The sequence below is a fragment of the Pseudomonas neustonica genome (assembly GCF_003797945.1).
Lineage (GTDB): Bacteria > Pseudomonadota > Gammaproteobacteria > Pseudomonadales > Pseudomonadaceae > Halopseudomonas > Halopseudomonas neustonica.
Genome location: NZ_RKKU01000025.1, coordinates 1 through 55,372, shown reverse-complemented (window position 1 = coordinate 55,372; position 55,372 = coordinate 1). Strand labels below are relative to the sequence as shown.

The window sequence follows — 55,372 nt, the reverse complement described above, 5'->3', positions numbered from 1 at the left end:
CAGGACCAGCTCGTGGGCGGTCGCTTGTAGCAAATCCATCCCGGCGCCGCGCTGCTGGGCACTCTGCTGCCGTGCCTGAGCAAAGTGCTCGGACTCGACCAGTAGCTGCAAAAGCCGATTGGCGCGCTTGCGCGCCTGTGCCAGTTGAATCAACTTGCCGATCCATACCGACCAGGTCAGTAGTGAGGCGATGAGCAAGCCGATCATTACACCCTTTACCACCCAGTCGGCAGCCAGGTACATGCCCCAGGGCGACAAGTCGTGCGGTAGCGCCTCAGCTTGAGGTAACAGGGATTCAACCTCAGGAGCAGGCAACGCATCCACACTGGTAGTAGCGGCGGAGGTGTCGTCGGTGCCGTCTTGCGCTGCGCTATTGGCCTGGATCTCTGCACCGGGCTTGGTCGTTTGCGCCAGCGCAGCATTGCCCAGCAGCAAGGTGAGCAGCAGGGTAGATAGGAGAGTCAGCGGTCGCATTGGTGATTATCCTCGCGCAGTCTACGCGGTTCAGGGTTGAGGGCAGGGTGGTTCCGGGCGGCTACAAAGCCAGAGCAGCACCAGGCACATAGCCGATGGCACCAGCCATTGCACCCAGGCGCTGGGCGCCGCAAGGCAAATCAGCGGCATGCTGATGAGCATGCTGATACCGGCTAGCCATTTGGCGCGGCGGGGAATGGCCCGGTGTGTTTGCCAATTCTGTATGGGTGGACCAAAGCGAGGATGGTTCAGCAGCCAGTCAGCTAGCGGCGGCCACCCCTTGCTGGCCGCCCAGACCGCCAGCAGCATGAACACGGTGGTCGGCATACCGGGCAACACGGCACCAATGAGTCCCAGGGTGACAAAGGTCAGGGCCAGCATGCGCCAGCCGAGCCGCTGTAACATCAGACTGCCGCAGCGGGCTGATTATCGGCCATCAGCTCTTCTACCGAGGCACGTACGAAAGCAAAGGCCGCACGTGCGCCTTCGACTGCTGCTGAGCGGGCCTGCGGTGTGAGATCGAGATCGTCCAGTGCTTGCTTGAACTGGCGCCAGTGCAGGCCTCGGCCCTCGGTATGGCCTGCCAGGTGACGTGCTCCAAAGGATTCTGAAAGACCCAGTTGGTCCTTTGCGTACTTGAGCAGGAAGGCCGCGCCCAGGGTGGAACCCTCATGGGTGTAGAGCCAGCCGATTGCTTCTTCAGCGTTAGCCGGCTTGATGGACGTACCAGCCAGGCGATCTTCCTCTTGTTGCTGCTCACTGAGATTGAAGTCGGCACAGTCCCGCTGCACAGCATCGAGGCGGTTGCGCTCGGCCAGGCCCGGCAACATGGCTTGCAGCTCCGGGTTTTGGTACAGCGGTGCTGTGGCGTAGTGCAGGCGCAGCTGCATGCGCAGGAAACAGGCAAAACGCTCGCGGTTGGAGAAGGGCGCTAGCGCCATGATGCGCCTGTCGAGGCTCTCGTGGGTCGAGGTGGTCTGCTCTTTAAGGTAGCTACTCAGGGGTAATGCGGTGTTGTCTGCCGTGATCATGGCGGGTCCTTGCGTACGGGATATCGTCGGAAGTCGCTGGGGCGCCTGGAAGCGACCTTTACTGCGTCTTACCTAGATAACGAATGAGCCGCTGCTTCCCGTAATGAAATTGAGATTTTTTTTCATTCGTATCCATCGAGAGATGTCAGGAGCTGTTGGGTGTAGCTCTGACCTGAGTTCTAGTGCGCTGGCTTGGGTCGCCCGATTGCTCTTTATGGAGCAATGGCTTACTGGGCTGAAAGTGGCGGCTTGACATCAATGCATGTGCTTGCCTCATAATGATAATCGTTACTGTTTGTGATCTGTTCTTGTTACCGTGTGCGGCTATTCAGGCTGCGCGTTGTCGGAGGTCTTTTGTGTCCAGCTATGCTCCTTCGCTGTGGATGGTTCGTCTGTGAGTGATCGTTCACGGCCGCTTGCTGCGGCTGACTTCAACGGCTTGCGCACCGAGCTGCGGCGCTTTTTGGGCAAACGTATGAGCAACGCGGCAGATGCCGACGATCTGGCGCAGGATGCCTTTGTGCGCTGGTTGGGCAGTACCGCGGCCGAGCAAAAAACACAGGAATGCCCGCCCAGACCGCTGCTGTTCAGCATCGCCCGCAATCTGTTATACGACCATTGGCGGCGCCAGCAGGTGCGTACGGGCGCGGGACTGGTCGAGTTGGACGAATCCGCGTCGGAAGCAGACGAAGCATTGCAGACAGAAGGGCCATTGCGCATGATTGAGCAACAGCAACGCTTGCATCTGTTGGCCGAGGCGCTTGAGGGCTTGCCTGCCAAGCGTAAACAGGCGTTTGTATTACACAAGTTTGACGGTCTGTCGCAGGCAGCCGTTGCCCAACGGATGGGAATCTCTTTGAGTATGGTTGAAAAACATATCGCCAGCGCCATGCTGCATTGCCGCCGTCACGCGCGCTCAGGGCTGCGCAGCGCGGGGAGGTGCGAATGAGTGTTGAGGCACCCGCGAGCGCAATTGAAGAGCAGGCCGCCCAGTGGTTCAGTCGTCGTCAGGATGGGCCGCTGGACCCCGCCGGTGAGGCTGCGTTTCAGACCTGGCTGCAGCAAAATGAGGCGCATGCGAACGCGTATGACGACATGCAATTGCTGTGGGCTGACTGTGATCTGCTGACGCGACCTGCGCTTGAATCAGACAAGTTTGTGGTGCTCCCTGTTGTATCCGCGCGACGCTCCCGGTTCAGGTCAATGCTGACGTTGGCGGCTGCTCTGTTGCTGGCAATAGGCATGGCGTTGGGCACTAGCTGGTACGCGCAGCCGACTTATCAACTCAACGCCAGTGCTGATCAGCAGCAATTGCGTACCCTGCAGCTGCAGGATGGCAGTGAAGTTGTTCTTAACCTGGGCGCGCAAGTGCATGTGCGGTATTTCCGTGATCGGCGTGAGGTGGAGCTGAGTGCTGGCGAAGCCTTTTTTTCCGTCAGTCCGGATGCGACAAAACCCTTTCTGATCAGCGTGGGTGATGCAGAGGTTCGCGTGGTGGGTACGCGGTTTAATGTGCGTCGCAGCGATCAGGGCGTTGCAGTGGCGGTAGAGCAGGGTACTGTGCAAGTAGATCCTGGTACGCAAGGACTCGCGCCGCAGTTGCTGCAGGTGGGGGAGGTGGCCGAAGTAGATTATCGCCGCGGGCTGGTGCGCAATAGTGAATTGCCGACCAATGAAATCGGTAGTTGGCGCACGGGCATGCTGATTTTTCGCGATAGGTCGTTAGGTGAGCTGGCGCAAGAGTTATCCCGTTATCTCGATCGTCCGGTGCTGGTGGGCGATGCCCAACTGGCCGCAAAGCGCGTATCAGGCAGTTTGGATATTCATCAACCAGAGCTGTTTTTGCAGGCACTGCCGCTGCTGCTGCCCGTTCAGATAAGTCGAACGGATGACGGTCGGGTGATGCTGCAACCCCGCTGATTTACATTAAAAGCTAATCTAAATGAAAATATATGTCATTTAGATGTGAGGGTTTCTCGACCTGCTGCGTTTTCTGGGTGTCACCCCCGGAGTACGCACAGGAGAGCGCAATGAGTACCCGCAATACCCGCCTTGGTTTTACCCGCCTAAGTTTGCTCAGTTTGCTCATCAGCAGCAGTCTGCACGCTGCTCCCATCAGTGTGCAGTTACCCGCACAATCGCTCTCCGCGTCCTTATCTGCATTGGCGCAACAGGGTCAGATCCAGATTCTGTTTGACGAGAGCCAGACGCGCCATGTGGCTGCGCCGCCTGTGAGCGGTAACTACGAGGCGGTTGATGTACTGCAGTTGTTGTTGCAGGGATCAGGTTTTGAACTGGTACCTGCCGCAGGCAGTTTTGTTATTCGCCCACGGCCAGCCGCCGCGAGCGCGCCAGACAATGGCATCACGCTACAGGCGTTGACGGTGGTAGGCGATGGAATCTCGGTCAACTCCACGAACGTCGGACGCTCTACCCTTGGGCGTCGTGAGATCGAGCGTCAGCAGGCCGGTAACGTTCCGGAGTTATTGCAAACACTGCCGGGCGTCAGCATGACCGGGTCGGTCAAACCCGGCGGTCAGCGGGTCAATATCTGGGGCTTGGGGGACGCTGAAGATGTGCCCTTTACGCTGGATGGCGCGAATAAAAGCGGCTTTGAGCGTTATCAACAAGGCACCATTTTCATCGAACCAGAGTTGATCAAAAGCGTTGAGGTGGAGAAGGGGCCCTATTCGGCGCTCACCGGTAATGGTGGCTTTGGCGGTACCGTGCATATGGAAACCCGCGACGCCACCGATATGCTCAAGCCGGGGCGTAATACGGGTGCTTTCGTAAAATACGGGTATCAGAGTAACGACCACCAGCAAATCTATACGGGCTCGGTGTTTGGCCGTACCGAAGATGGCATGTTTGATGGTTTGTATTACCAGAGCCATCGCGATGGGGACGACATCAAGCTCGCTGGCCACATTGATCTTGATGAGGGGTACCGCTATCCAAAGCGCTACCCCAGTACTGCACAGAATCAGGATTCGATGCTGGTCAAAGGTAATTTTCACCCGACACTGGAGCATAGTTTCGGGCTGAGCTACAGCCGCAGCGAGAGCAACTTGCGTACGCCGTTTGCGGCAACCAGCTTCGTAGTGCCAAGCCTCTACTCCATCAAAAAGTACGGAAGCCTTGAGGCTGCGCTTAATCGCCTGACGTCTAACCGTGAGCTGGTTGATACCACTTGGGTCGGCAAGTATCAGTACCAGCCTGTGGATAATCCACTGCTTGATCTTGAGCTGACCTATTCCTACTCCAGTACCGATCAGACGGATACCCGTGACGATGATGCCTATTTCGGTCTCACCTCAGGGGGTAAGTATATGAACACCGAATATACCGACCGGATGTTCGAGGCGCGCAACATCAGTTTGTTTGATACCGGAATGCTGGCGCATGAGCTGACTGCAGGTGCCCAGTGGCGTGAGCATTCGCGGGAAGTGCTGATGCATTACCCTGATTATGATGACAAGCCGGAGTATAACTTCGGGTGGTTCCAGCCTTATTTTATGCCTGCCGGCGAGCAAGAGGTGCGCAGCCTTTATTTGCAGGACGCGATCACGCTGGGGGACGTAACTGTTACCCCGTCGTTGCGCTACGATCACGTGCGTAACCAGGGTAAGCAGAATCTCGCGAGCCGATATAACAATCCCGAAATGGGGCATGATTATCGTTCCGTTACCTATGCTGGCTGGTCGCCTCGCTTGTCCGTTTTCTGGCGGGTCAATCAGCAGCTTGGTGTGTTTGTTGACTACGCAAGTACTTGGCGGGCGCCGGTATTGGATGAGCAGTATGAGGTGCAGAGCTCCTCGACCTGGGGCTCAACCAGCCGTGGTCTGGATGCAGAACGTATTCGCGGCGTGCGTGCTGGTGCCGTGGTTAGCCTGCCTGACCTGATTGTCGCCGATGATAACTTGCAGCTGCGCGCTACTTTGTATCGTCACAAGATTAGTGATGAGATCTTTAAACTCCGATCTATTGCTTGTGAGAACCAGGCGCAGAATGGAGGCAGTGTGAGTGATAGTTGTGCCGACTATCTGCCGCTGTCCAATTATCGCAACCTGGATGGCGCGACAATTCGCGGTGCGGAGCTGGAGAGCTACTATGATAGCCGTCGAATGTTTGCCAGCCTTTCCTATGCTTGGACCGAGGGCAAGCATGAAGGGGCTTACAGCAACCCCTGGGGCCCCAACGTTTGGGCTCGGGATATTCCGCCGGTCAAATGGGTTGCCATGCTGGGGCTGAAAGTTCCGGAAATCGACTTGCAACTGGGCTGGCAGGGTGAGTTTGTGCGCAAGACGGATCGACTTTCTTCCGACAGCTATTACGTTAGCGCCGAACGCACCTGGAATACTTATGCAAACGAAAGCTACGATGTGCACCGTCTGTTCGCTGACTGGTCACCCAAGAGCGGCTCCTTGGCCGACCTCAGCGTAAAACTCACCGTGGATAATGTGCTGAATAGCTTCCACTACGCTGCGCTGTCTGGTGATAGCGCCCCGTCACAGGGACGTAATGCCAAGGTGAGTTTGAGCTACAGCTTCTGATAGCAGCATCTGCCGAGCACCGCCGCCAGAGCGGTACTCGGCCAGGCTGATTGGAAGTCTGGCGACGCCAAGTGCGAGTTAGCCGAAGCTGATGATTTCTTGGTCGGCCACATCGGCCAGTAGGGGGCTGGCGGCGGCACGCTCAAAGGCAGCATCAATGGCCTTGGCGCGTGCCTGGGTGGTTGGGCGGTAGTTGGGATGAGTGAATATGTACAGCTCTTTTGCCTTGAGTGCTTCCACTACCCGCTCGCCAACGATCTCGACCGGCAGACCGTTATCAATGATCTTCTGCATGTGTGCTGCCATGGCAGCCTGTTGTGGTGTGATCTCTTTTTTGGCTTTGCCGGTTTTATAGTCGCTTTGTTTATTGCGCATAGACAGGTTGATACGCGTTTTAACAAAAGCGGGGCAGAGCACAGAGACCTGAATGTTGTGTTGTTGCAGCTCGGCGTACCAGCTTTCCGACATGCCGACGACCGCGACCTTACTGGCAGTATAGGCGCCACCGTAGGGCACGCCGCCCATCCCGGCCATGGAAGCGACGTTTAGCAGCCAGCCGCCTTCACCATGCTGCTTGATGTGCGGCACCATGACCTGAGTGCCGTTGATGACCCCCATCAGGTTGACGTCCATTACCCAGCGCCATTCGTTGTTGTCGGTCTGCTCGATGCTGCCGGTACCACCGCCGACCCCCGCGTTGTTGACCAGCATGTGAATTTTGCCAAAGCGCTCGATGGCCTGATCGGCCAGTGCCTGCCACTGTTCAAGTTTGGTCACATCCATTTGCGCGGTGAGTACCTCAACACCGGCTTGCTGTAGCTCTGCTTCGGCGAGCTTTAACTGCTCGCTGTCGATGTCGCCCAGCACGACGTTCATGCCTTGTTTGCCCATGGCCATTGCAATGCTCAGGCCGATACCTTCGGCGCCGCCACTGATGACGATGGTCTTGCCTGCAAACTCGCTCATGTTCTGCTCCTTGTTATTTAGCTGCCATTGACTGCGCGCAGGTTTGATTCGTGCGGCTATCGGCGGTGAATAGCTGGCAATTTGCGCCTATGCTGCAGTATGGGTACAGGACTATCTGCATCCATTATTTTGCGGCATAAGCGCATGGGCTTATTGCGCGGTAGCCAGTTTGATGACCACACCTTCATCTGCCGCTATGCGGCCTTGGCAAACGTCGGGGTAAACCGCAGCCAGACCCGCCAGACCCTGTAGCTCTTTCACCTTCAGCCATTCACGGCTCCAGGTCGCCGCTTCATGCAGGAAGCGCTGGCTGCGCTCGGCAAACCCTTGTGGGCCCCAGTCTTTCATGCGTTGCTGAATATGCGCTGGCGCAAAGAAAAATTCGCGGCGATCTGCGGCTATATCCGAGTTTGCCTTGGTTTCATCCCAATGGGTCAGGCCGACATTGATGCAGTAGTTCAGGTTGTCTCCTAAATGCTGGCTTAGCGCATTCAACAGCGCACTGTTGCCGGACATATCGACGATCACGCTGGGCAAATCCGGGTTGATGCTGCTCAGTTGATCGTAATCCACCACGCTGCCATAAATGCCGAGACGCTCGACCAACGCCATATTGCGCGCTGAGGTCAGTGCGACGGTGGCGGGGGCTTCGTCGTCCTGGTAAAGCGCATAGCCCAGGCCGATGCTGGTCTTGCTGGAGGCGCTGATAATGATGACCTGCTGTGCTCCACGCCAGGCTTTGTCCTTGAGTGCATCCCAGAGGCAGAACGAGGTTATGTGCAGCGGCCACAGCAGCATGCGTTCGGCTTCGGCACTGACGTCGTAGTGCGGTTCGTGCAGCACGCGACTGTAGCTGTTGTAGCCCGGCGGCAACTTGCTGCGGTGCGCTATGCCATCGACCAGACGCTGGTCTGAGATGTGGGTGGGCTGCATGATTACCTGGGTTGCCGGTGGGAAATAGCCGAACAGTCGCTCACCCACGGGCACCTGATCACAACGGGACTCAATTACGTTGGCAAAGCCCCAAACCGGGATGACGCCCCAGCCCTCGGTTTGTTGGCCGGCTGGCGGAAAGAACTGCCAGTAACCCAGTTGATCGCCTGCGGCAGCATAAGTGATGTTATTGGCGGTGAAGGAAAAACTGTCGACGGCTAGGCGAATCTCGCCGTCCGCCAGCGTCTCAAGTTGTTCTTGCGGGCTCAGTGTTACTAGCCGCTGCGTCATGAAGTTGTTTTTTTGCACCTGAAATTGCTGCATGGCTTAGTCCCTTTCGGTTAGTTGATGTCGGCAAGAAAGCGCTGAATTTTCATCATGGCTGGCGCTGAATTGTTGCGCATGCGGGTAAGGATCGCCTGTTTTTTTGCATCGTCCTTGCTGGCGCTGCGCACCAGCTTGCCCATTCCATCCAGCCGATTTGCCAGCAGCCAGTCGCGCAGTTCCGGTACCTGTGACCATTGGTACTGATTCATCATCAGTGCGGCCATCATGCGAATCCAGTCGGTATCGTGATTGGGCAGCGGCACGACAGAACAAATACGATTTTTCTCTGCCTCATCGTTATAACAGGCTTCTACATGGGCTATGAAAGCAGCGCTGAAAACGGGCTGATAGGAACGTACAGTCTGCGGGGTGATCAGGTTGCCCTGAAAGACTTTCTTGATCGCCAGGTTGGTAATGGCGCTGGCCGAGCAGTCAATGTATAGATTGTTTGTTGAGGTGGGAATACTGCCTTGTTCGAGTACGATTTGATCTGTTTGCAGGTGGGTCACGCGGCCCTTGCGCACCACGTTCTTGATGCGGCGCAGTTGCTGTAGTTCGAGCTGGCTGATGGTGGCGCCGTGAAACATCTTGGGTTTTACGGTTTGATCAATCCGCAGTAGCACACCCGCTTGTTCCAGCCGGTTGAACAAGTCATCGACCGAGTCGGCTTGGGCGATGGCCTCAAACTGAGCAGCAACCGCGCCAATGCTGCTATGGAAAAACTCCTCAGTCGATTGGGTATTGCGGCGATCGAGCAGCCAGGCATCACGCGAGACTATCCAGCATATACGATCAGGGTCTACCTGATTCTCCAGCAGCCACAGGCAGGCATCGATACCGGTTTTTCCGCCGCCGATTACCACGTAATTATCAGCGGGTTGCTTGACCTTGGGCAGGTCGTTGAGTGGCATAAAGGCCACGCCGGCGTCAATTTTGAAGCTGGGAGTATGGTTGGCGGGTACGCTGGTTTTCAGATAAGTGGCGTCGACCGTCTTGCGCGTATTGGCATGAAAGCGCTTCCCGGTCAGGCTTTGCTCGAATAGGCCGTCACCAAGGTAGTGGCACATCGGGAAATATTGCACGCGGCCGGTGGGCAGAAACTGGTGGCGCATGACCTCATCAAAGTAAGCGAGCACTTCGGTACCTGAGGCCAGATCGCCTAGTCCTTTATTTAGCCCTACTTCATCCTTGCGGCCTTTGCTCAACTCGCGGGAGCTGACGCCATAAAACGCGGATGGTTGGTGCAGGGTGACAAAAGGATAGGCCAGATTCCAATGGCCACCGGGGCGTTGGTGCTGATCGACGATGATGATACTGGCATCGGACTCGGTCAGCAGCGTGTCGGCGAAGGCCATACCCACTGCGCCGCTGCCGACTATCAGGTAATCCGCTTCTAGTTGTTGTTCGCTCACGGTTTTACTCCTGCTCCCGTCTTCGGGATAAAATAAATTTTGCTATAACAGTGTTATGCCTGGTCGATAGTATAACGGCGTTATGTAAAGTCAAGTACAATCGCCGGATGAATGATTCGAAACGTAAAATTCTCGACGCCGCCTCGGCGTTATTTCTCGCGGGTGGGACTGCTGCGCTCAGCGTGCGCGCAATTGCGGCGCATGCCGGGGTTTCTACTATCGGCATTTACAGCCACTTTCAGGGTAAGCAGGGGATTCTGGATGCGCTGTACATCGAAGGTTTCAGCGCGGTAATAGAAGCCTTGGCTGTTGATGAACTGGCAGACTCTGCGCGCGAGCGCGTGTTGTTGGCTTCGCGCCGTTATCTGGATACCGCTGAAGCATACGAGCCACATTACGGGCTGATCTTCGGCAAGCTGGATGACAGTTATCAGCCCTGTGAGGAAGCCCGCATAGTGGCCGCTGCAGGCTTTGCGCGCTTGACTGATCTGGTGGGCGATCTGCTCGCCGCAGATGCCAGCGTCGAGTCAAAATCTGACGTCGCGCTGCAGGTCTGGGCCTTGATTCATGGTTTTGTTGGTCTGAAGAATCATGCCGTGGCGGAGCTGGTCGATATGCGTTGCTGGAAGGAGCGTGCGATGGAGGCTGTGGAGATGCTGGTCGACGGCATCATTAGCCGCCGCGTGCAGAGTGGTTCCAAGGCTTAACCCCGCTTCGCCATTATGTGCTCAGGCTCGACCGGGATAGGGCCGTTTACGCGCGGCTGCTGGAAATGAAAGACCTGGTTCGCGTCATCGTTAAGACCATTGGATAACGCTTGGGCCTGGTCTGCTTCTGGATAACGCAATGGCTCTATGAAGTCGATGCCTGCCTGGCCGGTATGTGATTAGGCAGAATTCAGGCAATAAAAACCCCGCCTGCCATCAGAGGCAGGCGGGGTATCGACCGCCAGATTTACTGTGCGGTTGCGCCGCCACCGTTGACGCCGTCAGGACCGTCTACCGTTGAATCAGCGTGCTTGTTGGCGTTGCCAACATTGTCAGTGCCAACTGAACCAGCTTCTACTTCATCACCGGCGTCGCGTTGGGTTGGAAGGTGTTCGGAGGTTTTGTCTTCACCTTGCTGACCTGTGTTGACTGCGCTCTCATGGGTATCCATGTGCTCATCGCCGTGGTTGTCGGCGGAGGCGGGCAAAGCGCCCAGCATGGCTACAGAGAACAGGGCAGTGCTTAACAGTTTCATATGCGTGTTCATATACAATCTCCTTGTAAGGTGCACTGTAATAGAGCAACAGAGCCGCGTGAGAGTTCACCAAAAATTCATTGGGTGTTCACTTTGCGTGCGCTTTGCTTGATGTAGTGATAGGTCATGTGGCAGTTGCTCAAGTGGCCGAAAGCCTCTGCGAAAGGGTGCTTGCAGGTGTCGTAGTTATACCTTTTGGGCCGATCTATGCCCTGTAATCAAGCACAAAAAAAATTCAGGCTTGCATTTGTCATAGGTAGAAATTAGCTTCTGTATCCGAAGTTAGTTTTGGCTCGGCAGATGTCGTGCTCCCTTTTTATTTTCATTCGATAGAGGCAGGACCACAGTGAAAAATCGCATAACAGAACTCTTTGGTATTCAGCACCCGATCATTCAAGGTGGTATGCACTTTGTCGGTTTTGCCGAGCTGGCGGCTGCTGTGTCCAACGCCGGTGGCTTGGGCACCATTACCGGTCTAACCCAACGCACGGCAGCGGACCTGGCTAATGAAATCGCCAAGTGCCGCGATATGACCGACAAGCCTATCGCGGTCAACCTGACCTTTCTGCCGACGGTTAACTCGCCTGATTATCCTGGCTACATTGAAGCCATCATCAAGGGCGGAGTAAAGATTGTTGAAACAGCAGGTCGTAGCCCGCAGGAATATATGCCAGCGCTGAAAGACGCGGGTATCAAGGTTATCCATAAATGTACTTCAGTAAGGCATGCACTCAAGGCCCAGTCGATTGGTTGCGATGCAGTCTCGGTTGATGGCTTTGAATGTGGCGGTCACCCCGGTGAAGACGATATTCCCAACATGATTCTGTTGCCGCGTGCGGCAGATGAGCTGGAGATTCCGTTTGTCGCGTCTGGTGGGATGGCGGATGGCCGCTCATTGGTTGCCGCCATGGCGCTTGGCGCCGAAGGCATGAACATGGGCACGCGTTTCATCGCCACCCAGGAAGCGCCAGTACATGAGAATGTTAAGCAGGCGATTGTTGCTGCTTCCGAGCTGGACACGCGTCTGGTTATGCGCCCGCTGCGCAACACCGAGCGCGTACTGAACAACGCCGCAGTTGAGCGCATCCTCGAGAAGGAAGCGCGCCTGGGTAAGGACCTGAAGTTCACCGACATCATCGACGAAGTGGCCGGCGTTTATCCCAAGATCATGAAAGACGGTGATATGGAACTGGGCGCCTGGTCTTGCGGTATGGTCGCGGGTTTGATTCACGATGTACCGACCTGCCAGCAGTTGATCGACAGCATCATGGCTCAGGCTGAGCAGATTATTCGAGCGCGCCTGAGCGGCATGCTGTAAATACGTTTTGGTATCCCCGGCGCTAGCCGGGGAATACCTTGTTGGAGATCTGCATGTCCCGAACACCGCTTAATCATATGGACTGCAGCGTCGCACAGACGCTGGATATCGTCGGCGAGTGGTGGTCCCTTCTTATTCTGCGCAATGCCTTTCATGGCATGCGTACCTTTGATGCCTTTCAAAAACAGCTGGATATTTCCAGTAGTGTGCTCAGTGCCCGGCTGAAAAAACTGACCGAGGCTGGGGTGTTGAAAAAAGTACCCTGCCGTGATGACAAGCGCTCCTTTGAATACCGTTTGACCGATGCGGGGATGGATCTTTACCCAGTGTTGATTGGCTTGATGCAATGGGGAGAAAAATGGCGCCCCAATACGATTGGACAGCGCATCTTGCTGCTGGAGAAAGCGACCGGGCAGCCAGTGCATGGCGCCGAAGTCCTGTCTGCTGATGGGCGACCGCTCAAGGCTTGGGAAGTGCAGCCAGTCGCCGGTCCCGGCGCTGACGAGCATGTGCATGAGTTGATTGGCTAAGATGCTGTCACGCTTCGGCGCTGCTGCTCTCCCTGCTGTGTCATGCAACCTGGATGCAGGGATTATTAGGCTCCAGGCGCCGCCCTAGACGGATCGCCGTGATTGTTGCTTCGACCGACCCATTGACTTCCAGAACGCTGCCAGTTGCGCATGCTGCATGACTGCTGAGCCTCACCAAGGCGCGTGGTCAGCGCCTCCAGAGTGACTGCTTGCGTCCCAAAACAGGTCCGGCTGCGTTATTATTCCCGGGCGACAGCGAGGAACTCGCTTACTGTTACTGAATTCGCCATATGGATTTGCCTTATATGAATATAAAACACCTTACTAGTGCAGCCCTGTTGAGCTTTGCGCTGATTGCTCCATTGCACGCCGCAGAGCATGCCAAGAACCCGTCCAGTGGTGCGTCTGTCGCGCTGTTGGTACCCAAGGCTGAAGCAGGTAACGCGGGTGCGCAACGTGAGCTGGCTGATCATTTCTACGATGGCGACGGCGTGTTGCAGTCCTATGAGAAAGCCGCGCAGTGGTATGCCAAAGCGGCGGAGCAGGGCGATGCTGTGGCGCAATTTGCACTGGGCTATATGTATGACGAAGGCCAAGGCGTCACCCTTGATGACGCTCGAGCCATAGAGCTTTATACCCAGGCTGCGGAACAGAACCACGCAGGTGCGCAGTACAACCTGGCCCTGATGTATGACGTGGGTGAAGGTGTGCCAGTCGATGATTTGAAAGCGATTGACTGGTACTGGCGTGCCGCTGAGCAGGGGCATGCCGATGCCCAGTTCAATCTCGCGCTGATGTATGACGAGGGCGAGGGTGTACCGGTCAATGATCAGAAGGCAATAGAGTGGTATCGCAAAGCAGCCGAACAGGGCCATGCCGACGCTCAGTTCAATCTGGCACTGATGTATGACATGGGCGAGGGCGTTCCAGTCGATGACCGTGAAGCTGTGCGCTGGTACACCGCAGCAGCGGAGCAGGGCGATGCCACCGCGCAGTACAACCTGGCGTTGATGTATGACGAAGGCGAAGGTGTGCCGGTAAATGATCAACTGGCAGTGCAGTGGTACCGACGTTCAGCTGAGCAGGGCGATATGGACGCTCAATACAACCTGGCCCTGATGTACGACGAAGGCGAGGGTGTCGAGATAGACGACGCCGAAGCTCTCAACTGGTATGCGTTCGCGGCGAATCAGGGGCACGCCTCGGCGCAGTACAACCTGGCGATCATGTATGACGAAGGTGAAGGCACTGAGGAAGACAACGCAGCAGCGATCAAATGGTACAGCGCGTCGGCAGAACAGGGTAACAGGGACGCACAGTACAACCTGGCTGTCATGTACGACGAGGGTGAGGGCATGCCAGAGGATAATCAGGCGGCAATTAAATGGTATACAGCCGCCGCCCAGCAGGGCGAGCCCAGTGCCATGTTCAATCTGGGTATCATGTATATGAATGGTGAAGGTATGCGCAGGAACCAGCGCATGGCCTATCTACTGTTTTCCTTGTGTGCGGCTCAGGGGCTGCCGGATGCGCGTGAAGCACGCGATTTGATGGGTGAAAAGTTGAGTAAGGATGAATTGACGACTGCTCAGCGTGCGGCCGTTGAGTGGCAGCTGGATACTGCATTCCCTGCGCTGTGAGCCTCGTTACTATCAGGGATCTTTATTCACTCTGTGAATGATGCGTATCAGCGTATAGGGTTTTTAATTGAGCGATATTTTGCGTAATGTATCGCTCCACGGAAAGTAGGTCCACAATTCACATTGGTTGGACCGCTGTGCGGTCATTCATTTCATTTGGAGGTAGCTGCGATGGCTTCTTTTGAGGGTATCAAGCGAGTTGGCGTTATCGGCGCGGGCACTATGGGCCGCGGTATCGTAATGAACTTCGTCAATGCGGGTTATCCCGTGACCTGGCTCGACGTTAACGCGGAGATGCTGGAAAAGGGTCTGGTTGATATCGCCAGTGTCTACAAGCGCTCGGTTGCTCAAGAGCGTTTTGATGACGCCGAAGCGCAAGCGCGGATCGCTCGCATCACTACCACTCAGGCGTACGCGGATCTGGCTGAAATGGATCTGGTGGTTGAGGCCGTGTATGAAAACATGGATCTGAAGAAGAAGATCTTCGCCGAGCTGGACAGCGCGGTGCAGGCTTCTGCCATTCTGGCGACCAATACTTCCTATCTGGATATCGACGAGATTGCTTCTGCGACCAAGCGTCCTACTCAGGTTCTGGGTCTACACTTCTTCAGCCCTGCACACATCATGAAGCTGCTGGAAGTGGTTCGCGGCAAGGCCACAGCGCAGGACGTCATGGACGCTTGTCTGGCGGTCGGCACCAAGATTGGCAAAGAGGCCGTACTGGCGGGCAACTGCCACGGCTTCATTGGCAACCGCATGCTGGAAAAATACTCACGCCAGTCACGCGAAGTAGTGCTGGAAGGTTCTACTCCATGGGAAGTTGACCAGGCGCTGCAGGGCTTTGGCATGGCCATGGGGCCTTACCGCATGTATGACGTCGTCGGTGTTGATTTGGGCTGGCGCTCACGTCAGTTGGCAGGCCTGGGCCGCGGCGAACCTATCGTATGGCTGGACAATAAGCTGTGCGAGATGGAGCGTTTTGGTCAGAAGAGTGGTCACGGTTTCTATAAGTACGAGCAAGGCAGCCGTCAGGCTATCCACGATCCAGAAACCGATATGATGGCGCGCGAAGTAGCCGAAGAAGCTGGTTATACCGCTCGCGATGTTTCCGCTGATGAGATCGTCAATCGTTGTATTCTGGCGCTGGTCAACGAAGGTGCGCGCATCCTCGACGAAGGCTACGCAGAGTCTGCCGAAGACATCGATCGCGTATACCGCTTTGGTTATGGCTTCCCGGCCGAGCGCGGTGGTCCGATGGCTTACGCTGACAGCCTGGGTCTGGACAAGGTGCTGGCCGAGATTCGCGCGCTGGAAGCTGAGCGTGGCGAGTTCTGGAAGCCTGCTGCTGGTCTGGTCAAGCTGGCCGAAGCGGGTGGTCGCTTTACCAAGGCCTGATTGTCAGCCTGAAAAAAACCGCATCGAGCCTGGCTTGATGCGGTTTTTTTATGTCTGCAGTTACGCTCAGCTAGGTCAGTCAGTCAGTTCTAACGGGCGTTCCGACCACATTCTGCCCGTCTACCGTGGCCTCCTTCAGCATGATCTGATAATGCTGGCCATCGGTTTCTATCTGGCTAAGGCGTACTAGCAGGTAGTTCCAGTCCTTGGCGAACCATAGGGTGGTTTCGCGTTTGGCATCAGGCTCGCGGACGCGCTCGACCTCAACCGCGTCAAACTGGCCGACGCGTGTGGTGACGCGATCGTCGCCGACAACCCGAAAGTAATAATCCTCAACTTCATCGCCATCCACCACGCGGTAATGCATGTCCTGCTTACCCGCCATCAGATCTTGCTGCAGAGCCAACTGATAGGTGGTTTTGTCGAGCAGGTTAGGCTCAGTGGGTAGCTCGAAGGCTTCTTCTTTATAAGTGCCGCTGACCAAGCCATTGTTCCAGTCAAAGCGCTGGCTGATTTCCTTGCCGCTGCCAAGGCCTTTGCGCTCGTAGTGATAGCTCAGCGGTTGGATGACATCATTCTCTTGGCGCAGGGTGCTCTGTTCTATCAGCTTGGCGACAAACATGCTGGCGGTGAATGACAGATTCCAGGTCCCGTCGGCATTGGCTTCAAGGCTGTGTAGTGCTTCGCCATTGACGGGGATGCGCTTCATATCAGCAGCGTAACTGGCGCTGAAGGGAACCAGTGCTGCTGCACTGGCAAAGCTGGTGCTCAAGGTCAGCGCTAGGCCGAGGATTGAGCGGGTGAGGCGGCGTGAAAAAGCAGGGCTCTGATGCATCAGTGTCGTCTCATATGCCGGATTCGAGGTCTTCCAGTCTTAGTCCACTGGCTGTTATTGGGCTGCCGTCAAGGCAGGCCCGGTCTTCATCAAGGTGCAGACGGCCGGCGGCATACCAGCGGGTTACCAATGGGAATAGGCGATATTCCAACTGCTGAACCTGAGCTGCAAGGCTGCTGGCGTCATCGTCTGAGGCGATCTTGATACGACCCTGAAGTATCAGTGGGCCGCCATCGAGTTCCTCGGTGACGAAGTGCACAGTAGCACCATGTTCGGCGTCACCTTCATCCAATGCGCGCTGGTGAGTCTGCAAACCTTTGTGCTTGGGCAACAGAGATGGATGAATGTTCAATAAGCGTCCGCGAAAATGTCTGACGAACTGCGCGGTGAGAATACGCATGAAGCCGGCAAGTAACACAAGGTCGGGTTCGAAGGCGTCTATTTCATGCTGCAAGGCATGGTCAAAGCCTTCGCGATCGCTGAAGTCACGGTGATTCAGCACGCGGGTTGCGATTCCAGCTGCCGCAGCGCGCTGCAGGCCGTAGGCATCGACCTTGTTGGCTACGACACCGACGATGCTGGCCAGCGCAGGTTGCTCGGCCAGGTCGTCGATCAAGGCTTGCAGATTGGTACCCGATCCGGAGATCAATACCACGATACGACAGCTCACCGGATCAGTTACCGCGCTGCAGTATGACGGCCTCGCCGCCCTCTTTGCCGTCTTCAATGCGACCAATGATCCAGGGCTCTTCACCTGCGTTGCGCAGCACCGTCAGCGCTTCTTCAGCAGCCTCGGCCGCCACACAGATGACCATGCCTACGCCGCAGTTAAGTACACGGTGCATTTCGGTTTCATCAACATTACCCTGTTGCTGCAGCCAGTCGAATACCGCTGGACGCTGCCAGCTGGTGAGGTCAATGGTAGCGCGGCTGTTGGCCGGCAGTACGCGAGGGATATTCTCCAGCAAGCCGCCACCAGTGATGTGAGCCATTGCCTTGACGCTACCGGTTTGCTTGATCAGCTGTAGCAGTGCTTTTACGTAAATACGCGTAGGCGCCATCAGCAGCTCGCTCAATGGCTTGCCGTCGAGGTTGGTGCTGTGGATGTCGATGCCGGCAACTTCGATGATCTTGCGGATCAGTGAGTAACCGTTGGAGTGCGGACCGGAAGAGGGCAGCGCGATCAGGGTATCGCCAGCGGCTACTTTGCTGCCGTCGATGATTTCGGACTTCTCGACTACGCCAACACAAAAGCCAGCCAGATCGTAATCTTCACCTTCATACATGCCGGGCATCTCGGCGGTTTCACCGCCCACCAGAGCACAGCCAGCCAGCTCGCAGCCTGCGCCAATGCCGGTGACTACCTGGGCCGCGATGTCGATGTTCAGTTTGCCGGTGGCGTAATAGTCGAGAAAAAACAGTGGCTCGGCGCCACAGACGATCAGATCGTTTACACACATGGCGACCAGATCGATACCGATGCTGTCGTGAATGCCCAGATCCATTGCCACGCGCAACTTGGTACCCACACCGTCGGTGCCCGACACCAGAACCGGCTTTTTGTAGCCTTCGGGGATTTCACAAAGAGCACCGAAGCCGCCGAGGCCACCCATGACTTCGGGGCGAGCAGTTCGCTTGGCAACATGTTTGATGCGATCAACCAGGGCGTTGCCCGCGGCGATATCGACGCCGGCATCTTTGTAGCTGATAGAGGGTTTGGACGGCGTCTGGCTGCTCATGGCGTGGTCTCAAGCTGTGCAAAATAAGTGGCTGGCGCAGGGGTTTCTGCGTTCTCGCCAGGATAGCGCGCTAGTTTAGCAATTCATGCTGGTCAGAGCCATGCCGAAGCGACTTTCTGCGCTTCGGTTGCTGCGTACCCAAGGCTTGTTTAATGTAGGGGGATATAACAAGCCGAAACCTCCCCGTTACCGGCGTATAGCCACCATGATGGACGTCTCCCATGTCATTGCTGCGATCCTGTCTGCTTAGTTTGTTGTGTTGTTTGCCTGTATTCGCCAATGCGGCGGTGCTGGAGACGCTTTATCAGGTCAATGTGCCTGCGACCGAGGACGCTGAAGAGGGCGCGCAACTGGATACCGCTACGCGCGTCATGCTGCATCGTCTGGCGGGTAGCAGTGTTGCTCTGAATAAGGGCGCGCTGGCGGAGGTGATGGCGGAACCCAGCAATGTCACTCGGCGTATCGATGCGATGGGTGAGGATGGCAGTCTACGCGTCGAGTTTGACCCTTTGTTGTTGCGTGAGGCATTGATCAAGGCGGATGTGCCAATGCTGGGGCTTAGCCGTCCCGGCATCCTGGTCTGGGCGGTACAGTCGACTATGTTGGGTGATGAGTTTCTGCTGCCCAGCAGTGAAATGGGGCAGGCGCTGCGCGAAGTCGCGGCCTACCGCGGTGTAGCCTTGACCCAGCCGCTGGCCGACCTGCAGGATCGTACCAGCGTGGCCGAAGCCAACGTGCTTGAGGCTGATGAGGCGGTATTGGCCGAGGCCAGCGCGCGCTATCCGGCCGAGGGCATATTGGCGCTGCAGGTGAAACAGGCTGATGAGCTTTGGGTCCTGCAATGGACGCTTTGGTTGAACGATCAGAAAGTGACCGGCAAGGCGCAGGCGGATATCCCACGCGAGGCCGCAGATACGATGATGCAGGAGCTGGCCGATGCAGTCTTTGCGCAATATGCGGTGACCAGTGTACCCAGTGATCAGCTAACGGGCTGGCGGTTGCATGTCAGCGGCATCAACAGTCTGGATAAATTCTCTCGTCTGCAGCGGATGCTGCAGCAGATGGGCACGCAGGATGTGCCGAAACTGGTATCTATGAAGGGCAGCAAGGTTGAGTTTGTGTTTGACTTCCCCGGAGACGAAGCGCAGCTGCAACGTATGCTTATGCTTGATCAGCGCCTGATAGCGGTGGATGCTCCTGTTGAACCTGTTGAACCTGTTGAACCTGTTGAACCTGCACTGTCGAATACGGTTGATAGCTCGGTTGACTCGGTAGATTCGGTTTCCGCAGGTGATGCGTCACCCGCAAGTGCTGGTGTGGTTGATGCTATTGAGGCGCCAGAGGCGGAGGAACTTGATGTTTTGCCACCCACTTTGCCGAGTACACCACAGGACAATCGCAAGTCACTTTACTACCGCTGGCGATAGGTTATCCTGCCCGCCAGTCGGCTTTGCGTACACGAGCGCGCAGCGGTTTCAGCTAAAACTAAGGATGGAATATGATCTCTGATTACCGTTGGTACTGGTCGGCGGGCTTGGTCGTTGTTGTGACCCTGATTTATTTCTTGCAGCCCATATTGTCACCCTTTCTGATTGGCATGCTGCTGGCCTACCTTGGTGATCCTCTGGTGGATAGGCTGGAGGAGCGCGGTTTGTCGCGCACCCTTGGGGTGGTGGTGGTCTTCACCGTGGCCTCCAGTGTGCTGATTCTGGCTTTGATTATCCTGATTCCGTTGTTGGGGCATCAGATTTCGACACTGCGCGATAACGTTCCGGCCATGATTGACTGGTTCCACAATTCCGCCTTGCCATGGGTTGAGGCGCGCCTGGGCATCAGCGTCAGTGATTTCCGTCTCGATAGCGTGCGTGACAGTCTCAAAGAGCATCTGGGGCAAACCACCAGCGTATTGGCTGCGGTGGTTACCAAGGCCACAAAGTCGACAATGGCGCTGATAACGCTCGCTGCGAATCTGGTGATGATCCCGGTGGTAGGTTTTTATTTGCTGCGTGACTGGGATCTGATCGTTGCTCGCTGCCGTGACATGATTCCACGCCATTATGAGCCCTTGACGGTCAAGCTGATGCACGACTGCGATGAGGTGCTGGGCGCCTTTATTCGTGGGCAGTTGCTGGTGATGGCGTGTCTTGGGGTTATTTACTGGCTTGGTCTGTGGATGGTTGGCCTTGAGTTGGCCTTGTTGATTGGCCTGCTGGCCGGACTCGCCAGTATCGTTCCCTATCTCGGCTTTTTTGTAGGTATTACGGCGGCCTTGCTTGCAGCGGTATTCCAGTTTGGCGATCTCTTCCATCTGGTCGCGGTGGTAGCGGTATTCAGTGTTGGGCAGATGATTGAAGGTATGGTGCTGACGCCGCTGTTAGTGGGGGATCGTATCGGCTTGCATCCCGTGGCGGTGATTTTTGCCATCCTTGCGGGCGGGCAACTGTTCGGCTTTGTTGGTATCCTGCTGGCCTTGCCGGTAGCAGCCGTTATTATGGTGTTGCTGCGGCATTTCTATCAGCGTTATCGCGACTCCGCAGCTTATGGGCATGCGCCGGTTGCAGCTGATGTCAGTGAAGACGTTGAGTCGAACGAGGTGGAACAGAAGTAATGGCAGGTGGGCAACCGATACAGTTACCGCTCGGCATCAAGCTGCGCGATGAAGCGACCTTTGCGAATTATTTTCACGGGCCCAATGATGCGGTCGTTGCTGCTGTGGCTGATTTCGCTGATTTGCAGCGCGAACCCCAGGACAATTGCTTGTTGCTCTGGGGGCCTGAAGGCTCAGGGCGCTCGCATTTGTTGCAGGCCGCCTGTCACGCGGTAGCTGACGCCGATGGGTTGGCCATGTATTTGCCCCTGGATGAACTTGCCGACGAATCGCCGACGTTGCTCGATGGAATGGAGTCAGTTGAGCTGCTGTGCCTTGATCAACTCGACGCGGTGGTGGGTCGCGCTGACTGGGAAGAGGCGCTATTCCATTTGTATAACCGTTTGCGAGAGCAGGGCGGCCGCCTGTTGATCGCCGCCAGTGCAGCCCCTCGCGCCTTGGGACTTGCTTTGCCTGACCTGGCATCGCGTCTGGGTTGGGGTTTGGTGTTTCAGCTGCAGGCGTTGGATGATCAGGGCAAGCAGGAAGTGCTGAAGTTACGCGCAGCGCAGCGTGGCCTGCAACTGAGTGACGAGGTGGCGCGTTATATCCTGAGCCGAGGCGCGAGGGGGATGGTTGAGCTTTTTGCTGCGCTCGAGCGCCTGGATCAGGCCTCGCTGCAGGCCCAGCATCGGCTGACGATTCCTTTCGTCAAGCGCGAAATGGGCTGGTAGTGCAAGAAGCGTTTAGCTCGATTGCTCCCCGGCTATTACTCGCTGGGCCTGAAACGACCAGCGTACAAAGTACAGCGCGGCGATAAAGTAGAGCACGCTCAGCCCACTCATAAGTAATCCGTAGTTCAGCCTTCCAGGCTGAAAGCAGATCAAGACGCCCTGAATAAAATACATGTTAATGGCAAAGCACAGCCAGGCATGCGTGCGTACATGGCCGATTAGAATGCCCGGTAGAAATATCGATAGCGGTAAGAGCTGAACAGCGATAATGATCACCGGGTTGGCGCCGTGCATATCAGCGTACAGCAGGTTGTACCCCAGCATGACGACTATCAGCCCCAGATAACCGATCAGTGCAATCCAGCGGCTGATCTTGATACGCGGTTGTAGATAGCTTAATGATGGCAGTAACTTCGGCTTTTTAGACACTGGCGGCACCTGCTGCAAGTTGTCGAGTAAGCCTGCCTACTCGTTTGCCGAGCGCAATGCAGAGCTCGTTCTCGTGCTTGTCGAGGCCGCGTTTGCCCTGGCTGCCAGCGTGATGACTGGCGCCGTAGGGCGTGCCGCCCCCTTGGGTCTCGGTCAGGGCCGTCTCGGTATAGGGTAGGCCGACCAGCAGCATGCCGTGATGCAGCAATGGCAGCTGCATGGATAGCAGGGTCGCTTCCTGGCCGCCGTGCAAGCTTGCCGTAGAGGTGAATACGGCGCCGGGCTTATTGCACAGGCTACCGGCTAACCAGAGATTGCTGGTGCCATCAATGAAGTACTTCATGGGCGCTGCCATGTTGCCAAAGCGGGTTGGGCTGCCCAAAATCAGCGCGGCACAGTGCTTGAGGTCGTCTTCACTACAGTAGACCGCGCCTTCGCCTGGAACCGGCGGCAGACTGCTGGTGGTTTCCGCTGCAACCGAGGGCACAGTGCGCAGCCGGGCTTCCAGTCCAGCCTGCTCTACTCCTTGAGCGATCTGTCTTGCCATTTCGGCGGTAGCACCATGGCGGCTGTAGTAGAGCACCAGAACATAAGGTGAGGCAGTGCTCATGCGAACAACTCCAATACCTTCTCGGGTGGCCGACCTATAACCGCCTTGCCGTCGCGAACCACAATTGGCCGCTCGATCAGTCGTGGATAATCTGCTAATGCCTGCACCAGTTGAGCTTCACTTAGTTCGGGATTATCCAGATTCAGTTCCTTGTAGGTATCTTCGCCTTTGCGCATGAGCTCGCGTGCGCTCATATTCAGCAGCAACAGTAGATCGCTTACGTCAGCACTGCTCAAGGGTTCTTCTATGTAGCGCACTATGTCGATATCTGCGCCTTGGTTCTCCAGTAACTCCAGGGTCTGGCGGGACTTGGAGCAGCGAGGATTGTGGTAAATGGTTACCTGAGACATGCTTTTCTCCTTGAAAAAGGCGGGTAGCGTTGCGCCGGGTGGCCTAAGCCTATGATGGGGTTTATTCTAAGCGCTAATGCATACCGCTGTCAGGGAGCTTGAATGCCGCGCCAACTTAACGTGTTTCTGCACTTTTGCCGTCACCTCTTGCGCCGCTTCAATGAAGACAACTGTGTCAAGAACGCAGCAGCGCTAACCTACACTACCCTGTTTGCCGTAGTACCTGTCATGACCGTAGCCTACGCCATGCTGGCTGCCATCCCGGCATTCGACCAGGTAGGTGGGCAGGTTGAGGAGTTCATTTTTAATAACTTTGTACCATCCACTGGCGCAGCGCTGCGAGAGCATCTTGGCGAGTTTTCCGACCAGGCCAGGCAGTTGACGGGTGTTGGCGTTGCCTTGTTGATGGTGACCGCGCTAATGATGCTCGTCAGCATCGAGAAAGCCTTTAACAACATCTGGCGTATTCGTCAGCCACGTCGTGGGCTGAGCAGCTTTCTGCTTTACTGGGCGGTGCTTAGTTTGGGACCGTTGCTATTAGGCTCGGGGTTTGTGGTCAGTACTTATCTGGCCTCAATGTCCTTTTTGCGTGAGGGCGTGGTGCAGGCTTTCGCCTGGCAGCTAGTGCTCTATTGGTTGCCCCTGTTGTTAAGCGTAGCGGCTTTTACCCTGCTTTTCGTGGCGGTGCCCAATACCCGTGTTCCGCTCAAGCACGGTGTCATCGGCGGGTTGTTTGTTGCTCTGCTGTTTGAGGGGGCCAAGGCCTGTTTTACCCTCTATGTGAAGCTCTTTCCCGGATACCAATTGATCTATGGTGCCTTCGCGGCAGTACCTATTTTCCTACTGTGGATATATGTCAGTTGGGTGATCATTCTGCTGGGTGCTGAAGTGGTCAGTAATATGGGAAGCGGTGCGGCTTGGCGGCGGCCAGAGCATCCCTGGATGATCAATCTGCTGGTGGTGCTGCGGGTGTTTCTGCAAGCGCAGGCCAAGGGCGATCAGGTCGATTTGGTACGGGTCAATGATACCGGCTGGTCGCTGCACGAAGATCAATGGATACGCTTGACCGAATGGCTTGAGAGCGAACAGATTATTACTCGTACTCAGCAAGGCTCTTATGTGTTGTGTCGTGACCTCGGTACACTGGAGTTGAGCAGCTTGCTGGAACGTATGCCCGAGCCAATGCTGACCAACGAGAACCTTCCTGCTGCGGTTTTGGGGGCTGGGGAATGGTTTCCGGCGTTTAGTGAAGCGCTTGCAAATGCCGATGAAGCAAGGCGCAGTGCCTTGAAAGGTAGTGTGAAACACTGGTTGATTGACCCGCAACCGGCCAGGGCCGAGCCGGAGCAGCTTATGGAAAAGGTGTGCTGATGCTGTTTATCAGGAGTACTCTGCTACTGGTGATCTGCCTATTGTCGGCCTGTGATGCGCCGGGATGGCTGGATCAGCACGGAAATACCCTGACTCGCGATCAGCTGACGGGAAAGCGTGTGGTGGTTAATTACTGGGCTCAGTGGTGCGCACCTTGCCGTGAAGAGCTGCCAGAGCTGAACCGCCTGGCACGGGACTTTCCGCACGCCCTGATCATCGGTATCGACTTTGATGCGGCCAAGGGTGATGCGTTACTGGCTGCGACTGAAAAGATGGGTATTGAGTTTGCCGTGCTAGGTCATGACTTTGCTGCTGACCTGGGGCTGGAAAAGCCAGCGGTCTTGCCCACCACCTACATTCTTGATGAGCAAGGTGAGCTGGTGCATACCTTGCGAGGGCCGCAGCACTACGACGACATTGCAGCGCTGCTGCAATAATTCGCTGATCAATCTGGTGAGGTTTGAATGAGCTCTCTCTGTATGCAAGTAAAGATTTCTGGCAAGGTGCAAGGCGTTGGTTTCAGACAGGCTGCGGTGCGACAAGCTGCGCAGCTATCGGTCGATGGCTGGGTGCGCAATGAGGACGACGGCACTGTCTCTGCGCTGGTGTGTGGTGAGGTCGACGCGGTCGAAGCGATGCTGGCTTGGCTTGGCAAAGGGCCGTCAGGCGCGGAGGTCGGTGGGCTGGCTGCAAGTACGTGCGCCTGGCAGGATATTGCAGGTTTCGTGCAGTTCTAGATGTCACAGAGGCCGGGTTGCACAGTAAGCAGGTGCAACCTATTCGTTGACATACCAATAGGTGTACCAGTAATCGAGCACTTTGTCTGGATAGCGGTTGCTACCCAGGCTGCCGTTGTAGCGAGCTAGCGCGCGGCGAAGGTTGCCATGCTCCTTGTCCATATAGAACTTCAAGATGGCGCAGCCGTAGCGCAGGTTGGTTGCCAGATCTATGAGGTTGTCGTCTTGTCTGCCCAGCTCGGCTTTCCAGAAAGGCATGACCTGCATGACGCCTTGAGCGCCCACGCGCGACAGGGCATAGCGGTCAAACAAGCTCTCGGCATGCATGACAGCGATAACCAGGTCAGGTTTCAGGTTGGCTCGTCGCGCCTCCCGGTGGGTCAGGCGCAGCAGCGTCAAGCGCTCTTCTTCATCCTTGATGAAGGGCGCTAGCCGGGTGGACATATCCATCAGCCATACTTCGGCATCAAATCGATCCTGAAAGCTCTCCGACTGCGCAATGGTGCGCATCAAGGATGCTTTTAGCTCCGGATCTACCTCTGTCGCCAGCACCGAGGCGCTAAATTGCAGAGACCATATAAGGACAACAAGCCGTGATAGCATCAGCTGTTACTCGCCTGCTGTTGCGTCACCCAGCGCCTGAATGAAATCACCTTGTAGTTGGGGGTCGCCGGTGGTGAGCAAAATCAGCATGTTCTCCAACTGGCTTGACTCCTCGTTGAGCCCCAAAGCGGCTAGCCGCTGTACGCGATGCACCCACTGATTTACATCATCCTCTTCAAGGTTGTCGTAAATCAGCTTCTCGGCTTCCTGCAGCTTGCCGCGCAGGCCTCGATCTACCAGTAGCGTCGTTTCCGTTTGTACGCCAGGTTCAGCAATGGCGGTCAGTCGGATGATACGCACTTCGTCAAAGTTGAGCCCGACGAAGTCTTCGTCCAACAGGTTCAACCGCAGTTGGCCATCCTGATCAGTCTGGCGACTGACGCGCACCTCGCCGATTGCCAGGTTTACCCGTTGGTTGGCCCAGGGCAGGCTCTGAAACTGATCCTGCTGGTCTATCGGGTTGCCCGCGCTATCGAGTTGAGTCACCGTATACAGCCGGCTCTCGGTCACCTTGATACTGCGATGCGGTGTATCCATCACCTTGGGCTCGCCAGCGTCAATACTGAGGCTGTGGCTGACCAGCTCGCGCTCAATGCTACCGCTGCTCGGCTCATTACCCCCTGGCTGCGCTGCACACGCCTGGAGCAGAACAAGTACTGCGCCGGCCCAGGCCAGACGAGCATACCCTGGTGACAGGTTCGAGGTGTTCATCAGGCTTGCTGTAACCGGGTCAGTAAATGATCAAGCATGGCATCAGCTGCAACGGTGGTCGCTTCCTTGTCTCCGCGGAATTTATACTCGAGCTGACCGTCAGCGAGGCCGCGATCACTGATAACGACGCGATGGGGGATGCCAATAAGGTCCATATCGGCAAACTTGACCCCGGGGGAGACTTTCTTGTCTCGGTCGTCCAGTAGTACATCGATGCCAGCTTTGCTTAGCCCATCGTATAGCGCCAGGGTTGCTTCTTTAACCGCCTCGGAGCTTTCCAGCTTCATCGGTATCAGAGCCACCTGGAAGGGGGCTAGCGCATCGGGCCAGAGAATACCTCGGTCGTCGTAATTCTGTTCGATGGCGGCGGCGACTACGCGAGAAACACCAATGCCATAGCAGCCCATGGTCAGGGTGGCCGTCTTGCCATTTTCGTTAAGCACGGTGCAGTTCATTGCCTGGCTGTACTTTTGACCTAGCTGAAAAATATGCCCCACTTCGATACCGCGTTTGATGACCAGTGTGCCGTCGCCATCAGGGCTGGTATCGCCCTCGACGACATTACGCAGATCAGCAGCTTCATCAAAGTGCGCATCACGCTCCCAGTTAACGCCGGTGAAATGCTTGCCATCCTGGTTGGCGCCGCAGACGAAGTCAGCCAGGTGAGCGGCGCTGTGATCGGCGATGACCTTGATGTCCATGCCGACTGGGCCAATGGAACCAGGCTTGCAGCCAATGGCTGCAATTATCTGCTGCTCGCTCGCAAAGGTAAGCGGGGACATGATCGCAGGATGATTTTCAGCCTTGATCTCATTCAGCTCGTGATCGCCGCGCAGCACCAGTGCAATCAGCGACTGCGGCTTGTCTTCTTCCTCTGCGGCCAACACGATCAGGGTCTTGACTGACTGCTCGGCAGGCAGCTGCAGGAAGCTGCTGACGGCGGCGATGGTCAGTTGGTCGGGGGTGTCGACCAGTGTTTTTTGCTGTGACGGAGCAGGGCGCTCGCCCTGTGGCAGCTGGGCAGTCGCTTTTTCCATGTTGGCGGCATAGTGACCGCTATCGGAGAACACGATGGCATCCTCACCTGATTCGGCGAGGACGTGGAACTCGTGCGAGCCTTCGCCGCCAATAGAGCCGTTGTCGGCAACGACCGGGCGGAAATCCAGACCCAGGCGAGAAAAAATATTACAGTAGGCCTGATACATTGCGTCATAGGTCTGCTGCAGCGACTCCTGGCCGAGATGGAAGGAGTAAGCATCCTTCATCAGGAATTCGCGGCCGCGCATCAAGCCAAAACGCGGACGAATTTCGTCACGAAACTTGGTTTGAATCTGATACATGTTTATCGGCAGCTGCTTGTAGCTGGATATCTCGTTGCGGACCAGGTCGGTGATCACTTCTTCGTGGGTCGGCCCTACGCAGAAATCGCGGTCATGACGGTCCTTCAGGCGCAACAGCTCAGGACCGTACTGCTCCCAGCGACCTGATTCCTGCCATAGTTCAGCAGGCTGAATAGCCGGCATCAGCACTTCCAGTGCGCCGGCCTTATCCATCTCTTCACGCACCACGGCTTCGACTTTGCGCAGCACGCGCAATCCCATCGGCAGCCAGGTGTAAAGTCCGGAGGCGATCTTGCGAATCATGCCGGCTCGCAGCATTAGCTGATGGCTGATGACGGTGGCGTCGGAAGGGGTTTCCTTCAGAGTAGAGATAAGATACTGGCTGGTACGCATGGGCGGGGTTTGTCCTGAAATTGCGGGCAGATATTGCGGGTATTGTACGATTGTGTCGGGGAGCCGTATAGCCTGTCGGCATGACTTGGCAGGGGTAAAGCAAAATAAAAAAACCCGGCCTGAGCCGGGTTTTTTATACTGCCTGGTTGCTTAGAGCAGGTTCCAGGTGTAACCGACGATCAGACGGTTCTCGTCGACGTCGCCGTTAACGCCTCGGCCGTTAGTGCTGGTGCCGACATTTTGGCGTACAGTCGCATTGCGCCAGCGAATGTTGAGACCTTCCAATGTACCATTTTGTACAGTGTACTTCAGCTCACTATCACGTTCCCAGCGAGAGTCGGAAAGGCCAGGAGCTACATCAATGTCATCACCTTTGATGTAGCGTGTCATGAAGCTCAAGCCGGGAATACCCATGCCTGCGAAGTCGTAGTCATAGCGAGCCTGGTAAGACTTCTCGTCCTTGCCATTGAAATCCAGATACTGGATAGAGTTGGCCAGGAAGATGTCGCCGTCAGTGTAGTAGTAGCCTGCGTCACCATTCATTTCCTGGTAAGCAACACCAAAGGCGTGGTTGCCAGCGCCCAAAGTGAAGGCCAGAGATGCTGCCTGGTTGTCTACTTCTTCTCCATCCGAGCTATTTTCATCGCTGGTGTCGTAGTAAGCAAAGTTGGTGTTCAGGCTCAGATCATCGCCCAGTGGCATGGTCCAGTCAGCGCCCACAAAGTAGCGGTCGTAGAAGTCTTCAGCTTCCGCGCCGTACAAAGTTACACTCAGGTTGTCGGTGAAAGTGTAAGTACCGCCGAGGTAGGTCAGGTCGTCACCATCGGTGATTGCGCCGTCAGTTTCGTTGGGCTGATTCATTTCACTGCGGTCGGTCAGGCGACCGGCTTCAACGAAGAGGCCATCGATAGACTGGTTGGTGATGCTGTAGCCTTGATAATGGCTGGGCAGCAAACGGGCGTCGTCGTAAGCGGCAACTGGGTTTTCTGGCATATGAACGCCGTAACGCAGTACGGTATCGTCCAGGATGGCCATCTTAACTGCGCCACGGATTTCTGAGTATTCGTCATCGGCATCGTTGTTGCCGTCGACAGGCAGTAGGCCTGTGCCGGAGCGCCCACGACCGCTGTCCAGCTTGATGCCCATGGAAGCGATAACGTCAGCACCGAAGCCAATTGGGCCTTGAGTGAAGCCAGACTCGAAGTTCATCAGGAGGCTGGTAGCAGACTCTTCGCGCTTGCCTATGCCGTTGTTGTCGCGACCATTGCGGAAATCACGGTTGAAATAAACGGTGCGGTTGTAAAGGGTCGCGGAAGCGCCTTCAATAAATAAACCCTTCGCCTTCTGCCATTGCGCTGCTGGCCAGCATGCCGTTACCGGCTGCGACCGCGAGTGCAAGCGAACTCCATTTAACTACGTTTTTCATCGGTGTGCTCCTTGATAGAAAAAATGCAAAACAACGAGGCTTTTGGCAGCCCTGAAATTCTTGTTTTCGCAGGACATTAAAGCATTTAAGCAAAATATGTTAAAGCAAGCGCCTCAAAAACAGTATCTTGTTACAACAACGTTATAGAGCATTAAAAGTTATTTATCGACTTTTTTTGTTCGTTTTTGTGAACGGTCTGCATTTTATGTTGTCCGTCCCGGCGCGTGGGATGGCTTAAAATTGGTGGGGCGCTTTGAGCGCCTGCTGGCTAATCGGAGTTTTTTCATGTTTTATCTTCACCCGCAATTAGACAAAGATTGCATAGTCGTGGGCGACTTCCCGCTATGCCGGCTTTTGTTGAGTAAGGACTCACGCTATCCCTGGTTTATTCTGGTGCCTCGCAAACAGGATATTACAGAGATTTTCCAGCTGAGTGAAAGTGATCAGGCGCAGCTGAGTCGGGAATCAATCCATTTGTCGCGCACCCTGCATCAGGTCTATGAGGCGGATAAGTTGAACGTGGCGGCTTTGGGCAATATGGTCAGTCAGCTGCACATTCATCATATTGTGCGTTATCACGGCGACGACGCCTGGCCGGCGCCCGTTTGGGGGCGGCTACCTGCGAAGGCATACAAGCCTGGTGATATTGCAAGGCGACTTGAACCCCTGCGTTTGGCGCTAAGAGAAGATTTTAAATTTGCGGAGACAGCATGATGAGTGTTGGTGAGTCAAAGGTGTGGCAGGCACGCCTGGATGAGCTGGAAACCCGTTTGGCGTTTCAGGATGACACTATTCAGAGTCTTAATGATGCCCTGGGTCAACAGCAGATATTGTTGGAAAAGATGCGGCGTTCGCTAGAGCTGATTGCCAAAAGACAGGCCGAGATGGTGACGCTTATGCCGGGTGAATCCAGTGATGATCAGCCGCCACCCCACTACTGAGAGCGGACAGCTAAATACTGGGGCCTGGACAGTGATGTCGCAGGCCCCAGCCTTTTTTAGCTGATGATGTCGACCTGTTCAGCTTGCAAGCCTTTTTCGCGTTCGGCTACTACGTAGCTGACACGCTGTCCTTCCTGCAGAAAGCGGTGTCCTTCGCCCTGAATGGCGCGAAAGTGCACAAAGATATCAGAGCCAGAGTCGCGGGAAATAAAGCCGAAGCCCTTGTTGGTATTGAACCATTTCACCGTGCCCTCTTCGCGCTTTTCGCCTTTGGATGGCTTTGCAACTTTGGTTTTCGTCTTTGGCTTGGCAGGAGCGGCCGCTTGGCGGCGAGCTATCAGGCTCTTCAGTTCGCAGCCCAGTACCAGCGCTGTGTGCAGGCAGACGCCGACGATGCTCATGCTTAGCGCCCAGATTGCCAGCGTGGAAATGGTGCTGTTTATGACCAAGGCGCTGAAGGCGATGCACGCAGCGATGATCATTAGTGCGGATGCCAGCAAAGCCACTGCGCCGGGCAAGCCGCTCTCGGCGTGCTCGCGCTGGTTATGTTGCTGCAAGTTGATCAGGCCAGTCAGTAGGGCGAGCAGGCCGATGTGATCTATAGGGCTGCTTTCAGTCAGGAACGGGATAATGCTGTAGAGGCCAGCGAGCAATGCCGCGAGACCAATGGTCAAATGCAGGTAACGAAGGATTTTCAAATTATTCACCCTGAATACGTATTGTGATGGTGTTGCTGCGAATTAAATTTAGCGGCCGCATGGTTTGGTTGGCCGCGCCGCACTCTAACCCGAAATCCGCTTTGCTACCAAGGTATATCAGGGGCGCTGGCAGCGGTTTGGCCGCCAGCGCTGGGGTCTTAGCTTTCCAGCAGGCTACGTAGCATCCAGGCGGTTTTTTCGTGCACTTGCATTCGCTGGGTTAGCAGGTCAGCAGTAGGTTCGTCGTGTGTCTCGTCACAGACCGGGAAGATACTGCGTGAGGTGCGCACACAGGCTTCATGACCTTCTACCAAAAGTTTGATCATGTCCTTGGCTTCGGGTACGCCGTCTTCCTCTTTGATTGAGCTCAGTTCGACAAACTGTTTGTAAGTACCTGGTGCCGGGAATCCTAGGGTGCGGATACGCTCGGCGATTTCATCGACAGCCAATGCTAGTTCGTTATAGTGCGTTTCGAACATCAGGTGCAGTGTCTGGAACATCGGGCCTTTGACGTTCCAGTGGAAGTTATGGGTTTTTAAATAGAGCGTGTAAGTGTCCGCAAGCAGGTGGGAAAGCCCGTCAGCGATTTTTGCGCGATCTGCTTCGGTAATGCCGATATCAATTTTCATTATGGCTCCTTGCTTTGGTCCGAACTAGGTAATCTTCAGATCAATAAAGTGTGCGTCAGTTCCGATCAGTGGCAACAATTTACCGGGTCGCCTGGAGTAAATCTACAGCGCTGGTGCTGATCCTGCCTGGTACGGTTGTGCTGCGACATGCTGTTTTGCTCGTATTTGGCGGCCGTGCGAGCGGATGATGTGCCAGCGGCCAAGAGCGTCGCTCGGCTACTGAGACCGCCAGTCATCGCACTCAGCGGCAAACTGCTGCGGTTATGTCTCCCATTGATGCCCGGTTTTCCGGTATATTATGCCGTTTTTATCCGCGCGCCTTTTTCAGCGGCACAAGCCGGTGCGTTCGGATACTTCCATTTTGCCGATCACAGGAAGCTCCACACCATGATGCGTACCCACTATTGCGGCCAGTTGAATGAAACGCTGGCGGATCAGGAAATCACTCTTTGCGGCTGGGTTCATCGCCGTCGCGACCACGGTGGTGTGATTTTTCTTGATATTCGCGATCGTGAGGGCCTGGCTCAGGTGGTGTTTGATCCTGATCGTGAGGAAACCTTCGCTCTGGCTGATAGTGTGCGTAGCGAGTACGTAGTGCGGATTCGCGGCAAGGTGCGCGCTCGCCCTGCCGGTGCGGTCAATCCGAACATGGCGTCCGGTGCCATTGAAGTGCTGGGCTATGAGCTGGAAGTGCTCAATCAGGCAGAAACGCCGCCGTTCCCGCTGAATGAGTACTCCGACGTCGGCGAAGAAACCCGTCTTCGTTATCGTTTTATCGACCTGCGTCGTCCAGAGATGGCTGCCAAGCTGAAACTGCGCTCGCAGATCACCAGCAGCATTCGTCGTTATCTCGATGAGAATGGCTTCCTTGATGTGGAAACCCCCATTCTCACCCGTGCCACCCCTGAAGGTGCGCGCGATTATCTGGTGCCTAGCCGCACCCATCCCGGCCATTTCTTCGCACTACCGCAGTCGCCCCAGCTGTTTAAACAGCTGCTGATGGTGTCGGGCTTTGATCGTTACTATCAAATCGCCAAGTGTTTCCGCGATGAGGATCTGCGCGCTGATCGTCAGCCCGAGTTTACCCAGATCGATATTGAAACCAGCTTCCTCGATGAAGCCGATATCATGGGGCTGACTGAAGGCATGATTCGTCAGCTGTTCAAGCAGGTGCTGGATGTCGATCTTGGCGATTTCCCGCATATGACCTTTGAAGAAGCCATGCGCCGTTACGGCTCTGACAAGCCGGATCTGCGTAACCCGCTGGAGTTGGTAGACGTTGCTGATCAGTTGGCTGGCGTCGAGTTCAAGGTGTTCAGCGGCCCGGCAAATGATCCAAAGGGCCGTGTTGCTGCGTTGCGCGTGCCAGGCGGTGCCAGCATGCCGCGTAAACAGATTGACGATTACACCAAGTTTGTCGGCATCTATGGCGCCAAGGGTTTGGCCTATATCAAGGTCAACGAGCGCGCGAAGGGGCTGGAAGGTTTGCAGTCGCCGATCGTCAAGTTCATTCCGGAAGAGAACCTGGAAGTTATCCTGGATCGCGTTGGTGCGGTTGATGGTGACCTGGTTTTCTTCGGTGCAGACAAGGCCAAGATCGTTTCTGAAGCGCTGGGCGCTTTGCGTATCAAGCTGGGTACCGATCTGGAGCTACTGACATCCGAGTGGGCGCCGCTGTGGGTTGTCGACTTCCCGATGTTCGAAGAGAACGATGATGGCTCGCTGTCCGCCCTGCATCACCCGTTCACCGCACCCAAGTGCTCCCCGGAAGAGCTGCAGGCCGAGCCCGCGACGGCACTCTCACGCGCCTATGACATGGTGCTCAATGGTACCGAGCTGGGTGGTGGTTCGATCCGTATTCACCGCAAGGAAATGCAGCAGGCGGTGTTCAATATTCTGGGCATCAGCGCCGAGGAGCAGCAGGAGAAGTTCGGCTTCCTGCTTGACGCGCTGAAGTTTGGCGCGCCACCGCACGGTGGTCTGGCTTTTGGTCTGGACCGTCTGGTGATGCTGGTCACGGGTGCGCAGTCGATTCGTGAAGTGATTGCCTTCCCGAAAACCCAGAGTGCGGCCTGTGTTATGACGCAAGCGCCGGGTCTGGTCGATCAGAAGGCGCTGCGCGAGTTGAATATTCGTCTGCGCGAGCAGGCCAAGGTCGAGTAATGCGCAGGGTCTGCTCCGTCTGATGGCGGAGCAGGGCAATGTATTCAGGTATTCGGAGTCAAGGGTTATGGCCGGTCATTCCAAGTGGGCCAATATCAAGCATCGCAAGGCAGCGCAGGATGCCAAGCGCGGCAAGATCTTTACCAAGCTGATTCGTGAGTTGACGGTATCGGCGAGAGTGGGCGGCGGTAATCCGGCGGACAACCCCCGCTTGCGCACTGCGGTCGATAAGGCGCTGGGTGCGAACATGACCCGCGACACCATCGACCGTGCTATTGCTCGGGGTGACGGCAGCAATGATGCCGATAACATGGAAGAGCTCACCTACGAGGGCTACGGTGCCGGCGGTGTGGCTATTCTGGTTGAAGCCATGACCGATAACCGTAATCGCACCGTGAGTGAAGTGCGCCACGCGTTTAACAAGTGTGGTGGTAACTTGGGTACGGATGGCTCAGTCGCCTATCTGTTTACCAAGCGCGGGCAGATCAGTTTTGCGCCGGGAGTGGATGAAGATGCACTCATGGAGGCGGCACTGGAGGCAGGTGCTGAGGATGTGGTCGCCAATGATGACGGCTCGTTCGACGTATTTAGCCGCTTTGAAGACTTTGGTACGGTACGTGACGGGCTTGAATCAGCCGGCTTTGGTGGCGATTCCGCTGACGTAGCTATGATCCCCAGTACGGTGGCGGAGCTGGATCTGGATACCGCCGAGAAGATCGTGCGCCTGGTCGATATGCTGGAAGATCTGGACGATGTGCAAAACGTCTATTCCAACGCAGAAATCAGCGACGAAATCATCGAGCAGCTAGGGTGAACCTGGCGTAGACTCTGACCCAAGGGAGGCTGGCGCCTCCCTTTTTTATAGCGATTTCACGGTACTGAACGGCGAGGGCTGCAGCGTAATGTCACTGATACTGGGGATTGACCCCGGCTCGCGGATTACCGGTTTCGGTATCGTGCGACACCAGGCTGGCCGCTGTGAATATGTTACCTCTGGCTGTATTCGTCTTGGCGATGGCCCATTTCCTGAGCGCCTGCAAAAGATTTTTCAGTATCTATCCGAGTTGATAACCCAGTACCAACCGACTGTTGTCAGCATCGAGCAGGTGTTTATGGCGCGCAATCCGGACTCGGCTCTGAAGCTGGGGCAGGCAAGGGGAGCGGCTATTGTCGCTGCGGTTAATGCCGGGTTGGCGGTGAATGAGTACAGCGCAAGGCAGGTAAAGCAATCAGTGGTAGGGACCGGCGCAGCGGATAAGAAGCAGGTGCAGCATATGGTGACCCAGTTGCTGAGCCTGGCCGGTACGCCGCAAGCCGATGCCGCTGATGCGCTGGCGATCGCGCTTTGTCATGCGCACCTCAGCGGCGTACAGAAACAGTTGGGCAATTCGGCGTTGGCGATGCGTTCTGGTCGCCTGCGCCGGCGTTGAACAGAATCAGGGAGTAGCTGAGTGATAGGACGTTTGACCGGAGTTCTGCTGGAAAAGCAGCCGCCACACATCGTGCTGGACGTGCAGGGTGTTGGTTACGAGCTGGATGCTCCCATGAGTACCTTTTACCAGTTGCCGTCGTTGGGTGAGCAAGTAACCCTGCACACCCATATGGTGGTGCGCGAAGACGCTCAGCTGTTGTATGCGTTTTCTGACAAGCGCGGGCGCGAGCTGTTTCGGGAGCTGATTCGCTTGAACGGCGTTGGCCCCAAGTTGGCGCTGGCGCTGATGTCGGGTATGGAAGTGGACGAGCTGGTGATGGCGGTACAGCACCAGGATGTCAGTGCGCTGGTGCGCGTACCTGGCGTTGGCAAGAAAACCGCAGAGCGTCTATTGATTGAGTTGCGTGATCGCTTCAAAGCCTGGGAGTCTCTGCCCGGTAGCGTGCCACTGGCGGTTGCCGGTCACGCCGCTGCGCCCGCCGCCAAGCCCAGCGCGGATGCCGTGAGCGCGCTGATTTCTCTGGGGTACAAGCCGCAGGAAGCCAGTAAGGCAGTTGCCGCTGTCGACGAGGAAGGGCTCTCCAGTGAAGAGTTGATTCGCCGTGCGCTCAGGGGCATGGTGTAACCAGCCCGCAGGACCTATCACCATGGATAACGCATGCTTGAAGAAGATCGTTTGATTGCTGCTGCCCCACGGCAGCAGGAAGATGTAATAGACCGGGCAATTCGGCCTTATAAACTCGCTGAGTATATTGGTCAGCCCGCTGTGCGCGAGCAGATGGAGTTGTTCATCAAAGCCGCCAAAGGGCGTGGCGAGGCACTGGATCATGTGCTGATTTTTGGCCCGCCCGGTCTGGGTAAAACTACGCTTGCCAATATCATTGCGCAGGAAATGGGCGCGCAAATAAAAAGCACCTCTGGCCCGGTGCTGGAGCGGGCGGGTGATCTTGCCGCGCTGCTGACCAATCTAGAGGCCGGCGACGTTCTCTTTATCGACGAAATTCATCGTCTCTCGCCTGTGGTGGAGGAGATACTCTACCCGGCGATGGAGGACTATCAGCTCGATATCATGATCGGCGATGGCCCGGCCGCTCGCTCCATCAAGCTCGATCTTCCCCCGTTTACCCTGGTAGGCGCCACCACGCGCGCCGGCATGCTGACCAATCCGTTGCGTGACCGCTTTGGTATCGTTCAGCGCCTTGAGTTTTATGGTGTGGATGATCTGTCGACTATTGTTGGTCGTTCAGCAAGCATTCTTGGGTTGCAGATGGACCCGGAGGGCGCGCGTGAAATCGCCCGCCGCTCGCGGGGTACGCCGCGTATCGCCAACCGCTTGTTGCGCCGTGTTCGCGACTTTGCCGAAGTGCGCAGCCAGGGCGCCATCACCCGTGAGGTGGCCGATAAGGCCTTGAATTTGCTGGATGTTGACGAGCAGGGCTTTGATCACATGGATCGACGATTGCTGCTGACGATGATCGACAAGTTCGATGGCGGGCCTGTGGGTATTGATAACCTGGCGGCGGCTATTAGTGAAGAGCGCCACACTATCGAAGACGTGCTTGAGCCCTATCTTATTCAGCAGGGCTTCATCATGCGTACGCCCCGTGGTCGCGTAGTAACACGGCATGCTTATCTGCACTTTGGTTTGAATCTACCCAGTCGTATGGCGCCGCATGCGGCGGATTTGTTTGACGACCCGTCAGCGCCAGATTCGCCATAAAAAATATTTTGCATTTAACGAGGTTGCCCACTATGCAAAACCTTAACTTGGCTCTACATTATGCGCGTTGAACGTCCAGGGCCGCCATTCGTGCTGAAAGCCCGCGTCTACTTTGAAGATACCGATGCCGGTGGCATCGTCTACTACGTCAATTATCTGAAGTTTATGGAGCGTGCGCGGACGGAGCTGGTCCGTACTCTCGGGTTTGATCAAAGTGCTCTACAAAGAGAAAATGTCATCTTTGTTGTGCACTCTGTATCGGCGCGTTATCACGCGCCTGCGCGCCTGGATGATGAACTTGTCGTGTCTGCGGTTGTCTTGGAACTCAAGCGCGCGAGTATTCGCTTCCGTCAGCAGGTCAAGCGGGCGGATGGTGAATTGCTGTGTGAAGGGGAGGTATTAGTCGCCTGTGTTAGTGCAGACCGATATCGGCCCAGAGTAATACCCGAGACCATGCGGGATGCCTTCAACCAATTGGTTGCGGCAGATAACGATGAAGGGAACCTATGAGTAAGCGAGGAGTGGTGAAGCGTGCAAGCTGATCAAATGTCTATGTGGCACCTGGTTTCAGGCGCCAGTGTGCTGGTACAGCTGGTGATGCTCACGCTGCTGACAGCGTCTGTGGTGTCATGGGTGATGATTTTTCAGCGCAGCAGCTTTATGCGCTCCGCGAAGAATGCGCTGGATGATTTTGAGGATCGTTTCTGGTCCGGTGTTGATTTATCCCAGCTTTACCGTCAGGTGACAGGCTCGCCTGATGAAGATTCCGGTCTCGAGCAGATATTTCGTGCCGGCTTCAAAGAGTTCTCGCGCATGCGTCAGCAGTCCGGTGTTGATCCGGATGCGGTGATGGATGCGGTGCAGCGTTCCATGCGCGTGGCTATCTCGCGGGAAGAAGAGAAGCTCGAACAGCATTTGTCGTTTCTGGCCACGGTGGGCTCCACCAGCCCTTATGTGGGTCTGTTTGGTACGGTCTGGGGCATCATGAACTCGTTTCGTGGCCTGGCTACCGTTCAGCAAGCGACGCTGGCGACAGTGGCGCCGGGTATTGCCGAGGCGCTGATCGCTACGGCTATTGGTTTGTTTGCGGCTATTCCAGCCGTTGTGGCGTATAACCGTTTCTCTGCCCGCTCAGAGATGCTGATTGGGCGGTATTACACCTTTGCTGAAGAGTTCTCCAGCATCCTGCATCGCCGCGTTCACTCGCGTGATGAGTAAGTTGGAGAATTTATGAGTATGCACATGCAGCGCAGACGCCAGAAGCGTAAGCCGGTCGCCGAGATGAACGTCGTGCCGTACATCGACGTCATGCTGGTGTTGCTGGTGATCTTCATGGTAACCGCGCCCATGTTGAATCAGGGTGTGAAGGTTGACCTGCCACAAGTTTCCAGCGAGGTGCTGCCGTCTGACAGCAACCAGCAGGTGCTGACGCTCTCTGTTTTGGCCGACGGCACTTATTATTGGAATCTTGGCGAGTCGGTTGATACCGAGAACAAGACCGACAGTGCGGTTTCATTGGAAGCCATGACGGAAGGTGTCACCAAGATCATGCGCGCCAAGCCGGATACGCTGGTTTATATTCGTGGCGACAAGGCCGCGAACTACGGCGTGATCATGATGGCTATGGGCGCCTTGCAGCAGGCGGGTGTTCCTAATGTCGGCCTGATAACCGAGGCGCCGTGAATACGCCTGAGAATCGCCGGCGGGTTGATACGTCCGGGCGCTATTCATCGCCATTGCTTAAGGCATTGGCGGTGCATTTGGTGGTTGCGATTTTGCTGTTTGCCTCTTTCAGCACGGCGCCCAGCTTTGAGCCTGCCAGACCGATTGTGCAGGCGACGTTGGTGCAGTTGGACTCCATGAGTCCAGCTACCACGCAGACCGATCAGAAGATCGCTGGCGAAGCGCAACGTACTGCAGCCCAGCGGCATGAAGCGGAAGAGCTGGAGCGCAAGAAACAGCAGGAACAGCAGCAAGAGAACACGCAAGCAGCGGCTGCGGCTGCGGCTGAGGCGAGGAAAGCGCAAGAGCAAAGGGCCGAAGAGCAAAAGGCCGCTGAACAAGCAGCAGCTGAAGCCGCTGCCGAGGCGAAATCCGAGGCTCAGGCCAAAGCGGAAGAGCAGCGTAAGGCCGCCGAAGTAGCTGCCGCCAAGAAGCGCGAAGAAGCGGAGCAGGCTGCTCAAGCTGAGGCGGCGAAGAAGCGCGCTGAAGCAGAAGCCGAGCGTAAGAAGGCTGAGGAAGAGGCCAGGCGTAAGGCGCAGGCGGCGGCTGAAGAAAGACGTAAGGCTGCCGAGGCGGCAGAAGCGAAGAAACGTGCGGAGGCCGATGCGGCGCGTAAGGCCCAGGAAGAAAGGCTGGCCAAGGCGCAGGCGGAACTGCTAGCTGATGAGCCGCAGTACCAGCAGGCGCAGGCTGATCGCCCTGGTGATCAGGTTGCGGCCAGTTATGATGATGTTATTCGCCGTTATGTGAGCGAGCAGTGGCGCAGGCCGCCGACAGCACGTAATGGCATGGTGGTTGAGGTTCAGTTAAGCATGTTGCCTACGGGGCAAATTACCGACGTGGTGGTCACTCGTTCTAGTGGTGACCCCGGGTTTGATCAATCTGCGGTTCAGGCTGTCCGAAATGTGGGCCGAATCCCGGAAATGCAAACGCTGTCACGCGATAATCCTGCAGCATTCGACCGTATGTATAGACAACGGCTGTTGCGCTTCAAACCAGAGGATCTGGCATTCTGATGAAACGATTTACGCAAGCACTGATCGCAGTGATTGCCCTGTGCACCGCGCAACTGGCGCTGTCGCAGGAGGCAATTGAAATTACCAGTGGTACCGATAAGGCTACCCCTATCGCCGTGGTGCCTTTTGGCTGGCAGGGCAGTGCGCCGCTGTCTGAAGACCTGGCGGAGATCAGTGCCAACGATTTGCGCAATACCGGTATGTTTGCTCCGATGGAGCGCAGCAATATGCTGAGCTATCCGGTGCGGGGTGAAGAGATCAATTCCCGTGACTGGAAAATGATTGGCGTTGACTATGTGGTGGTAGGGCAGGTTACCAATCAGCCGGGCACAGACCGCTATGAGCTGAACTATAGTCTCTACAGTATTTTGCGTGAGCAGGTTTTGCTGTCAAAAACCGTGAGTGGTACTCAGTCTCAATTGCGCGATATGGCGCACCATTTGAGCGATGAGGTATTCGAGGAAATTACGGGGATAAAGGGGGCGTTCAATACCAAGTTGCTTTACGTTGCAGCTGAACGCTTTTCTGCCGATAACACCCGTTACACGCTGCAGCGCTCCGATTATGATGGCGCGCGTGCGTCGACGTTGTTGCAGTCGCGTGAGCCGATTTTGAGCCCGTCCTATGCGCCGGATGGTCAGCGAATCGCCTATGTATCCTTTGAGTCGCGTCGTCCGGAAATTTATGTGCACTATATTCAGACGGGCCGTCGCGAGCGGATCACCAGTTTTGAAGGCTTGAACGGCGCTCCGGCGTGGTCGCCAGATGGTAATCGCCTGGCCTTTGTGTTGTCGCGCGACGGCAATCCGGAGATTTACGTGATGGACCTGGGCAGCAAGCAGATGCGCCGTATTACCAATCATTTTGCGATTGATACCGAGCCGAGCTGGATGGACAACAACACCATCGCCTTTACCTCGGATCGAGGCGGCAAGCCACAGATCTACAAACAGAATATCAACGGCGGCTCTACCGAGCGCCTGACTTTTGTTGGTAATTATAATGCCAACGCAAAACTTTCCGTCGATGGTCGCACCATGGTTATGGTGCACCGTCAGGAAGGTTATCGTAATTTTCAGATTGCTACTCAAGACCTCAAACGGGGCAATCTGAGGGTTTTAACAGATACATCTTTGGATGAGTCACCTACTGTCTCACCCAATGGCGTTATGTTAATTTATGCTACCCGTCAACAGGGACGGGGTGTACTCATGCTGGTATCGACAAATGGTCGTGCGCGGTCGGTAATTCCGACTCAGTTCACAGACCTGCGCGTACCATCATGGTCCCCATACCTGCCATAGGGCGCACCAACACTAAACCATATGGGGTTAATAGGAGTTCATCATGGAAGTTATCAAGTTCGGTAAAATGGCTGCTCTGGTTGTTGCTTTCGGCGTTGTTGTAGGTTGTTCGTCCAAGGGCGGCGACGCTTCCGGCACTGGTGCAGTTGATCCTAACGCTGGTTACGGCGCAGGCACTTCTGGCGCAGGTATGGACAACGGTATGAGCAGTGAAGAAGCCGCTCTGCGTGCCGTTACCACGTTCTACTTTGAATACGACAGTTCCGAGCTGAAGCAAGAGGCCATGCGCTCTCTTGATGTTCATGCCAAGGATCTGAAAGCTGCCGGTAACCGCGTTGTTCTGGAAGGTCACACTGATGAGCGTGGCACCCGTGAATACAACATGGCTCTGGGCGAGCGTCGTGCTGCTGCTGTTCAGCGCTACCTGGTACTGCAAGGCGTTTCTCCTGCGCAACTGGAACTGGTTTCCTATGGCGAAGAGAAGCCTGCTGTAATGGGTTCTAGCGAAGAAAGCATGGCTCAGAATCGTCGCGTAGAGCTGCGCAAGTAATAAAAGAGGTCTTATGAAAGGTTTCAGAGGAGTTGTACTTGCTTGTGTTCTCGCACCCATGGGCGCGATGGCGCAGGTGCCGGTGTCAGAAGGTAGTTCGGGTAATGCCGGCACCAACTATCCGGGCTCCTCTGTAGCCCCTCAGACCACGGCTGGCCTTTCTGGTGAAGGCCAGTTGTACCAACAGCTGTATCAGCTGCAGCAGGAAGTAACCATGCTGCGTGGCCTGCTCGAAGAGCAGGGCTACAAGTTGAAACAGATGGAACGCGATCAGCTGGAGCGCTACGAAGATATTGATCGTAGGTTGTCCAGTCAGAGCGCTTCTGCTTCATCGGCTGCAGAGCCAATCACCGGTGCTCCATTGTCGGGCGACCCTGCTGCCTCCGCGCCGGAAGAGAGTGCCACCCCGGCACCCGCAGATCCGGAGCGCGAAAAGCTGTTGTATGACGCTTCTTTTGACTTTGTCAAAACGCGCGATTTTGATAAGGCTATTCAGGCCTTTACCGCTTTCTTACGCCGCTACCCCGACAGTCAATACGCAGGTAATGCGCAGTACTGGCTGGGTGAGGTTTATTTGGTCCAGTCCGATCTTGATTCCGCTGGTAAAGCTTTCGCTCAGGTGATTAGCCGCTACCCGGACCATCGCAAGGGCTCGGATGCAATGTACAAGTTGGGTGAGGTTGAACGTCGCTTGGGGCACGATGACAAAGCGCGTGACCTGTTTCAGCAAGTGGTGAGTAAGTACCCAGACTCATCCGCCGCGCAACTAGCTGGGCGCGAACTGAACACCCTTAACTGAGCTTTTTGGCCATCTGGCCGCGTTTTCTGTTTTTGCAGCTCGCTGTTTGGCGAGCTGCCTTTTCTGGTTTAAGCCCTCCGATTACCCACTTCACTGGGATACCTTAGATGACCACGGCTCATACTCCCGCTAAAGCGGTCGTTCTGCTCTCCGGCGGACTCGACTCCGCAACGGTGCTGGCGATGGCGCAGTCGCAGGGTTATCAGTGTTACAGCATCAGCTTTGATTACGGCCAGCGGCATCGAGCCGAGCTGAACGCCGCAAAGGCGCTGGCGAAAGCTGTCGGGGTGGTCGAGCATAAGGTGATTGGCCTTGATTTCGATGGTATGGGCGGCTCCGCGCTGACAGATACCGACGTGGCAGTGCCGGAGCAGGCGCAGCAGGGCATCCCGGTGACCTACGTTCCGGCCCGCAATACCGTATTTCTGGCATTGGCGCTCGGGTGGGCAGAAGTGCTGAGTGCGCGGGATATTTTCATTGGTGTCAATGCGGTGGACTACTCGGGCTATCCGGATTGCCGACCTGAGTTTGTCGCCGCCTTCGAGCTGCTGGCGAACCTGGCGACGCGCGAAGGTGTTGAAGGGGATGGTTTTCGTATCCAGGCGCCACTGCAGCATTTGAGTAAAGCCGAAATTGTGCAGGCTGGTACTCGTCTTGGGGTGGATTACAGTCAGACCGTATCCTGCTACCAGGCGAGCGAGCACGGGTTAGCCTGTGGTCGCTGCGACAGCTGCCGTCTGCGTGCCGAAGGCTTTGCTGCTGCGGGGCTTGTGGATCCCACGCGCTATCGTTGAAGATTGGGTTGTGTTAAAAAAGCTTGAATTTAACTGATAAATCAGTAATATACCGCTCGTCCAAACGGGTCGTTAGCTCAGTTGGTAGAGCAGTTGGCTTTTAACCAATTGGTCGTAGGTTCGAATCCTACACGACCCACCATTTTGGATCCCTCCTGATATTCGCTTTAAAATCCTTATTTGCTGCGGTCTGCCAGCAGGCATAGAGTCTGTATTGCTCGCTTTGCGGTGTTCTGTTTCTCATTGCACTTCAGTTTTAGCTTCCTGCTAGTCGACGCCAGCTGATGGGTACGGCGTTAGCCTGCCTGTAACGCAGCCGCCTTCGGCATGTCTGCTGCATCAGCGCGGCGTGATACAATCCTGGTCTTCTATTGTTCTCCGGATGGATGAGAATATGTCGCAGATTTCTGAACGCCTGCTGGTGCAGGCACACCTTGATGCCAAGGCTCCAGCACTGCTGAGCGACGCAGAAAAGGCGGATTACAAAGCCCGTATCGCGGCCTCTCTCAAAGCGCACAACGCGGTGCTGGTAGCGCATTACTATACCGACCCGATACTGCAGGAGCTGGCTGAAGAGACCGGTGGCTGCGTATCTGACTCCCTTGAGATGGCGCGCTTCGGTCGAGATCATCCCGCCAGCACCTTGTTGGTTGCGGGTGTTCGCTTTATGGGTGAGACCGCTAAAATCCTCAGTCCGGAGAAGCGCGTGCTGATGCCGACGCTCGAGGCGACCTGCTCGCTGGATATCGGTTGCCCGATTGATGAGTTTTCCGCGTTTTGTGATCAGCATCCAGATCGCACTGTGGTGGTCTATGCCAATACCTCGGCGGCGGTCAAAGCGCGCGCAGATTGGGTCGTGACGTCCAGTTGCGCACTACCAATCGTTGAGCATTTGATGGATAAGGGTGAGAAGATTCTCTGGGCCCCCGATCAACACCTGGGTAACTATATTCAGCGCGAAACTGGCGCAGACATGCTGCTGTGGGAAGGTTCTTGCATCGTGCATGAGGAGTTCAAGGCCAAAGCGCTGGAAGACTTGCTCAAGGTTCATCCAGAGGCCGCAGTGCTGGTGCATCCGGAGTCGCCGCAGTCAGTCGTCGAATTAGCGGATGTGGTCGGCTCTACCAGTCAGTTGATCAAGGCGACTCAGGAGTTGCCTAACCCCACCTTCATCGTCGCGACCGATCGCGGTATTTTTTACAAGATGCAGCAGGCTGCGCCTGACCGCTTGTTGATTGATGCCCCTACTGCGGGTAATGGCGCGGCCTGCCGCAGCTGCGCGCACTGCCCATGGATGGCAATGAACACGCTGCCCCGGGTACTGCAAAGCCTGGAGCAGGGCACTGATGAGATTCTGGTGGATGCTCAGCTGATACCACGTGCAGTCAAGCCCCTTGATCGCATGCTCGACTTCACCCGTTTAGCCAATATGGCGGTAAAGGGTAACGCCTGAACGCTAGCGGCGACTGAGTGTGCTCAGTCGCCGCGGTGTCTTCTGGCTGACAAGGTTGATCCATTTAGCGGATCTATGTCTTAAAGCGATTCAATCTGCCTGCGCTGGCGCGCCAGTTCGTCCTGGCGTGCGCGTATACGTGAGCTCATGACAAAACTGCCGTTGGCGCGCTTGAGCGCAAGATCAAGCTGCTCGCCGGCCTGGTCGGTATCGCCTGTCAGCATAAAGTACTCGGCCCGAGCCAAATGAACGCCCAGAATATTGCCCGCCAATCCGCGGATCTCTGCAGCCAGGTACCAGACATCGGGATCGTCGCTGCGTTGGCTCGCCAAGCGGTTGATGGCTTGCTCGGCCTCGGCGTAGTTCTGCTGCTTGAGTAGTAAGTCGGCCTCAATAAATTGCAGCGGATAGTTGCCAGGATAGTTGCGCAACAGCTCTCGCGTGCGAGTGAGGGCTGATGCTAGTCGGCCACGGTTATTATCGATTTCGACCTGGGCCAGAGCAACGGTAAGATTGTGCGGCTCTTTCTCCAGTAACGGTGCCAGGGTTTCTTCTGCCTGGTCATGCTGGCCGCCACGGGTTAGCGCTAGCGCTAGGCCATAGCGCGCAGCGTCATGGTTGCCGTCGTGTTCATCCAGCAGTATGCGAAAGCGTTTCGCTGAGAGCCCCGGGCTACTCTCGTAATGAATCTGCACGCGTGCGCGCATCATCTGGTACTCGACTGTATCGTCTTCACCGCCACTGGGTAGCTGCGCTGCACGGTTACGCGTATCAGCCATACGCGACTGGCTAACCGGGTGTGTCAGCAAGAACTCGGGCGGAGTGGAGTCGAAGCGGCTCAGTTGTGCCAGGCGCTCAAACATATTGGGCATCGCCAGCGGATCGTAGCCAGCGGCGACCAGGTTGGTCAGGCCAATACGGTCAGCTTCTTGCTCATTTTGTCGCGAGAAGCGGCGCTGCTCCTGAATCGCGGCGGCCTGGGTCGAGGCCAGCGCCGCAAAGCCGGCGTCACCGCCACCCGCAGCGGCCAGTATTATGCTGGCGAGCATGGCTGTCATGAAGGGTACTTGCATCTTTTGTTGCTGCTCCAGGCCACGCGCGAAATGCCGTTGTGACAAGTGAGCCAGTTCGTGGGCCATTACCGAGGCAAATTCAGCTTCAGTCTGCGCGTGCAAGAACAACCCGGCGTTTACGCCGACAACGCCGCCGGGTGCGGCGAAGGCGTTTAGTTGTGGACTGTCGATCATGACAAAGGCCAGCCGCCGATCAGCTAGCTGACTGGTTTCTGCCAGCGCGTAGACGCGGCTTTCAACGAAGCTCTTGAGCTGCGGATCTTCCAGTGTCGGTACCGCGCCGCGCAGCATCGTCAGCCAGGTGCGGCCTAGTTGGTATTCCTGCTCGCGTGACATCATGGAAGAGCTGGTGTCTCCCAAGGTGGGCAGGTTATAACCGTCGTCGGACTGCGCAGGCAGTGCAGGCAGCACCAGAGCAGCGCCGAGCAAAGCACTTGATAGCCAGCGTGCAGCGGGTGTTCTTGTCGTTGTCATATTTTGCTTCATACCCATGAGTACAAGTTGTCTGTCGGCGTGCTGACAAGGCTATACTGTGGCCCATTCGTTCTGGAGTGTATGCATGGTCTCTGAGTCACAAAACCTGCCTTTCGATTGTTATCTTGATGCGCGAGGTCTTAGCTGCCCTTTGCCCTTGCTGAAAGCCAAGCAGGCGCTTAACAGCATACTATCAGGACAGACTCTACATGTGGTGGCTACGGATGCCGGTTCGCAGCGTGACTTTCAGCGCTTTGCCGAACTCTCTGGTCACCAGCTATTGGCCGCCCGCGAATTGGACGGCGAATTCCTTTATTGGTTGCGCAAAGCAGAATAATTACCATGTTAAAAGTGTTTCAAGGTTGGGTTCAGCGCTACTTTTCTGATGAAGAGGCTGTGGTGCTGGCTGTTGTACTGGCGTTGGGTTTCGCCATCATCATCACCTTTGGGGACAAGCTCGCGCCGTTGCTGACGGGGGTGGTGCTCGCTTACTTGCTGCAGGGGCTGGTCACGCGTCTGCAACGCTGGCATTTCCCGCACTGGGTCGCGGTGTGGTTGGTATTCCTGGTCTTTCTCGGCGCCCTGGCTGCGCTGTTGGGCGTTATTCTGCCGCTGGTTTGGCGGCAAATGTTGAATCTGTTCAATGAAGCGCCGCGCATGATTGGTGAGTGGCAGGACCAGCTTATGCATTTGCCCGAGCTCTACCCCTCTATCGTGACTGAAACCCAGATTGAGCGCCTGATCTCGTCGGTCAATGGCGAGGTGGGGCAATTTGGCCAATGGGTACTGTCGCAGTCGCTGTCCAGCCTGCCTTTTGTTATCACCATGCTGGTGTACCTGGTACTGGTGCCGATTCTGGTGTTTTTCTTTCTCAAGGATAGCCAGCAACTGACCGGTTGGTTGGTGCGCCATTTACCCCGCGAGCGACGGCTGATGAAGCTCGTCTGGCAGGAAATGAATGAGCAAATCGGTAACTATATACGTGGCAAGGCGGTTGAGATTCTTATCGTGGGGGTCGTGACCTACATCTCGTTCGCCATTTTGGGCGTTAACTACGCAGCCCTGTTGGCCGTTCTGGTGGGGTTGTCGGTGCTGGTGCCCTATATAGGCGCTACGGTGGTGACTATTCCCGTTGCCATGATTGGCCTGTTTCAGTGGGGCTTGAGCAACGAGTTTATGGTGCTGATGGTGGTGTATGGCGTGATCCAGATGCTCGATGGCAACGTGCTGGTGCCGGTACTGTTTTCCGAGGCAGTTAATCTTCACCCGGTCGCTATCATCGCCGCAGTGCTTATCTTTGGCGGGTTGTGGGGCTTCTGGGGCGTGTTCTTTGCTATTCCGCTGGCCACCTTGTTCAAGGCTGTGCTCTACGCTTGGCCGCGTGGTCTGGAAGCCGCCAGCGATACCTCGGACGCCTCGGTTACCCCGCAATAAGCATTGCAGGGTAACCAGGCGGTTACTCAATCAAGCGCCTGCACGGCCGCCAGTACGTCGGCCACGTGCCCGGGCACCTTGACCTTGCGCCACTCCTGCCGCAGCACGCCCTTGGCATCGATCAGGAAGGTGCTGCGTTCAATACCTTCGTACTCCTTGCCATAGAGCTTTTTGAGTTTGATTACGTCAAACAGCTTGCACAGCTCTTCTTCCGGGTCGCTGATCAGCTCAAAGGGAAACTCATGCTTGGCCTTGAAGTTGGCGTGGGTGCGCAGGCTATCGCGCGAAACGCCATAGATTACTGCGCCAGCGTCGCGGAATGCGGCAAACTGATCACGGAAGTCCTGGCCTTCGGTCGTGCAGCCGGGCGTGTTGTCCTTGGGGTAGAAGTAGATCACCGCCTTGCTGCCCGCCAGGCTCTCGGGGCTGACGGTCTGCTCGTTGGTCGCTTTGGCTGTAAACGCGGGGAGTGGCTTGTTGAGTTCGATGGTCATAGTTGCCTCGTCAGGTTCAGTGCAAAGGGCGCCAGGGTTCGATCACGGCATCAAGATTGAGTTCGTCACAGAAATCCAGGAACTGCTCTCGCAGCCAGCTAAGCTGCGTTCTCGCGGGTATGGCAATGGTCAGCGTGAGGTTGATCATCGCTGTCCCGGTATGCTGCGCCAGGTAGGTAAAGCTTTGCAGGTCTTCAATGTCAATGCTGAGCTGCTGGAAGAAAGTGCAGAGTTCGCCGACCAGCTCCGGTCGTTGCGCTGCAGTGACAAAGACATTGTAGGGCAGGGCCTGCGGGCGCTCCTCAATGCTCTGGCTGCGGCTCATCGACAGCACAAAGTGTTCGCGCTTGGCGAGCGGCGGCAACAGGGTTTCGAGTCTGGCCAGCGCGTCCCAATTGCCACTGACCTGAAGCAACAGCACTGCGCACGTGCCATGTCGGCTCATGCGGCTGTTGACTATGCTGCAGCGCTGTTCCGTGCACAGACGGGTCAGCATGCTGGCTAGCGCCGTCGTTTCCTGACCCATCACGTTGATGACCAGATACTGATCGCGTTGACTGGGGGTGCTGGACATGATGATCCTCAAAAAAAGGGGTAACGAGTGCCGGTTGGCACACGAAAACGCAGCGGCTATTGTCACAGCCTGCTCCCGGCGGTTCAACTGCCAGTTTTAGCGGCCAACAGGTGCTATTTGAGTGTGGGCGTCCCTTGTGCTGGCTGCACGGCGAAAGTACCATTGTCGTTTAATGTTTCAAGTGGAGCAGTTGCATGATTTCAGGCAGCCTGGTGGCGCTGGTAACACCGATGGATTCCCGCGGGAATCTTGATTGGGAGGCACTTGAGCGCCTGATTAACTTTCATCTGGAAAATGGCACCGATGGCATTGTTGCCGTGGGCACCTCTGGCGAGTCCGCCACCCTGGATATGGGTGAGCACAAGGAAGCCATTCGGCGCGTGGTACAGCAGGTTGCTGGCCGTATTCCGGTTATTGCCGGTACCGGTGCCAACTCCACCCGCGAAGCGGTCGAGCTGACTGAAGCTGCCCGCAGCGTCGGAGCCGATGCGGCGCTATTGGTAACGCCTTACTACAACAAGCCAACGCAAGAAGGTTTGTATCTGCATTACAAGCATATCGCTGAAACCGTCGCCATTCCGCAGATTCTGTACAACGTTCCAGGCCGTACCGCATGCGATATGTTGCCGGAAACCGTTGAGCGTCTAGCGGATATCAGCAATATCGTCGGTATCAAAGAGGCTACGGGTGACTTGCAGCGCGCAGCGGAAGTGATCCAGCGCGTAGGCGACCGCATGGCAGTCTATTCCGGTGACGATGCTACCGCCGCAGAACTTATCCTGTTGGGCGGCAAAGGCAATATTTCGGTCACTGCCAACGTTGCACCGCGCGCCATGCACGAGCTGTGTGCGGCCGCCTTGCGTGGTGATCATGATGCAGCACGCAGCATGAACGATGCCTTGATGCCGCTGCATAAAACACTGTTTATCGAGTCCAACCCCATTCCGGTGAAGTGGGCGCTGTTGGAAATGGGGCTGATCGCCGACGGTATTCGTTTGCCGCTAACCCCGCTTAGCTCACGTTGTCACGATACGGTTCATGAAGCCCTGCGTCAGTGCGGCTTGCTTTGATCAAACCGGAAACCTGTTTACCAAGGAAACGTTTATGAAGCCTGTGCTTAGCGCACTGACTATAGGTGTACTGGCCAGCCTCAGCGGCTGTGGTTATCTGATGGGCGATGAAGGTTATTTCCGCGATCGCGGCAGTGACTACCAGGACGCGCAAGTGCAACCACGCATGACGGTGCCAGCGGATCTGCAGAGCAAGCCGATTGGTGACTTGTTGCCAGTTCCAGGGCAGATTTCTGCCACAGGGGTTTCCGCGAAGGATTATGAAACCCCACGCCCTCAGCCCATGCTGGCAAGCGCTGATACTGCCGCCTTTTCCTTGCAGCAGGATGGTCGCGACCGCTGGTTGTTGGCGCAATTGCCGGCGACTGACGTATGGCCTTTGCTAGAGCGTTTCTGGGCAGATTATCAAGTGCCAATGGCGCAGCATGACCGCGCGCTGAGCCAGTTTTCGACTGACTGGATGGATTTCTCCAAGGGAGCCTACAGTCCACTGGTTCGTCGCTTGCTGCCAACGCTGGAAGAAGGGCGTCGTATCGATGGCGAAGAGCAGCGTTTTCGCATCCGTCTTGAGCCTGGCGTCAATGCCGGTTCCAGCGAAGTGCGAGTCATTCATCAAAGCCGCGATATCGGCGATGATGACAGCGAGTGGCCAAGCCGGTCCGATATCTCTGGCTTCGAGCGCGGCCTGTTGGCCGAGCTGGAAACCTACCTCAACCAGAGCATAGCCAATCGCAACAGTGGCCAGGGCTCCAGTCTTGCCAACATCGGTCCGATCCAGACCTCCCTTGAGCAGGACGGCGCAGGCAACAGCGTGCTGGCGATGAGCACTGACTTTAATCGTGCCTGGGTTGAAGTCGGTGACTCTCTCTCGCGTGCCGATGTGTTGGTAACCGACTTTAACCGCAGCTCCGGTGTGTACTACGTCGACCTGGATCAGACGCGTAGCGACAAGGAAGAACCTGGTTTCTTCTCTGGCTGGTTTGGCGGCGACGACGAAGACGAGAAAGACGAGAGCGCGGCGGCGAGCCAGATCCAGGTGCGCCTGACGCCAGTCTCTAATCGTATTGAAGTGACAGTAGACGCTGGCATCGAAAAGGCCGCTGATGGCACTGTCGCCCGCGACTTGCTGCAGAAGATCCGGGATAACCTGAACGAAGGGCCCTGAGCTAGTGCGCTACTGTTCCCTTGGTAGTGGTAGTAAGGGTAACGGTACGCTGATCGAGCAGGGCAACACCCGGCTGCTGGTAGATTGCGGCTTCAGTCTGCGCTCCACCGAGCAGCGCCTGCGTCAGGCAGGTATCGGTGGTGATCAGCTGACGGCGATACTGGTGACGCACGAGCACTCTGATCATATTCAGGGTGTAGCAAAGCTGGCACGTCGTTTCGATCTGCCCGTCTACCTGACGCCCGGCACGGGTTACGCCTTGCGTCAGGAAGGCCTGGATTTGCGCTGGATTGATCTGCACAGTCCGCTGTTGATAGGCGACCTGGAAGTCAGCCCGGTCGCGGTGCCCCATGATGCGCGCGAGCCTTGTCAGTTTGTGTTTGATAATGGCCGCGAGCGTTTAGGAGTGCTGACTGACACTGGCAGCATTACACCCTGGATCGTAGAGCAATACGCCAGGCTGGATGCGCTCTTTCTGGAAGCCAACTATGACCCGCACATGCTGGCGTACGGTCCCTATCCTGGCTTTCTTAAGGCGCGAGTTGGCGGAGAACTGGGGCATTTGAGTAATCAGCAGGCTGCCAGCCTGCTGGGCATGATTGATCTGGAGCAGTTGCAGCACATTGCCGTTGCCCACATCAGTGAAAAAAACAACCGGCCAGAACTGGCGCGTGACGCATTAACTGATGCGTTAGCGGGTTGGTCTGGCGAATTGCTGCTGGCAGAGCAGAATCAGGGCCTGCCTTGGCAGACGATTTCGGGATTATCCCATCACCATTGCGCGCAAAGCGGGAGCCGATAATGGAAAAACGTACTGAACTGTATCGCGGTAAGGCCAAATCGGTTTACACCACAGATGATCCGGACCGGCTGATCCTGCTGTTCCGTAACGACACCTCCGCTTTTGATGGGAAAAAGATCGAACAGCTCGATCGTAAAGGCATGGTTAACAACCGCTTTAATGCCTTCATCATGCAAAAACTGCAGGACGCCGGTATTCCTACCCAGTTCGATCGCCTGGTGTCCGATACCGAGTGTCTGGTCAAAAAGCTCGACATGATTCCGGTCGAATGCGTAGTGCGAAACTACGCGGCCGGTAGCCTGGTCAAGCGCCTGGGTGTTGAAGAGGGCATGGCGCTAACGCCGCCGACCTTTGAGTTGTTTCTGAAGGACGACGCCAAGGGTGACCCCTTCATTAACCAGTCGCACGTCGTCACCTTCGGTTGGGCCACCGCCGAGCAGCTCACGCGCATGCAGGAGCTGACCCTGCAGGTCAACGACGTACTCAAAGCCATGTTTGATGACGCTGGCCTGATGCTGGTCGACTTCAAACTGGAGTTCGGTCTGTTCAAGGGTGAAATCGTGCTGGGCGACGAGTTCAGTCCCGACGGCTGCCGTCTGTGGGACAAAGAAACCCGCAAGAAAATGGATAAGGACCGCTTCCGTCAGGGCCTGGGCGGCGTGATCGAAGCCTACGAAGAAGTCGCCAAGCGTCTGGGCGTCGAACTTCCCTGAACGCGCCGGCAGCTTCCGTCAAACAGGCGAAAGCTGCTACCATGCGCACCGACTTGGAGAGTTGCCGGAGTGGTCGAACGGGACGGATTCGAAATCCGTTGAACTGGCAACAGTTCCCAGGGTTCGAATCCCTGACTCTCCGCCATACTTGTAATTAAATCAATAGCTTGCGAGCGATTTTGGTTTATTGCCAACAAAAGCCCCAACATACCAGCAACGGTTGTTGGGGCTTTTTTGCGTCTGGTCTACTACAGATGTGATTATTCTTGCGACGATGTTAAATGTCGACCTCGAAGCGCAGAGCACAATCGGATCCCGGTTCAACGCACACCTCTTCGGTTCCTGGCTCCGCTGCAGATCACCTGTGTCGAAGACGGACGACCACCTTTACTCGGGTCCTTTTCCAGTTTTAAAGGAGGTAACCAGTCTCTCTGCCTCTCCAATGCTTCCACCAAAATAACGATAGTGCGTTTGTAGTCCACAGTAGTAGCAGCGCTGTACCCGGCCAATCCTTCATTCCTGACGTATTGCAGGTGTTTGAGTTTGATTTGGTCAGGTCGCTGAACCTCAGGAAATTTTTCACTTATTATCCTGCATATTTTGTTCAGGCGACCGATGACTTTTCTCTGGGATATCTCAGAGGATTTGCCTTCAAAACGCAGGCGCCTTAACACCAGGCTGATATTCATCAATATCCACCCACATAGCAGCTAGATATTTGGGCCCTGCCATGGCCTAGAACCCGGGCTACTTCTTCCCTGGCTTTTCTATCGAGCTCTCGAGGAACATGACGGCCGGTCATGGGTTGTATGCCTGTGGCAGATTCATAAACGTCTGCAGCAAACGCCGCGCGCAATTCTCGATAGCTGATAATGTCGAAAGAACGAAGCACGCGACGACACCTATTTAGCTCTCGTTGATAAAATAGCTTTACCGTTTCTGCCTCCTCCAGCAGACATCGAGACCCGATTGGGCGAGACCGCAATGCGAACTCTAGCGACTCTATCCGTTCAGGCGTCGCTGATACCCAACGGTCAGTGCTTTTACGGCCTCCTTTGCAGCCTTCCAGGATGCAGGCGCCACCAGTCATCAAAATCTCACGATGCATTCGGTGGAGATCTTGTAAGGTTGCCTCCTGAGCGCGCATGCCCCAATGGCGAGCCAACAAAACTACCGCTGCGCCTCGCCTATCTCCTTGGTCTAACATCTTTGCGACCGCTTGAGTGACGGCTCCTTGATCTGCATTCGCTGGCTCCTCTCGGACATGGCTTCGAGACGTATTCAAGGCGCGTAGTGCTGATAGCTCGATCTTCGAGTTTCTGCGCATTGCGAACAGTACCGTGTTCGCGGTCGAGATCAGATTGTGCGCATACGCTGTCGAGATTGACTTGTCTGCATCTCCATCTGGCCAAACGTAATCACCCTCCAAACGACACCTCAGGTACTCCCCGTATGAATCGAGGGTCGACTGGGTAATCAATCGCGCGTCGACCAATCCTTTTTTTCTGCAGAATCTTGCAAAAATCCGTAGCCGATAGTTGTGCGTTCGCCGGGTGCCGTAATGATCACGGTCACCGTAAAAAATATTCAGTGCGTGAGACATCGAATATCTGAGCTGACGACCAAAACCAAAATTTCTCTTGGCCGCTCTTTTCATGGGTTTTTTCATCATTTTTTTACCTGTGTTTGTTGGTGGTGCAGCTGTGCGTGGTGAGGCGCTCCGGTTGGGGCAGGGCCGCATAATTTGACGCTTCCCACGCACGCGTCCCTGCCCCTAACCGAAGTCAGATTTTTAACCATTTGAGAGTTCCTCATAGGCGTGTGGACGGCGTTGTGTGCTGCTGCTAGCACGATTGAATCTGCTGCGCCGGAAACCGATCCCTGGAGGGGAGCGGGGGGCATGGGCTGGCTCTTTTCATCGAGGCCGTGCATCAGAGCTGGGTGCCAGGATTATCTGGCTGAATTTTGACTAGATCGCTCGACATGCCGGGTTGAAAATCCGGTGGCGGAGGCCGGTCGATTGAGTTTTGTCCAGGTTCTTTTTCCGTTATAGTCCGGAAATTATTTGTATATCTTTGATATTTATAAATTATTAATAATTAAATTGGGTCTATCTCTTAAACGTTTGGACCATTAAAAAAAAACCGCCGCGGTATATAAATAGCGCATGACGGTGCTTAGAATCAGGCCATAAAGGCATTGGGAAGCTGTTGCTTTCAGCGCCCAGCTCACCAGTCCTTTGGCATTTCCTCAGGGGGTTATGGTGTGTATCTTTAGGCCGCAGAGGGTTGTCCCGCAGTCATCATTGATGGCCGCGGGCTTCGGATATGCCCTGCCATTAGCAAAGCTTTCATGGGTATTTGGCGTCTGCCAAAATTTAAATGCTGATTTGGTACGTGCCCAGCTAGCGCGTCAGGCTCGGCCTGAAGAACAAGTAGTGTCGCTAAATTCTAGAGTCGTAGGGCTCGTCTAAATGCAGAATTTATCGATTAACTCGTGGAGTTCGGATTTTTACCCGCTACCACCCTGGCGATGTTCAGTAAGCGCCAACAAATCAGCACCTGTTTCCCGTTCAATTTCCATCCCACACTGATTCCATCGTCACCTACGCGAGGAATCAAATATGGCCATGCAGCAGCGAACAGACTACTGGCAACAACAAATTG

At 55.8% G+C, this 55,372-nt stretch carries 59 protein-coding genes and 2 tRNA genes (1 of these 61 cut by a window edge); 38 read left to right on the top strand and 23 right to left on the bottom strand.

From position 1 onward, the window contains the following. The 3 genes in view from exbB to EF096_RS16255 are tightly spaced (at most 30 nt apart) and all read right to left on the bottom strand, a layout consistent with a single transcriptional unit that may run on beyond the window. Positions 1-474 carry the 5' portion of a tonB-system energizer ExbB gene (gene exbB, locus EF096_RS16265; RefSeq protein WP_123890849.1) on the bottom strand. 462 nt of this gene lie to the left of the window's left edge, so only the first 474 of its 936 coding nucleotides appear in the window; its start codon is at positions 472-474; the stop codon falls past the left edge of the window. Positions 475-504: 30 nt separating this feature from the next. Beyond that, a complete protein-coding gene (locus tag EF096_RS16260; protein WP_123890848.1) occupies positions 505-879 on the bottom strand; it encodes a YbaN family protein in 375 nt (124 codons plus the stop codon). Further along, positions 879-1,505 (bottom strand): biliverdin-producing heme oxygenase, encoded by a 627-nt coding sequence (locus EF096_RS16255; RefSeq protein WP_123890847.1) that lies wholly within the window; start codon positions 1,503-1,505, stop codon positions 879-881. The genes EF096_RS16260 and EF096_RS16255 overlap by 1 nt, the downstream gene beginning before the upstream one ends. 394 nt (positions 1,506-1,899) lie before the next feature. Between EF096_RS16255 and EF096_RS16250 the strand changes: the two genes are divergently transcribed. The 3 genes from EF096_RS16250 (at position 1,900) to EF096_RS16240 (ending at position 6,058) form a co-directional block, all read left to right on the top strand. Then, positions 1,900-2,454, top strand: coding sequence for a sigma-70 family RNA polymerase sigma factor (locus tag EF096_RS16250; protein WP_235869773.1), 555 nt, complete (start codon positions 1,900-1,902; stop codon positions 2,452-2,454). Next, entirely contained in the window at positions 2,451-3,425 is a 975-nt protein-coding gene (locus tag EF096_RS16245) for a FecR family protein (RefSeq protein ID WP_123890846.1), read from the top strand. The genes EF096_RS16250 and EF096_RS16245 overlap by 4 nt, the downstream gene beginning before the upstream one ends. A 110-nt stretch (positions 3,426-3,535) precedes the next feature. Next, the gene (locus tag EF096_RS16240) at positions 3,536-6,058 is read left to right on the top strand and encodes a TonB-dependent receptor (RefSeq protein ID WP_123890845.1); all 2,523 of its coding nucleotides are present in this window, start codon (positions 3,536-3,538) and stop codon (positions 6,056-6,058) included. A gap of 78 nt (positions 6,059-6,136) precedes the next feature. Here EF096_RS16240 and EF096_RS16235 read toward each other — a convergent pair whose 3' ends face one another. From EF096_RS16235 to EF096_RS16225, 3 genes are all read right to left on the bottom strand, one after another. Next, positions 6,137-7,024: an SDR family NAD(P)-dependent oxidoreductase gene (locus EF096_RS16235; RefSeq protein ID WP_123890844.1), complete on the bottom strand. Its 888-nt coding sequence runs from the start codon at positions 7,022-7,024 to the stop codon at positions 6,137-6,139. A gap of 150 nt (positions 7,025-7,174) precedes the next feature. Beyond that, positions 7,175-8,281 carry a DUF2855 family protein gene (locus EF096_RS16230; RefSeq protein WP_123890843.1) on the bottom strand — a complete coding sequence of 369 codons (1,107 nt, stop codon included), beginning with the start codon at positions 8,279-8,281 and terminating at the stop codon, positions 7,175-7,177. A gap of 17 nt (positions 8,282-8,298) precedes the next feature. Continuing rightward, complete coding sequence (locus tag EF096_RS16225; protein ID WP_123890842.1) at positions 8,299-9,696, bottom strand: NAD(P)-binding protein; 1,398 nt, start codon at positions 9,694-9,696, stop codon at positions 8,299-8,301. Positions 9,697-9,803: 107 nt separating this feature from the next. Here EF096_RS16225 and EF096_RS16220 point away from each other — a divergent pair, with 107 nt between their 5' ends. Then, the gene (locus tag EF096_RS16220) at positions 9,804-10,403 is read left to right on the top strand and encodes a TetR/AcrR family transcriptional regulator (RefSeq protein ID WP_123890841.1); all 600 of its coding nucleotides are present in this window, start codon (positions 9,804-9,806) and stop codon (positions 10,401-10,403) included. Between the two features lie 247 nt (positions 10,404-10,650). Here the strand turns inward: EF096_RS16220 and EF096_RS16215 are convergent, their stop codons facing one another. Beyond that, entirely contained in the window at positions 10,651-10,950 is a 300-nt protein-coding gene (locus tag EF096_RS16215; protein WP_123890840.1) for a hypothetical protein, read from the bottom strand. Positions 10,951-11,284: 334 nt separating this feature from the next. On the opposite strand from EF096_RS16215, the gene EF096_RS16210 reads away from it, so the two are divergent. The 4 genes from EF096_RS16210 to EF096_RS16195 all read left to right on the top strand — a co-directional run bounded on the left by EF096_RS16210 (position 11,285) and on the right by EF096_RS16195 (position 15,821). Then, positions 11,285-12,256: an NAD(P)H-dependent flavin oxidoreductase gene (locus tag EF096_RS16210; protein WP_123890839.1), complete on the top strand. Its 972-nt coding sequence runs from the start codon at positions 11,285-11,287 to the stop codon at positions 12,254-12,256. A gap of 53 nt (positions 12,257-12,309) precedes the next feature. Then, on the top strand, positions 12,310-12,786 hold the full coding sequence (locus tag EF096_RS16205; RefSeq protein ID WP_123890838.1) for a winged helix-turn-helix transcriptional regulator: 477 nt from the start codon (positions 12,310-12,312) through the stop codon (positions 12,784-12,786). 305 nt (positions 12,787-13,091) lie between these two features. Further along, positions 13,092-14,426 carry a tetratricopeptide repeat protein gene (locus tag EF096_RS16200; RefSeq protein ID WP_158611304.1) on the top strand — a complete coding sequence of 445 codons (1,335 nt, stop codon included), beginning with the start codon at positions 13,092-13,094 and terminating at the stop codon, positions 14,424-14,426. Between the two features lie 171 nt (positions 14,427-14,597). Continuing rightward, positions 14,598-15,821, top strand: a complete 1,224-nt coding sequence (locus EF096_RS16195; protein ID WP_123890836.1) for a 3-hydroxyacyl-CoA dehydrogenase — start codon at positions 14,598-14,600, stop codon at positions 15,819-15,821. A gap of 79 nt (positions 15,822-15,900) precedes the next feature. On the opposite strand, the gene EF096_RS16190 is transcribed toward EF096_RS16195, so the two are convergent. Genes EF096_RS16190 through purM form a run of 3 tightly spaced genes read right to left on the bottom strand, consistent with a single transcriptional unit; the run spans position 15,901 to position 18,395 of the window. Continuing rightward, positions 15,901-16,656 carry a DUF3108 domain-containing protein gene (locus EF096_RS16190; RefSeq protein ID WP_123890835.1) on the bottom strand — a complete coding sequence of 252 codons (756 nt, stop codon included), beginning with the start codon at positions 16,654-16,656 and terminating at the stop codon, positions 15,901-15,903. A gap of 10 nt (positions 16,657-16,666) precedes the next feature. Next, positions 16,667-17,326: a phosphoribosylglycinamide formyltransferase gene (purN, locus tag EF096_RS16185; protein WP_123890834.1), complete on the bottom strand. Its 660-nt coding sequence runs from the start codon at positions 17,324-17,326 to the stop codon at positions 16,667-16,669. A 4-nt stretch (positions 17,327-17,330) separates the two neighbouring features. After that, on the bottom strand, positions 17,331-18,395 hold the full coding sequence (purM, locus tag EF096_RS16180; protein ID WP_123890833.1) for a phosphoribosylformylglycinamidine cyclo-ligase: 1,065 nt from the start codon (positions 18,393-18,395) through the stop codon (positions 17,331-17,333). Between the two features lie 221 nt (positions 18,396-18,616). Between purM and EF096_RS16175 the strand changes: the two genes are divergently transcribed. The 3 genes from EF096_RS16175 to hda all read left to right on the top strand — a co-directional run bounded on the left by EF096_RS16175 (position 18,617) and on the right by hda (position 21,716). Continuing rightward, a complete protein-coding gene (locus EF096_RS16175) occupies positions 18,617-19,822 on the top strand; it encodes a DUF2066 domain-containing protein (protein WP_123890832.1) in 1,206 nt (401 codons plus the stop codon). A 71-nt stretch (positions 19,823-19,893) separates the two neighbouring features. Beyond that, the gene (locus tag EF096_RS16170) at positions 19,894-21,003 is read left to right on the top strand and encodes an AI-2E family transporter (protein WP_123890831.1); all 1,110 of its coding nucleotides are present in this window, start codon (positions 19,894-19,896) and stop codon (positions 21,001-21,003) included. Beyond that, the gene (hda, locus tag EF096_RS16165) at positions 21,003-21,716 is read left to right on the top strand and encodes a DnaA regulatory inactivator Hda (RefSeq protein ID WP_123890830.1); all 714 of its coding nucleotides are present in this window, start codon (positions 21,003-21,005) and stop codon (positions 21,714-21,716) included. The genes EF096_RS16170 and hda overlap by 1 nt, the downstream gene beginning before the upstream one ends. A gap of 12 nt (positions 21,717-21,728) precedes the next feature. Here hda and EF096_RS16160 read toward each other — a convergent pair whose 3' ends face one another. From EF096_RS16160 to arsC, 3 genes are read right to left on the bottom strand one after another with little or no spacing between them, the layout of a single operon-like run. Next, positions 21,729-22,145, bottom strand: a complete 417-nt coding sequence (locus EF096_RS16160) for a DUF2069 domain-containing protein (RefSeq protein WP_123890829.1) — start codon at positions 22,143-22,145, stop codon at positions 21,729-21,731. Next, positions 22,138-22,755 (bottom strand): NAD(P)H:quinone oxidoreductase, encoded by a 618-nt coding sequence (gene wrbA, locus EF096_RS16155; RefSeq protein WP_123890828.1) that lies wholly within the window; start codon positions 22,753-22,755, stop codon positions 22,138-22,140. The genes EF096_RS16160 and wrbA overlap by 8 nt, the downstream gene beginning before the upstream one ends. Further along, positions 22,752-23,105: an arsenate reductase (glutaredoxin) gene (gene arsC, locus EF096_RS16150; protein ID WP_123890827.1), complete on the bottom strand. Its 354-nt coding sequence runs from the start codon at positions 23,103-23,105 to the stop codon at positions 22,752-22,754. The genes wrbA and arsC overlap by 4 nt, the downstream gene beginning before the upstream one ends. A 102-nt stretch (positions 23,106-23,207) precedes the next feature. Between arsC and EF096_RS16145 the strand changes: the two genes are divergently transcribed. The 3 genes from EF096_RS16145 to EF096_RS16135 are packed head-to-tail and all read left to right on the top strand — an operon-like array spanning position 23,208 to position 25,213. Beyond that, positions 23,208-24,476, top strand: a complete 1,269-nt coding sequence (locus tag EF096_RS16145) for a YihY family inner membrane protein (protein WP_123890826.1) — start codon at positions 23,208-23,210, stop codon at positions 24,474-24,476. Next, on the top strand, positions 24,476-24,913 hold the full coding sequence (locus EF096_RS16140) for a TlpA family protein disulfide reductase (protein ID WP_123890825.1): 438 nt from the start codon (positions 24,476-24,478) through the stop codon (positions 24,911-24,913). The genes EF096_RS16145 and EF096_RS16140 overlap by 1 nt, the downstream gene beginning before the upstream one ends. Positions 24,914-24,955: 42 nt before the next feature. Beyond that, the gene (locus EF096_RS16135; RefSeq protein WP_235869772.1) at positions 24,956-25,213 is read left to right on the top strand and encodes an acylphosphatase; all 258 of its coding nucleotides are present in this window, start codon (positions 24,956-24,958) and stop codon (positions 25,211-25,213) included. 39 nt (positions 25,214-25,252) lie between these two features. Here EF096_RS16135 and EF096_RS16130 read toward each other — a convergent pair whose 3' ends face one another. The 4 genes from EF096_RS16130 to EF096_RS16115 form a co-directional block, all read right to left on the bottom strand. Continuing rightward, positions 25,253-25,816: a lytic transglycosylase domain-containing protein gene (locus EF096_RS16130; protein WP_123890823.1), complete on the bottom strand. Its 564-nt coding sequence runs from the start codon at positions 25,814-25,816 to the stop codon at positions 25,253-25,255. 6 nt (positions 25,817-25,822) lie between these two features. Then, positions 25,823-26,527 (bottom strand): hypothetical protein, encoded by a 705-nt coding sequence (locus EF096_RS16125; protein WP_123890822.1) that lies wholly within the window; start codon positions 26,525-26,527, stop codon positions 25,823-25,825. Then, positions 26,527-28,260 (bottom strand): proline--tRNA ligase, encoded by a 1,734-nt coding sequence (locus EF096_RS16120; RefSeq protein ID WP_123890821.1) that lies wholly within the window; start codon positions 28,258-28,260, stop codon positions 26,527-26,529. Before EF096_RS16120 ends, EF096_RS16125 begins: the two co-directional genes overlap by 1 nt. 150 nt (positions 28,261-28,410) lie before the next feature. Continuing rightward, positions 28,411-29,658 (bottom strand): OprD family porin, encoded by a 1,248-nt coding sequence (locus EF096_RS16115; RefSeq protein ID WP_123890820.1) that lies wholly within the window; start codon positions 29,656-29,658, stop codon positions 28,411-28,413. A gap of 313 nt (positions 29,659-29,971) precedes the next feature. Here EF096_RS16115 and EF096_RS16110 point away from each other — a divergent pair, with 313 nt between their 5' ends. Together EF096_RS16110 and EF096_RS16105 are read left to right on the top strand one after the other, a co-directional pair. Beyond that, a complete protein-coding gene (locus EF096_RS16110; RefSeq protein WP_123890819.1) occupies positions 29,972-30,400 on the top strand; it encodes an HIT domain-containing protein in 429 nt (142 codons plus the stop codon). After that, on the top strand, positions 30,400-30,627 hold the full coding sequence (locus tag EF096_RS16105) for a SlyX family protein (RefSeq protein ID WP_123890861.1): 228 nt from the start codon (positions 30,400-30,402) through the stop codon (positions 30,625-30,627). Before EF096_RS16110 ends, EF096_RS16105 begins: the two co-directional genes overlap by 1 nt. A 56-nt stretch (positions 30,628-30,683) precedes the next feature. Here EF096_RS16105 and EF096_RS20820 read toward each other — a convergent pair whose 3' ends face one another. Together EF096_RS20820 and EF096_RS16095 are read right to left on the bottom strand one after the other, a co-directional pair. Next, a complete protein-coding gene (locus EF096_RS20820) occupies positions 30,684-31,325 on the bottom strand; it encodes a cold-shock protein (protein WP_305955065.1) in 642 nt (213 codons plus the stop codon). A gap of 158 nt (positions 31,326-31,483) precedes the next feature. Beyond that, positions 31,484-31,954 (bottom strand): Dps family protein, encoded by a 471-nt coding sequence (locus EF096_RS16095; protein ID WP_123890818.1) that lies wholly within the window; start codon positions 31,952-31,954, stop codon positions 31,484-31,486. Positions 31,955-32,341: 387 nt separating this feature from the next. Between EF096_RS16095 and aspS the strand changes: the two genes are divergently transcribed. The 15 genes from aspS (at position 32,342) to nadA (ending at position 44,907) form a co-directional block, all read left to right on the top strand. After that, positions 32,342-34,117, top strand: a complete 1,776-nt coding sequence (aspS, locus tag EF096_RS16090; protein ID WP_123890817.1) for an aspartate--tRNA ligase — start codon at positions 32,342-32,344, stop codon at positions 34,115-34,117. Positions 34,118-34,184: 67 nt separating this feature from the next. Continuing rightward, positions 34,185-34,931, top strand: coding sequence for a YebC/PmpR family DNA-binding transcriptional regulator (locus tag EF096_RS16085; protein WP_123890816.1), 747 nt, complete (start codon positions 34,185-34,187; stop codon positions 34,929-34,931). A gap of 88 nt (positions 34,932-35,019) precedes the next feature. Then, on the top strand, positions 35,020-35,547 hold the full coding sequence (ruvC, locus tag EF096_RS16080; protein ID WP_123890815.1) for a crossover junction endodeoxyribonuclease RuvC: 528 nt from the start codon (positions 35,020-35,022) through the stop codon (positions 35,545-35,547). Between the two features lie 21 nt (positions 35,548-35,568). After that, positions 35,569-36,174 carry a Holliday junction branch migration protein RuvA gene (gene ruvA, locus EF096_RS16075; protein WP_123890814.1) on the top strand — a complete coding sequence of 202 codons (606 nt, stop codon included), beginning with the start codon at positions 35,569-35,571 and terminating at the stop codon, positions 36,172-36,174. A gap of 33 nt (positions 36,175-36,207) precedes the next feature. Further along, positions 36,208-37,269: a Holliday junction branch migration DNA helicase RuvB gene (gene ruvB / locus EF096_RS16070; protein ID WP_123890813.1), complete on the top strand. Its 1,062-nt coding sequence runs from the start codon at positions 36,208-36,210 to the stop codon at positions 37,267-37,269. 60 nt (positions 37,270-37,329) lie between these two features. After that, positions 37,330-37,779 carry a tol-pal system-associated acyl-CoA thioesterase gene (gene ybgC / locus EF096_RS16065; RefSeq protein WP_123890812.1) on the top strand — a complete coding sequence of 150 codons (450 nt, stop codon included), beginning with the start codon at positions 37,330-37,332 and terminating at the stop codon, positions 37,777-37,779. Between the two features lie 36 nt (positions 37,780-37,815). Next, positions 37,816-38,487 (top strand): protein TolQ, encoded by a 672-nt coding sequence (tolQ, locus tag EF096_RS16060; protein ID WP_123890859.1) that lies wholly within the window; start codon positions 37,816-37,818, stop codon positions 38,485-38,487. A 24-nt stretch (positions 38,488-38,511) separates the two neighbouring features. Then, entirely contained in the window at positions 38,512-38,952 is a 441-nt protein-coding gene (gene tolR / locus EF096_RS16055; RefSeq protein ID WP_123890858.1) for a protein TolR, read from the top strand. Next, on the top strand, positions 38,949-40,007 hold the full coding sequence (gene tolA, locus EF096_RS16050; protein ID WP_123890811.1) for a cell envelope integrity protein TolA: 1,059 nt from the start codon (positions 38,949-38,951) through the stop codon (positions 40,005-40,007). The genes tolR and tolA overlap by 4 nt, the downstream gene beginning before the upstream one ends. Continuing rightward, complete coding sequence (tolB, locus tag EF096_RS16045; protein ID WP_123890810.1) at positions 40,007-41,311, top strand: Tol-Pal system beta propeller repeat protein TolB; 1,305 nt, start codon at positions 40,007-40,009, stop codon at positions 41,309-41,311. The genes tolA and tolB overlap by 1 nt, the downstream gene beginning before the upstream one ends. A gap of 43 nt (positions 41,312-41,354) precedes the next feature. Continuing rightward, the gene (gene pal / locus EF096_RS16040; RefSeq protein ID WP_123890809.1) at positions 41,355-41,861 is read left to right on the top strand and encodes a peptidoglycan-associated lipoprotein Pal; all 507 of its coding nucleotides are present in this window, start codon (positions 41,355-41,357) and stop codon (positions 41,859-41,861) included. Positions 41,862-41,874: 13 nt separating this feature from the next. After that, positions 41,875-42,660: a tol-pal system protein YbgF gene (gene ybgF / locus EF096_RS16035; protein ID WP_123890808.1), complete on the top strand. Its 786-nt coding sequence runs from the start codon at positions 41,875-41,877 to the stop codon at positions 42,658-42,660. Between the two features lie 107 nt (positions 42,661-42,767). Next, entirely contained in the window at positions 42,768-43,454 is a 687-nt protein-coding gene (gene queC / locus EF096_RS16030; RefSeq protein ID WP_123890807.1) for a 7-cyano-7-deazaguanine synthase QueC, read from the top strand. Positions 43,455-43,520: 66 nt separating this feature from the next. Then, positions 43,521-43,596: transfer RNA gene (locus EF096_RS16025), tRNA-Lys, on the top strand. Positions 43,597-43,848: 252 nt separating this feature from the next. Further along, entirely contained in the window at positions 43,849-44,907 is a 1,059-nt protein-coding gene (gene nadA / locus EF096_RS16020; RefSeq protein WP_123890806.1) for a quinolinate synthase NadA, read from the top strand. 80 nt (positions 44,908-44,987) lie between these two features. On the opposite strand, the gene EF096_RS16015 is transcribed toward nadA, so the two are convergent. Further along, positions 44,988-46,454: a M48 family metalloprotease gene (locus EF096_RS16015; protein ID WP_123890805.1), complete on the bottom strand. Its 1,467-nt coding sequence runs from the start codon at positions 46,452-46,454 to the stop codon at positions 44,988-44,990. A gap of 85 nt (positions 46,455-46,539) precedes the next feature. Here EF096_RS16015 and EF096_RS16010 point away from each other — a divergent pair, with 85 nt between their 5' ends. Next, a complete protein-coding gene (locus EF096_RS16010; RefSeq protein ID WP_123890804.1) occupies positions 46,540-46,791 on the top strand; it encodes a sulfurtransferase TusA family protein in 252 nt (83 codons plus the stop codon). A 5-nt stretch (positions 46,792-46,796) separates the two neighbouring features. Further along, positions 46,797-47,888, top strand: a complete 1,092-nt coding sequence (locus tag EF096_RS16005) for an AI-2E family transporter (RefSeq protein WP_123890803.1) — start codon at positions 46,797-46,799, stop codon at positions 47,886-47,888. 26 nt (positions 47,889-47,914) lie between these two features. Here EF096_RS16005 and EF096_RS16000 read toward each other — a convergent pair whose 3' ends face one another. Both EF096_RS16000 and EF096_RS15995 read right to left on the bottom strand, forming a co-directional pair. Further along, positions 47,915-48,382 (bottom strand): peroxiredoxin, encoded by a 468-nt coding sequence (locus EF096_RS16000; RefSeq protein ID WP_123890802.1) that lies wholly within the window; start codon positions 48,380-48,382, stop codon positions 47,915-47,917. A 16-nt stretch (positions 48,383-48,398) separates the two neighbouring features. Continuing rightward, positions 48,399-48,956, bottom strand: a complete 558-nt coding sequence (locus EF096_RS15995; protein ID WP_123890801.1) for a glycine cleavage system protein R — start codon at positions 48,954-48,956, stop codon at positions 48,399-48,401. Between the two features lie 194 nt (positions 48,957-49,150). Between EF096_RS15995 and dapA the strand changes: the two genes are divergently transcribed. The 5 genes from dapA (at position 49,151) to EF096_RS15970 (ending at position 52,851) form a co-directional block, all read left to right on the top strand. Then, complete coding sequence (gene dapA, locus EF096_RS15990; RefSeq protein ID WP_123890800.1) at positions 49,151-50,026, top strand: 4-hydroxy-tetrahydrodipicolinate synthase; 876 nt, start codon at positions 49,151-49,153, stop codon at positions 50,024-50,026. Between the two features lie 34 nt (positions 50,027-50,060). Then, positions 50,061-51,191, top strand: coding sequence for an outer membrane protein assembly factor BamC (gene bamC, locus EF096_RS15985; RefSeq protein ID WP_158611303.1), 1,131 nt, complete (start codon positions 50,061-50,063; stop codon positions 51,189-51,191). 4 nt (positions 51,192-51,195) lie between these two features. Then, positions 51,196-51,993 carry an MBL fold metallo-hydrolase gene (locus EF096_RS15980; protein ID WP_123890798.1) on the top strand — a complete coding sequence of 266 codons (798 nt, stop codon included), beginning with the start codon at positions 51,196-51,198 and terminating at the stop codon, positions 51,991-51,993. Continuing rightward, positions 51,993-52,706, top strand: coding sequence for a phosphoribosylaminoimidazolesuccinocarboxamide synthase (gene purC, locus EF096_RS15975; protein ID WP_123890797.1), 714 nt, complete (start codon positions 51,993-51,995; stop codon positions 52,704-52,706). The genes EF096_RS15980 and purC overlap by 1 nt, the downstream gene beginning before the upstream one ends. 55 nt (positions 52,707-52,761) lie before the next feature. Then, positions 52,762-52,851 (top strand) — tRNA-Ser (locus tag EF096_RS15970). Positions 52,852-53,026: 175 nt separating this feature from the next. Here the strand turns inward: EF096_RS15970 and EF096_RS15965 are convergent. Beyond that, the gene (locus EF096_RS15965; RefSeq protein WP_123890796.1) at positions 53,027-53,395 is read right to left on the bottom strand and encodes a hypothetical protein; all 369 of its coding nucleotides are present in this window, start codon (positions 53,393-53,395) and stop codon (positions 53,027-53,029) included. Positions 53,396-55,372: the final 1,977 nt, after the last annotated feature.

Coding starts and splice junctions, on each gene's coding strand:
- EF096_RS16260 (WP_123890848.1), bottom strand. CDS start 879: ATGTTACAGCGGCTCGGCTGGCGCATGCTGGCCCTGACCTTTGTCACC.
- EF096_RS16255 (WP_123890847.1), bottom strand. CDS start 1,505: ATGATCACGGCAGACAACACCGCATTACCCCTGAGTAGCTACCTTAAA.
- EF096_RS16245 (WP_123890846.1), top strand. CDS start 2,451: ATGAGTGTTGAGGCACCCGCGAGCGCAATTGAAGAGCAGGCCGCCCAG.
- EF096_RS16240 (WP_123890845.1), top strand. CDS start 3,536: ATGAGTACCCGCAATACCCGCCTTGGTTTTACCCGCCTAAGTTTGCTC.
- EF096_RS16235 (WP_123890844.1), bottom strand. CDS start 7,024: ATGAGCGAGTTTGCAGGCAAGACCATCGTCATCAGTGGCGGCGCCGAA.
- EF096_RS16230 (WP_123890843.1), bottom strand. CDS start 8,281: ATGCAGCAATTTCAGGTGCAAAAAAACAACTTCATGACGCAGCGGCTA.
- EF096_RS16220 (WP_123890841.1), top strand. CDS start 9,804: ATGAATGATTCGAAACGTAAAATTCTCGACGCCGCCTCGGCGTTATTT.
- EF096_RS16215 (WP_123890840.1), bottom strand. CDS start 10,950: ATGAACACGCATATGAAACTGTTAAGCACTGCCCTGTTCTCTGTAGCC.
- EF096_RS16205 (WP_123890838.1), top strand. CDS start 12,310: ATGTCCCGAACACCGCTTAATCATATGGACTGCAGCGTCGCACAGACG.
- EF096_RS16200 (WP_158611304.1), top strand. CDS start 13,092: ATGAATATAAAACACCTTACTAGTGCAGCCCTGTTGAGCTTTGCGCTG.
- EF096_RS16195 (WP_123890836.1), top strand. CDS start 14,598: ATGGCTTCTTTTGAGGGTATCAAGCGAGTTGGCGTTATCGGCGCGGGC.
- EF096_RS16190 (WP_123890835.1), bottom strand. CDS start 16,656: ATGCATCAGAGCCCTGCTTTTTCACGCCGCCTCACCCGCTCAATCCTC.
- purM (WP_123890833.1), bottom strand. CDS start 18,395: ATGAGCAGCCAGACGCCGTCCAAACCCTCTATCAGCTACAAAGATGCC.
- EF096_RS16175 (WP_123890832.1), top strand. CDS start 18,617: ATGTCATTGCTGCGATCCTGTCTGCTTAGTTTGTTGTGTTGTTTGCCT.
- EF096_RS16170 (WP_123890831.1), top strand. CDS start 19,894: ATGATCTCTGATTACCGTTGGTACTGGTCGGCGGGCTTGGTCGTTGTT.
- hda (WP_123890830.1), top strand. CDS start 21,003: ATGGCAGGTGGGCAACCGATACAGTTACCGCTCGGCATCAAGCTGCGC.
- wrbA (WP_123890828.1), bottom strand. CDS start 22,755: ATGAGCACTGCCTCACCTTATGTTCTGGTGCTCTACTACAGCCGCCAT.
- arsC (WP_123890827.1), bottom strand. CDS start 23,105: ATGTCTCAGGTAACCATTTACCACAATCCTCGCTGCTCCAAGTCCCGC.
- EF096_RS16145 (WP_123890826.1), top strand. CDS start 23,208: ATGCCGCGCCAACTTAACGTGTTTCTGCACTTTTGCCGTCACCTCTTG.
- EF096_RS16140 (WP_123890825.1), top strand. CDS start 24,476: ATGCTGTTTATCAGGAGTACTCTGCTACTGGTGATCTGCCTATTGTCG.
- EF096_RS16135 (WP_235869772.1), top strand. CDS start 24,956: ATGCAAGTAAAGATTTCTGGCAAGGTGCAAGGCGTTGGTTTCAGACAG.
- EF096_RS16130 (WP_123890823.1), bottom strand. CDS start 25,816: ATGCTATCACGGCTTGTTGTCCTTATATGGTCTCTGCAATTTAGCGCC.
- EF096_RS16125 (WP_123890822.1), bottom strand. CDS start 26,527: ATGAACACCTCGAACCTGTCACCAGGGTATGCTCGTCTGGCCTGGGCC.
- EF096_RS16120 (WP_123890821.1), bottom strand. CDS start 28,260: ATGCGTACCAGCCAGTATCTTATCTCTACTCTGAAGGAAACCCCTTCC.
- EF096_RS16110 (WP_123890819.1), top strand. CDS start 29,972: ATGTTTTATCTTCACCCGCAATTAGACAAAGATTGCATAGTCGTGGGC.
- EF096_RS16105 (WP_123890861.1), top strand. CDS start 30,400: ATGAGTGTTGGTGAGTCAAAGGTGTGGCAGGCACGCCTGGATGAGCTG.
- EF096_RS16095 (WP_123890818.1), bottom strand. CDS start 31,954: ATGAAAATTGATATCGGCATTACCGAAGCAGATCGCGCAAAAATCGCT.
- aspS (WP_123890817.1), top strand. CDS start 32,342: ATGATGCGTACCCACTATTGCGGCCAGTTGAATGAAACGCTGGCGGAT.
- EF096_RS16085 (WP_123890816.1), top strand. CDS start 34,185: ATGGCCGGTCATTCCAAGTGGGCCAATATCAAGCATCGCAAGGCAGCG.
- ruvC (WP_123890815.1), top strand. CDS start 35,020: ATGTCACTGATACTGGGGATTGACCCCGGCTCGCGGATTACCGGTTTC.
- ruvB (WP_123890813.1), top strand. CDS start 36,208: ATGCTTGAAGAAGATCGTTTGATTGCTGCTGCCCCACGGCAGCAGGAA.
- ybgC (WP_123890812.1), top strand. CDS start 37,330: ATGCGCGTTGAACGTCCAGGGCCGCCATTCGTGCTGAAAGCCCGCGTC.
- tolQ (WP_123890859.1), top strand. CDS start 37,816: ATGTCTATGTGGCACCTGGTTTCAGGCGCCAGTGTGCTGGTACAGCTG.
- tolR (WP_123890858.1), top strand. CDS start 38,512: ATGCAGCGCAGACGCCAGAAGCGTAAGCCGGTCGCCGAGATGAACGTC.
- tolB (WP_123890810.1), top strand. CDS start 40,007: ATGAAACGATTTACGCAAGCACTGATCGCAGTGATTGCCCTGTGCACC.
- pal (WP_123890809.1), top strand. CDS start 41,355: ATGGAAGTTATCAAGTTCGGTAAAATGGCTGCTCTGGTTGTTGCTTTC.
- ybgF (WP_123890808.1), top strand. CDS start 41,875: ATGAAAGGTTTCAGAGGAGTTGTACTTGCTTGTGTTCTCGCACCCATG.
- queC (WP_123890807.1), top strand. CDS start 42,768: ATGACCACGGCTCATACTCCCGCTAAAGCGGTCGTTCTGCTCTCCGGC.
- nadA (WP_123890806.1), top strand. CDS start 43,849: ATGTCGCAGATTTCTGAACGCCTGCTGGTGCAGGCACACCTTGATGCC.
- EF096_RS16015 (WP_123890805.1), bottom strand. CDS start 46,454: ATGACAACGACAAGAACACCCGCTGCACGCTGGCTATCAAGTGCTTTG.
- EF096_RS16010 (WP_123890804.1), top strand. CDS start 46,540: ATGGTCTCTGAGTCACAAAACCTGCCTTTCGATTGTTATCTTGATGCG.
- EF096_RS16005 (WP_123890803.1), top strand. CDS start 46,797: ATGTTAAAAGTGTTTCAAGGTTGGGTTCAGCGCTACTTTTCTGATGAA.
- EF096_RS16000 (WP_123890802.1), bottom strand. CDS start 48,382: ATGACCATCGAACTCAACAAGCCACTCCCCGCGTTTACAGCCAAAGCG.
- EF096_RS15995 (WP_123890801.1), bottom strand. CDS start 48,956: ATGTCCAGCACCCCCAGTCAACGCGATCAGTATCTGGTCATCAACGTG.
- dapA (WP_123890800.1), top strand. CDS start 49,151: ATGATTTCAGGCAGCCTGGTGGCGCTGGTAACACCGATGGATTCCCGC.
- bamC (WP_158611303.1), top strand. CDS start 50,061: ATGAAGCCTGTGCTTAGCGCACTGACTATAGGTGTACTGGCCAGCCTC.
- purC (WP_123890797.1), top strand. CDS start 51,993: ATGGAAAAACGTACTGAACTGTATCGCGGTAAGGCCAAATCGGTTTAC.
- EF096_RS15965 (WP_123890796.1), bottom strand. CDS start 53,395: ATGAATATCAGCCTGGTGTTAAGGCGCCTGCGTTTTGAAGGCAAATCC.